At 36.9% G+C, this 45,726-nt stretch carries 34 protein-coding genes, 1 tRNA gene and 2 pseudogenes; 19 read left to right on the top strand and 18 right to left on the bottom strand.

Annotated features, from left to right (window positions below; genetic code table 11):
* Positions 1-93: 93 nt before the first annotated feature.
* From ACFIL2_RS04865 to rpmH, 8 genes are all read right to left on the bottom strand, one after another.
* Positions 94-178, bottom strand: a tRNA-Leu gene (locus ACFIL2_RS04865).
* 114 nt (positions 179-292) lie between these two features.
* A complete protein-coding gene (locus ACFIL2_RS04860; RefSeq protein ID WP_375633246.1) occupies positions 293-913 on the bottom strand; it encodes a 2,3-bisphosphoglycerate-dependent phosphoglycerate mutase in 621 nt (206 codons plus the stop codon).
* Positions 914-941: 28 nt separating this feature from the next.
* Complete coding sequence (dapB, locus tag ACFIL2_RS04855; RefSeq protein WP_375633245.1) at positions 942-1,754, bottom strand: 4-hydroxy-tetrahydrodipicolinate reductase; 813 nt, start codon at positions 1,752-1,754, stop codon at positions 942-944.
* Between the two features lie 1,129 nt (positions 1,755-2,883).
* The gene (locus ACFIL2_RS04850) at positions 2,884-3,576 is read right to left on the bottom strand and encodes a glutathione S-transferase family protein (protein ID WP_375633244.1); all 693 of its coding nucleotides are present in this window, start codon (positions 3,574-3,576) and stop codon (positions 2,884-2,886) included.
* Positions 3,577-3,715: 139 nt separating this feature from the next.
* Positions 3,716-4,360 (bottom strand): ribosome biogenesis GTP-binding protein YihA/YsxC, encoded by a 645-nt coding sequence (gene yihA, locus ACFIL2_RS04845; protein WP_375680635.1) that lies wholly within the window; start codon positions 4,358-4,360, stop codon positions 3,716-3,718.
* Positions 4,357-6,195 carry a membrane protein insertase YidC gene (gene yidC, locus ACFIL2_RS04840; protein WP_375680634.1) on the bottom strand — a complete coding sequence of 613 codons (1,839 nt, stop codon included), beginning with the start codon at positions 6,193-6,195 and terminating at the stop codon, positions 4,357-4,359. The genes yihA and yidC overlap by 4 nt, the downstream gene beginning before the upstream one ends.
* Entirely contained in the window at positions 6,185-6,577 is a 393-nt protein-coding gene (gene rnpA, locus ACFIL2_RS04835) for a ribonuclease P protein component (protein WP_015856278.1), read from the bottom strand. The genes yidC and rnpA overlap by 11 nt, the downstream gene beginning before the upstream one ends.
* 117 nt (positions 6,578-6,694) lie before the next feature.
* Positions 6,695-6,829 (bottom strand): 50S ribosomal protein L34, encoded by a 135-nt coding sequence (gene rpmH, locus ACFIL2_RS04830; protein WP_005864709.1) that lies wholly within the window; start codon positions 6,827-6,829, stop codon positions 6,695-6,697.
* Between the two features lie 589 nt (positions 6,830-7,418).
* Between rpmH and ACFIL2_RS04825 the strand changes: the two genes are divergently transcribed.
* On the top strand, positions 7,419-8,480 hold the full coding sequence (locus ACFIL2_RS04825; protein WP_375633241.1) for an Mrp/NBP35 family ATP-binding protein: 1,062 nt from the start codon (positions 7,419-7,421) through the stop codon (positions 8,478-8,480).
* Between the two features lie 310 nt (positions 8,481-8,790).
* Here the strand turns inward: ACFIL2_RS04825 and ACFIL2_RS04820 are convergent, their stop codons facing one another.
* The 7 genes from ACFIL2_RS04820 to ACFIL2_RS04790 form a co-directional block, all read right to left on the bottom strand.
* Positions 8,791-9,585: a pyrroline-5-carboxylate reductase gene (locus ACFIL2_RS04820; protein WP_375634920.1), complete on the bottom strand. Its 795-nt coding sequence runs from the start codon at positions 9,583-9,585 to the stop codon at positions 8,791-8,793.
* 56 nt (positions 9,586-9,641) lie between these two features.
* The gene (locus ACFIL2_RS04815) at positions 9,642-9,887 is read right to left on the bottom strand and encodes a hypothetical protein (protein ID WP_330168884.1); all 246 of its coding nucleotides are present in this window, start codon (positions 9,885-9,887) and stop codon (positions 9,642-9,644) included.
* A gap of 102 nt (positions 9,888-9,989) precedes the next feature.
* The gene (locus ACFIL2_RS04810; protein WP_375633258.1) at positions 9,990-10,358 is read right to left on the bottom strand and encodes a YraN family protein; all 369 of its coding nucleotides are present in this window, start codon (positions 10,356-10,358) and stop codon (positions 9,990-9,992) included.
* A gap of 4 nt (positions 10,359-10,362) precedes the next feature.
* Entirely contained in the window at positions 10,363-11,250 is an 888-nt protein-coding gene (gene rsmI, locus ACFIL2_RS04805; protein WP_375633239.1) for a 16S rRNA (cytidine(1402)-2'-O)-methyltransferase, read from the bottom strand.
* Positions 11,251-13,314: 2,064 nt separating this feature from the next.
* Positions 13,315-14,979 carry a 4Fe-4S dicluster domain-containing protein gene (locus tag ACFIL2_RS04800; protein ID WP_375634918.1) on the bottom strand — a complete coding sequence of 555 codons (1,665 nt, stop codon included), beginning with the start codon at positions 14,977-14,979 and terminating at the stop codon, positions 13,315-13,317.
* Positions 14,980-14,982: 3 nt separating this feature from the next.
* Positions 14,983-15,903 (bottom strand): electron transfer flavoprotein subunit alpha/FixB family protein, encoded by a 921-nt coding sequence (locus ACFIL2_RS04795; RefSeq protein WP_375634916.1) that lies wholly within the window; start codon positions 15,901-15,903, stop codon positions 14,983-14,985.
* 51 nt (positions 15,904-15,954) lie between these two features.
* Positions 15,955-16,701, bottom strand: a complete 747-nt coding sequence (locus ACFIL2_RS04790) for an electron transfer flavoprotein subunit beta/FixA family protein (protein WP_375680633.1) — start codon at positions 16,699-16,701, stop codon at positions 15,955-15,957.
* Positions 16,702-17,215: 514 nt separating this feature from the next.
* Between ACFIL2_RS04790 and ACFIL2_RS04785 the strand changes: the two genes are divergently transcribed.
* The 3 genes from ACFIL2_RS04785 (at position 17,216) to ACFIL2_RS04775 (ending at position 19,945) form a co-directional block, all read left to right on the top strand.
* Complete coding sequence (locus ACFIL2_RS04785) at positions 17,216-18,034, top strand: hypothetical protein (RefSeq protein ID WP_375680632.1); 819 nt, start codon at positions 17,216-17,218, stop codon at positions 18,032-18,034.
* 178 nt (positions 18,035-18,212) lie between these two features.
* A complete protein-coding gene (locus ACFIL2_RS04780; RefSeq protein ID WP_375680631.1) occupies positions 18,213-19,133 on the top strand; it encodes a sulfite exporter TauE/SafE family protein in 921 nt (306 codons plus the stop codon).
* A gap of 2 nt (positions 19,134-19,135) precedes the next feature.
* Positions 19,136-19,945, top strand: coding sequence for a TIGR02186 family protein (locus tag ACFIL2_RS04775; protein ID WP_375618593.1), 810 nt, complete (start codon positions 19,136-19,138; stop codon positions 19,943-19,945).
* A gap of 22 nt (positions 19,946-19,967) precedes the next feature.
* Here the strand turns inward: ACFIL2_RS04775 and ACFIL2_RS04770 are convergent, their stop codons facing one another.
* Positions 19,968-20,249 carry a DUF6460 domain-containing protein gene (locus ACFIL2_RS04770; protein WP_375618594.1) on the bottom strand — a complete coding sequence of 94 codons (282 nt, stop codon included), beginning with the start codon at positions 20,247-20,249 and terminating at the stop codon, positions 19,968-19,970.
* A gap of 1,092 nt (positions 20,250-21,341) precedes the next feature.
* Here ACFIL2_RS04770 and ACFIL2_RS04765 point away from each other — a divergent pair.
* The 14 genes and pseudogenes from ACFIL2_RS04765 (at position 21,342) to ACFIL2_RS04700 (ending at position 39,476) form a co-directional block, all read left to right on the top strand.
* Positions 21,342-22,967, top strand: a complete 1,626-nt coding sequence (locus tag ACFIL2_RS04765) for an ABC transporter substrate-binding protein (RefSeq protein ID WP_375680630.1) — start codon at positions 21,342-21,344, stop codon at positions 22,965-22,967.
* Positions 22,968-23,343: 376 nt separating this feature from the next.
* Entirely contained in the window at positions 23,344-23,532 is a 189-nt protein-coding gene (locus ACFIL2_RS04760; RefSeq protein ID WP_375633886.1) for a hypothetical protein, read from the top strand.
* 359 nt (positions 23,533-23,891) lie between these two features.
* Entirely contained in the window at positions 23,892-25,523 is a 1,632-nt protein-coding gene (locus tag ACFIL2_RS04755; RefSeq protein WP_375634812.1) for an ABC transporter substrate-binding protein, read from the top strand.
* 621 nt (positions 25,524-26,144) lie between these two features.
* Positions 26,145-26,270: a hypothetical protein gene (locus tag ACFIL2_RS04750; protein ID WP_375635010.1), complete on the top strand. Its 126-nt coding sequence runs from the start codon at positions 26,145-26,147 to the stop codon at positions 26,268-26,270.
* A gap of 152 nt (positions 26,271-26,422) precedes the next feature.
* Positions 26,423-28,054, top strand: coding sequence for an ABC transporter substrate-binding protein (locus ACFIL2_RS04745; protein WP_375635012.1), 1,632 nt, complete (start codon positions 26,423-26,425; stop codon positions 28,052-28,054).
* A 212-nt stretch (positions 28,055-28,266) separates the two neighbouring features.
* Positions 28,267-28,441: pseudogene (locus ACFIL2_RS04740) on the top strand (ABC transporter substrate-binding protein); the annotation flags it as partial.
* Between the two features lie 14 nt (positions 28,442-28,455).
* Complete coding sequence (xseA, locus tag ACFIL2_RS04735; RefSeq protein WP_375680629.1) at positions 28,456-29,886, top strand: exodeoxyribonuclease VII large subunit; 1,431 nt, start codon at positions 28,456-28,458, stop codon at positions 29,884-29,886.
* Entirely contained in the window at positions 29,864-30,490 is a 627-nt protein-coding gene (locus ACFIL2_RS04730; RefSeq protein WP_375618649.1) for a DNA-3-methyladenine glycosylase I, read from the top strand. The genes xseA and ACFIL2_RS04730 overlap by 23 nt, the downstream gene beginning before the upstream one ends.
* A gap of 1,623 nt (positions 30,491-32,113) precedes the next feature.
* Positions 32,114-33,739 (top strand): ABC transporter substrate-binding protein, encoded by a 1,626-nt coding sequence (locus ACFIL2_RS04725; protein ID WP_375680628.1) that lies wholly within the window; start codon positions 32,114-32,116, stop codon positions 33,737-33,739.
* A gap of 358 nt (positions 33,740-34,097) precedes the next feature.
* Positions 34,098-35,714, top strand: a complete 1,617-nt coding sequence (locus ACFIL2_RS04720; RefSeq protein WP_375634945.1) for an ABC transporter substrate-binding protein — start codon at positions 34,098-34,100, stop codon at positions 35,712-35,714.
* A 110-nt stretch (positions 35,715-35,824) separates the two neighbouring features.
* The gene (locus ACFIL2_RS04715; protein WP_375613823.1) at positions 35,825-36,898 is read left to right on the top strand and encodes an ABC transporter permease; all 1,074 of its coding nucleotides are present in this window, start codon (positions 35,825-35,827) and stop codon (positions 36,896-36,898) included.
* Between the two features lie 2 nt (positions 36,899-36,900).
* Complete coding sequence (locus tag ACFIL2_RS04710) at positions 36,901-37,830, top strand: ABC transporter permease (RefSeq protein WP_273790732.1); 930 nt, start codon at positions 36,901-36,903, stop codon at positions 37,828-37,830.
* Positions 37,823-38,707 (top strand): ABC transporter ATP-binding protein, encoded by an 885-nt coding sequence (locus ACFIL2_RS04705; protein WP_375633125.1) that lies wholly within the window; start codon positions 37,823-37,825, stop codon positions 38,705-38,707. The genes ACFIL2_RS04710 and ACFIL2_RS04705 overlap by 8 nt, the downstream gene beginning before the upstream one ends.
* Positions 38,694-39,476 carry an ABC transporter ATP-binding protein gene (locus tag ACFIL2_RS04700; protein WP_273790734.1) on the top strand — a complete coding sequence of 261 codons (783 nt, stop codon included), beginning with the start codon at positions 38,694-38,696 and terminating at the stop codon, positions 39,474-39,476. Before ACFIL2_RS04705 ends, ACFIL2_RS04700 begins: the two co-directional genes overlap by 14 nt.
* 550 nt (positions 39,477-40,026) lie before the next feature.
* Here ACFIL2_RS04700 and ACFIL2_RS04695 read toward each other — a convergent pair.
* Both ACFIL2_RS04695 and ACFIL2_RS04685 read right to left on the bottom strand, forming a co-directional pair.
* Positions 40,027-41,929: pseudogene (locus ACFIL2_RS04695) on the bottom strand (autotransporter outer membrane beta-barrel domain-containing protein); the annotation flags it as partial.
* Between the two features lie 1,310 nt (positions 41,930-43,239).
* Entirely contained in the window at positions 43,240-44,664 is a 1,425-nt protein-coding gene (locus tag ACFIL2_RS04685) for a hypothetical protein (RefSeq protein WP_375680627.1), read from the bottom strand.
* Positions 44,665-45,401: 737 nt separating this feature from the next.
* Between ACFIL2_RS04685 and ACFIL2_RS04680 the strand changes: the two genes are divergently transcribed.
* Positions 45,402-45,671 carry a hypothetical protein gene (locus ACFIL2_RS04680; protein WP_375680626.1) on the top strand — a complete coding sequence of 90 codons (270 nt, stop codon included), beginning with the start codon at positions 45,402-45,404 and terminating at the stop codon, positions 45,669-45,671.
* The last annotated feature ends 55 nt before the right edge of the window (positions 45,672-45,726 follow it).

Below are 45,726 nucleotides of genomic sequence, written 5' to 3'. Positions count from 1 at the left end.
TTGTATAAACCACAAGAGGTGGACTAAAAGGTGGTCTGAAAAATAGAAAATCAAATAAAAAATTATATATTTCAATATGTTAAAGAGAAAAAATGGTGCCCAAAAGAGGACTCGAACCTCCACGCCTTACGGCACAGGTACCTGAAACCTGCGCGTCTACCAATTCCGCCATCTGGGCTTATAAAATTCATCTAAGCGCATGAAGCAACTCTGTCAATAAAATTATAGAATTTATTTTTTCAGCTTAAAACGATAGCATTGAACTTTTAAGGGAGATCATGATTTTAGAAGTTTAAGGTGTGAGGACTGTCTTTGATAAAATTGTTGAATCCGGATTAAATGTGTAAATAATAGGAATGCCGGTCGCTAATTCTTGAGATATAATTTCCTCACCGGAGAGACCTTCAAGCGCCATAATAAGAGCACGAAGAGAATTTCCATGTGCTGCGATCAAAACAGTTTGGGAGCGCAAAATATAAGGCTGGATATGGTAAAGATAATAAGGCCAGATGCGCGCACCGGTATCGCGTAGGCTTTCTCCATTCGGCGGCGCAATCGTATAGGAGCGGCGCCACATTTGCACTTGCTCCTGCCCCCATTGTTGGCGTACTTCATCTTTATTTAAACCAGAAAGATCACCATAATTACGTTCATTTAATGCGGGATTTTTTATCACTTCTAAATCTGATTGTCCCATTTGCTCTAAAATGTGCTGAGCGGTTTTTTGAGCTCGCTGTAAGGCAGATGTATAAGCGATATCAAACCTCAAACCATATTCTTTCAGTTTTTTTCCTGCTGCTATCGCTTCTGCATGACCTTTTTCTGTTAAATCGGGATCTTTCCAACCGGTAAAAAGGTTTTTGAGATTCCATTCACTTTGTCCATGACGAATTAGTGTAAGTATGCGTCCCATTATAAATTGCCTCTATTCTATTGATTGTTTAAAATTTATCGTTCAATCCCAAAACATCGAACATTGAATAAAGACCGCTTTCATGATTTTGTGCCCATAAAGCTGCTTTTAATGCGCCATTGGCAAAGATAGAGCGTTCTTGCGCTGTGTGTGAAAGAACAATGCGCTCATTGGGACCAGCAAAAATGACACTGTGTTCTCCAACAACTGTCCCACCACGTGAACAAGAAAAGCCAATGGTGCCTTTTTTGCGTTTACCTATATGACCATTGCGTTCGTTGACACGCACATTTTTAAGCATAACATTGCGCCCTTCAGCTGCTGCTTGGCCAAGAAGAAGGGCTGTTCCAGAAGGAGCATCAACTTTGTTAGCGTGATGCATTTCATAAACTTCGATATCAAAATCATCGGCTTCTAATGCTTTAGCGGCTTTCTTTACAAGGTTGGCTAAAAGATTTATTCCAAGGCTCATATTCCCGGATTTGACAATAGTTGTATATTTCGCAAAATCTGCAATTTTTTCTTCTTCTGTTTTGCTAAATCCTGTGGTGCCAATAATATGGACAAGGCTTTTTTGAGCAGCGTAGTTAGCATAAAGAATACTGGCTTCTGGTTGTGAAAAATCTAAAATACCTTCTGTATTAGAAAAGGCATTTTCGGGATTGTCAGTGATACTAATCCCAAGAGAATCTGAACCAATTAATGCACTGGCATCTTTTCCTACAAACGGTGAGCCTTTACGTACAAGAACAGCACAAAGCTCTACATCTTTCCTCTGCTGGATTGCTGTAATGAGTTCACGTCCCATTCTTCCATTTGCACCAACAACTGTAAGGCGCATTTTTATCTCCTTATGATACTTTACTGTGCAGTATAGGCAAATTCTTGCCTTCTTTCCAATGGTTCTTTTTCTTTATAGAAAATTTTTTTCCTGCTTTAATTTATCTTGTTGTGCTCTAAAACACTGTCGTTTAGAGCAAGTGATATAAGATCTACAAATTTAAATAGAGATGTTTTTCGTTAGAGTGTGTGATGAATATTCTTAAGTAAGGTTTGCTTATGAAACCTAATGAAGATTGTGTATTACTTTACGCTTTTGTTTCTTTCGTTCTTTAAAGGAGAGCGTTCTTCATGCAAAATAAGATCTTCCAAACAAAATAGACCTATATTGTCAATTCATGCGCTTTTCTTAAAGAAATATATTTATCAATTCTTCTAAACTTATTTTATGATAGTGCTCGTGAGTGGTATCACGAGAGAGTATCCATGAATAATATAAAATCTATTTTGCGCCACTATCTTTATGCTTCATGAATAGAGCAAATCAGCATTATCATACGTTTTGTTAGCCTTTAATGTTTTAACAATTCTTGGCACTTAGTCATTTTCACTCATCAATTCCATTTGTGACGCATAAGAAAACGATTATTTATCATTGTATATCAATATGTTATACATAAATAAAATCACGTAAAAAGGAGTAAAAACAAGGGGCTAACAAGAAGTTGGATTGTTTACACACGAGAGTTGGCCGGATTCTTCATCTTTTAGGAAAGTCAGTTGAAAAAATTGTTATGTTGTAAAAAACGCATGATGAGGCTTTGTTTATTATAGAGAAAATAGGATATATATTATGCAATGCGTTTTTTCATATATTGGGAAGAATGGAGTATAACATGCGTTAAGTATTGTTATTTTATTTGCCTAGCTTCCAATGATGCTACAGTTCTTGTATTTAAAGAGAGTCTTTAAAATCCTTTCTTAAGTATTTTTTATCCCTGTGCTGATCTTTTTTGTGACACGATAAGAAAGTGATTTTTGTGATTCAATTATAATGGGTTTTATTCTCTGTTTAATGCGATCATAAATCAATGTATTATTATATTGTTTATACGCATGCATAAAAATTCATAAACCTATAAATATCCTTTAGATAGAATATCACTTTTATTTTTGTTTGTGAGAGAAGGCTAGAAATCAAGATCTGCATAGTGAGCACTTGCAACAATTCCGCGGACGCGATCTGTTAAAAGAGAACGAAAAGAAGGGCGTGATTTAATTCTCATATACCAGTCTTTGGCAGCAGGAGATTGTTCCCAGTCAATTTCCCCTAGAAAGTCAAGTACAGAAATAGAGGCTGCTGCTGCTAGATCTGCATAGGACAAGGCAGAACCGACTAAGCTATCGCGAGAGGCGCAGAGCCAATTGAGATAGTTCATATGTGGTAAAATATTGGCACGTGCATTGCGTAAAATTTGTGAATTAGGAGCACCACCGCCAATGGCAAGTGGCATTTCACGTTTATGGATTCGTTCTCGTACGATATGGCGCGTTGCTTCATTTTCGAATTTATTTAAGAACCAGTCATTGAGACGGCGTACTTCCGCACGATCTAAAGGATTTTCCGGAAAGAGCTTATTTTCTTGTCGTAAACTTCCATGTGTTTCGTCTAAATATTCGCAGATAACAAGAGGACCTGATAATGGAACCTCGTGTTCATCGAGAAAAACAGGAACATGACCAGCGGGATTGAGGGCTAGAAATTCGTGTCTTCTTGCCCATTCATATTCTTCAATCAGTTGAATAGTTACACCATATTCCCCAAGAATGAGGCGTATGAAGCGCGAGGCAGCGGATAGGGGAGAGTGAAAAAGTGTCAGCATAATTTACACTATCAAATAGAGTTGAAGAGAATTCTTTCAAGTAATCATTTTTATAAAGATGCTTGACTAGAAGTACAAGATCATTAGTAGCTGCTAGTAATTATAATTAATAAATTGTTAATGACTAGGAATTGTTCTCTTATGCGATGGTTTGCAAAATGGCAGCACGTAATTCCTCTAAACCGATAGCTTTTTCTGAAGAGGTTACAAGAAGCTCAGGATAAGCTGCTGAGCGTTTAAGAAGCTTTGTTTGTGTGCTCATAATTAATTTTTCCAAGGCATTTGATTTGATTTTATCGCTTTTTGTCAAAACAATGTGATAAGAAACAGCTGCTTTATCAAGGAGAGCAAGAACATCTTCATCATTATTTTTAATTCCGTGCCGTGAATCAATCAAGATATATACACGTTTTAACGTTGTGCGCCCCCGTAAATAGCTAAAAATCAAATTTGTCCACGCATCAACAAGATTTTTAGGAGCAGCAGCAAAACCATAACCAGGCATATCTACTAATGCTAGAGGGGGAAGGTCTCCTAGTTGCCCACTGAATCTATCGGGGACAAAATAATTAAGCTCTTGAGTCCGTCCTGGTGTATTTGAGGTACGTGCTAAGCTTTTTTGTTGGACGAGTGCGTTGATTAAAGATGATTTTCCAACGTTGGAACGTCCTGCAAATGCAATTTCCGGTGGTCCTTCGGGGGGGAGAAAGCGTATTGCTGGTACACCACGAATAAAAATCCAATTACGAGAAAAAATTCCAGAAAGGGAAGAATCTCTTGTCATTCATGCACTTCTTTTTTGGGTGATCTTCTCCAGATGGCTTTCAGATTATCAAAAAGCTCAATTTTAACTCCTTGGCGCTTCATCATGATACCTTGCTGAATAATTGATAATATATTATTCCATGCCCAATAGATGACGAGACCAACAGGGAAAGAGGCGAGCATAAAAGTAAAGACAACAGGCATCCATGTGAATATCATCGCTTGGGTTTGGTCTTGAGGAGCAGGATTCATACGCATTTGTAAAAACATCGTTATTCCCATAATCAAAGGCCATGCACCAATCAGAAGAAATGTTGGCGTTGTATATGGCAAGAGACCAAACAAGTTAAAAAGAGAAGTTGGATCGGGTGCCGCTAAATCTTTAATCCAGCCAAAGAAAGGGGCATGGCGCATTTCAATGGTGATATAGAGAACTTTATAAAGAGCAAAGAATATTGGGAATTGAACCAACATTGGCCAACAACCAGCAAGGGGATTAATTTTTTCGGTTTTATATAGTTCTATTATTGCTTGTTGTTGCTTGGTTCTATCATCGGGATATTTTTCTTTTATTTCTAGCAACCGCGGTTGTAAAAGCTTCATGCGTGCCATAGATTTATAAGATTTATTGGCTAGAGGAAAAAGAAGAGTTTTTAAGAGCACCGTGACAAGAAGGATGGCGATACCAAAATTTCCTGTTTGTTTATAAAGAACATCAATGAGAGAAAACATTGGTTTGGTGATGAAATCAAACCAACCCCAGTCAATTAAAAGAGCAAACTTTTTGATTTTTAGATCATTTTGATAGTTATTAATAATTTCAACTTGTTTTGCACCAGCAAAAAGCCGATTTGTAATAGTTTTTGTTTCATTTGGAGCAATCGTTAAAAGCGATCCTAGCAAGTCAGACTGATAATGCGTTTGCAAACGATCAAAATAAATAAAACGGCTTGTATATTCTTTATTTTGCGGGGGAATAACTGCTACAGCCCAATATTTATCGGTAATACCAATCCAACCTCCTGTTACTTTGGAGAAAGTCATACTTTTCTGCCCATTATCAGGATTCGGGTCAAGCTCTGCTAAGGTTTTATATTTTTCAGTTTTGAGCGAATCTCCTGCAATACCTACCATACCTTCATGAAGTAAATAGGTTGCATTTGTATGTTCTGGTGGTGCTGCACGTGCAACGCGGGCATAGGATGAGAGATATATTGGTTGATCACTTTCATTGCTGATAGAATCTTCAATGGTAAACATGAAATGATCATCAACAGAAAGAATACGCCGGAAGATCTGTCCTTGTCCATTATTATAAATTAAAGTGATGGGTGTTGAAGGAGTCAGGATTGTATTGTTTCCCTCTATTTGCCATTGTGTATCCGATTGTGGCAAAGCTTTTGCTGGTAAAGATGCACTTGCAAAACCAAATTCAGCAAGGTAAGTCGTTTTGAAACCCTTAGGATTCAGCAAATCGATTTCCGGTGATTTTTTATCGACTGTTAAACGATATTTTTTGAGGTGAAGATCATCAAATTGTGCACCAACAAGATTAATAGAGCCTTCCAGTTCATTGGTTTTGATCGCAATACGCTTTGTTTTGGCCAATACAGCTTTCCGGATTTCAGGTGTCATTGGCTGTTCGATGATAGATGTTGCTTGATGCGTTGAGGTATCGTCAGAAAAATTCGTCGTGGTAGTAGAAAGGGTTGATTGTTGTTTTGACAATTGCTGTGCGATGACTTGTTGTTTTTGTAACTTTGCTTGTTTGGGAGCAACATGAAGAAATTGCCATGCGATGAGCACTACGAAAGATAAGCCAATAGCGATAAAGAAATTGCGGTTATATTCCATCCGTACACCCTTGTTGTTGTTGCTGATGTTTTATTTTTGGTTTTATTCGCCGATTTAATTCACTAATTAAGGATGTAAAAGGCGCATGTAACGCATCACGATATGCTACAATGACATAGTCTGTTCCTGCTTCCATGTGGTTTGTTACACCAACTCTTACGGCTTCACGCAAGCGCCTTTTGATACGATTACGTTTCACAGCATTACCGTTTTTACGAGTAACAGTGAATCCTACACGTGCAACAAGAGAATCTTTTCTTTCTGTTGTTTGTTCACGAGATTTAACTTCGAGCAAAAATAAAGGACCACGCCGCTTTTCTCCTGTACGGACAGCCAAAAAGTCTGCTCTTTTGCGAATACGACAGGGATGTTTTTTCTTCATAAAAGAACATTTCGCAATTTCACTAAATGCCTGCAAGCAGGCATTAGAGGTTCATAACAAAAGTTTCACAACAAAGAAATGGTGAGCAATCCTCAACGGTTGTGAAAATTTAAATGGTTAAGCAGAGAGCCGCTTACGTCCACGAGCACGTCTTGCAGCAATAACTTTACGTCCTCCAGCTGTAGCCATGCGTGCACGAAACCCATGGCGGCGTTTACGGACAAGTTTAGAGGGTTGGTAAGTACGTTTCATTTATTTAAATACCGCGGAGTGCGGCCCTTCTTAATCTTCGTTTTATGAGCAGTTATGCGCGAGATGAACGATTTTATCATATCATACGGCTATTAACCCATAAGGAAAAATATAAAAAAAGTCAATCTTAGATTGTTTTTCTGGCTCTTGAAAGAATACAAAACACCTTATAATTGTCTGTGATACTTTTTTTTACGATACTGTAAGAGTGTCAGAAATAACGATTGAGTCTATAGAAAATAAATGACTAGGGACTTAAAGAATTAAAGAAGATGTGACTGATTATTGTATACTCAATTTAAAGTATCCTTTAATATTAAAAAATTTTTTCAGTTTTTGTTTTTACAAAATTTTTATCAGAACATTCATTAAAGTGGTTGTAGACAAACACGATTGATAGGATTTTATAGCAGATTTTATGTTTGAGATTCTTTATTTAAGGATGGTTTCATATTTTTAAAGAGAAAAGATATAAGTAATTTATACTTTATAATTTTGAGTAAAGTAGAAAATTATCAGGTGATGAACCTGTAAGTATTTTTCGTTCTTATGCTTATATTTGCTGGTATTTTTATAGAGAGGAAAGAACGTGGATTCTATTACAAGTGAGGCTGTCCGCAACGTATTACGTAAAATCAAAGGACCAGATCTTGAAAGTGATATTGTGTCGTTGGGGCTTCTTTCTGAAATATTGATTGCTGATGGTAAGGTTTTTTTTTCCATTACAGTTCCTGATGGAGGTGTGCAAGAATGGGAATCATTGCGTCGTTCTGCTGAAAAGATGGTATGTGCTTTGGAGGGAGTGGAATCTGTTGTTGTCACACTTACAGCAGAAAAAACAACAAAGGCAGCACCTAGACGGAGAGCAAATCTCTTACCGATCAAAATGCCCATAGAAGGTGTGCAGCATGTGATTGCTGTTGCTTCTGGAAAAGGAGGGGTCGGAAAATCGACGATGGCAATAAATATCGCCTTAGCTTTACAAGATTCTGGTTTCAAGACGGGGGTGATGGATGCTGATATTTATGGTCCATCTTTGCCGCGTTTGACAGGACTTGTTAATCAAAAACCACAGCTCATTGGAGAAAAAAAAATTCAACCTCTTGAAAAATTCGGACTTAAATTGATGTCGATGGGATTTTTGGTTGAGGAAGAAAAGCCGGTAGTATGGCGTGGTCCTATGGTTATGGCAGCGGTAACGCAATTGTTACGAGACGTTTTATGGGGACCTCTGGACGTTTTAGTCGTTGATATGCCGCCCGGTACAGGGGATGCACAACTAACGCTTGCACAACAGGTACAATTAACAGGTGCGTTGGTTGTCTCTACGCCCCAAGACCTTGCTTTAGTGGATGCGCGTAAAGCAATAGAAATGTTCATGAAAGTCAATGTTCCTATTTTAGGAATCATTGAGAATATGAGTTATTTTATCGCTCCTGATACGGGAAAACGCTATGATATTTTTGGCTATGGTGGTGCACGGGCAGAAGCGGAACGTCGAGAAGTCCCTTTCTTAGCGGAAATACCGCTTGATGCAGCTTTACGATTTTCTTCAGATGAGGGGATCCCTATTTTTGTTGCTAAGCCTAGTGAAGAGCATACTAAACTGTATCGTAAAATTGTTGATCAAATAAAAAATCAACTTTTTTAAATGGATGTTTGTTTAAGAGAGTTTATTAAAACACAATTATGGAAGACGTAAAAATAGTTGCTTCTTTGTAAGGGGAAGTTTTAATGTGTGAGTGGAGTATATAGGTTAAATAAACAAAAAATTATTCATACGTTTGGGTAACCTGAAGGGGACCCAAATTAGAAGAGATAGAGCCATGAGGTAGAAAAAAATATTGGACTTGAGGCAAAAAGAAGAAGACCGAAAATAAAAATATTTTAGAAAAATTGTAAAAGGTTGTAAAAAATATTTTAAAAATCATTTTTTGATACGAGTTTTCTTGATATAAATCTCAACATTTCTTTTTAGAAGCATTCATTTTTTGCAAAGTAGCCTCAAGAGCTGTTGTTAAAGCATTCCTTCCCCCTTGATGAGAAAAGTAATTTGACAAAAATTCATTTGTTCCACCCTTTGTTGAAAACTCTTTTTCAAGCAGTGCAAAATCGAGAGATACAGAACGATCCGTTGCTATAGTTTTACGCATTTCATCTGTAAGATTTCCAAACATCATGGTAAGGAATTCTGCTGATTGCTGTTTTTTTAACCCTTGTGTTATAAACCATTGATGGGCAGTTTCTATAAAATTAAAATATACTCCCATAAGTGAACCAGCTGTCATAAAAAGATTAAACTGCTCTTCCTTATCCAGCACCAATGTGCCCCCCAATGCATCAAATAAAGTGCGTAAAAAGGGATGATTGGGATAGATTGGTGTCAAATTTTTGCATTCTGCAACAAAAGGTAATGGAACAGCACGATAAACTTTATGATTAATCCACTTTTCTATTTCTGCTGCTTTTGCCATAGCAAGTACGGAAATAACCAGCTGTTCTGGACGAAAACGAAGAGAGCACAAAACGTCTTCTGCAATTTGGTTGGGCAAGCAAAGAAAAACACAATCACTAACATCGAGCAACGCTTGGTTATTTTCAGCAATCATAACTTTATCATAAGTGCGTGAAAGGCGCTTTGCTGTTTGTGCATTGCGAGGCGAAACAATAATGGAAGAAACATCAAAGTTGCTTTTCATTAAGCCATTCACCATTGAAGCACTGATTGTACCCGTTCCCAAAAAGCCAAGTCTCATTATCTATTTCTCAGTTTCATATTTTAAAAGGAATTTCAATCAACATTTCAGGTGTTTTAACTAACATAAACGCTAATTGAAGAAGCAACACATAACATAGCAAAAATAATCAAGCCCAAATAGATTTTAGGCTTGTCAAAGAGAACGGCAAAAGCAGAAAACCAACCAACAACAGCTGCGGCTAATGCAAATAAAAACCCCGGTTTATTCATAAGCACAATATGCATTGCCATTAAGCCACCAATAATTAGCGCTCCAAAAACAATGAGCAAACCTGTTGCAAACTTTTCATAATCATCCATATTTCGCTCCTTATAGCGCTTAATTATTACACACTTTTTAACGCATATGCACATAAAAACGAAATGTTTTTTATTGAATATGGTTAAAACGGGGGGTGCCGTTTATTGATTAGATGTAAAAAATGCAGGGATATGCTGTGGCCAACGCCAAGGTAAAATTGCAATTAAATCAAAGCGTACAGACAAAAGGGCATAATCTTTTTGCCGTGCGAGCCAAATATCGGCAGCTGCCTTAATTCGCTTTTCATTCATTCGGGAAACCGCTTCCATTGCTTCAGCCAACGTTGAACGTGCTTTAACTTCAACGATTAACACAAGATTTCCGCGTCGTGCAATTAAATCAATTTCTCCACATTTTGTTTTAAAACGCCTTTCGGCAATGTGAAACCCTTTGCAACGTAGCCACCAAGCTGCCAATTTTTCTGCACGAACCCCTCGATAAAAAGACTTTTGTCTGCGTTTTTTTTGTATCATTTTACGCATTTTTTAAAAAGATTAATCGCTGAAAAAGTTCCTGCTTTTTAAAACCGGTTTTTTTTGCAACAAAAGCTGCCGCTTGAGCAGCAGAATGTGTCCGTGCGCGTTCTAATAGCATTTCATCAATTTCTTGATCACTTATCACATTTAAAGAAGAAGATGATTCTCCAACAAGGACAACAATTTCCCCACGAATATGTGCTTGTTTTCTGTAATTTTCTAACAAATTTCCCAAATTGGAAACATCTACTGTTTCAAACTTTTTTGTTAATTCACGACAAATGGCAGCAGGTCGATCAGCCGAAAAAAGAGTGACCATATCCTGTAAAGTTTCAACAAGACGATGCGGTGATTCATAAAAAATCAAAGTTGCTGGAATCTCTTTTAATTGTTCCAACCGTTTTCGGCGCTGTAGCTTTCGTGCACTCAAAAAACCTGCAAAAAAAAAGCTATCAGTAGGAAGCCCTGTCGGTATAAGAGCGGCTAAAAGAGCGGATGCTCCAGGAATAGGAATAATTTTATGACCAGCTTTACGGGACTCTTCCACCAATCGAAATCCAGGATCAGAAATAAGTGGTGTTCCGGCATCTGAAACAAGTGCTACTGTTTTGTTTTCTGCTAAAGCCGCTAAGAGCTTCGGACCCGCTTTTTGCGCATTATATTCATGATAGAGAAAAGGTTTTTTTTGAATACCGTAACGTTCCAACAAAACACGTGTTACTCGCGTATCCTCACACGCTAAAATATCAATTCCTGCAAGTACTTGCAAAGCACGAAGCGTAATATCTGCAAGATTTCCGATAGGTGTTGCCACAAGATAAAGCCCTGATTCTATAACGGGTGCAGAATAAGCATGCGCACCTATAAAATATGCTTTTTCACACATGCTCTTTTCTTTTCATTAAACTCTCCTCACCACAAGATTTTTATCCATACTCATAAGCCATTTTGGCTCATTTTTTACCAGCACATTTTTTATCATTACAAAGGCTTACCTTACTCGAATAATCGATTACACTACAATAAGATAATTTCATATTTAACGTCTTAATTTAACATTATTATCTATTTTGATCCGCGTTATTTTTTCCAGTAAAACAAATTCCAAATGTAACCAATATTCTATCAGCCCCATGATTTTCTATAAAGTTTTTCCTTCGAGAACCAAAAAACAATTTTGCGCATGTTATCATCTCATGCTTGTTTGTGCTCTTTTAAAAGCTAAGCTTTTTAGATTATTTCCATAACGCCGATTTTTCAAATATTCTATTGATATCCAAAATATTTTTCTGAGCAAATGTAAATAACTCCTTTTGAAACACATACAGTTAACTGGCAGCTGACTGTATTGTTATTAATCAAATATAAGCTCTTATCAGAAAAATACTTTATTTTTTCATATTCTCTACAGCTTTAACAGTATACAGTATAATGAGTACCTTAGAAAAGTTTAAGGCTAAATTTTATCTTAAAGATTTGATTTATAATGGAGAATTTATTATTTTGCTTATTGATTAGGAGCTTTAAATATCGTAAAATTATCTTAGTTCTTCTTATAGTCAATTAATCAAAATCATTTTCGTGCATCTTGAAACCTTCTCAAAGCAAAGATTATCGCATCATTGGGGATCGCAGAGAAAATGATGCTATTAGCTTGTGCTTTTTATTTCGTAAATGTGGAACTGTTCGTTCACAGGAGTGCGTTATACCTTTTTCGGATAGTGTCGCGAAATAATTGTTTGATATGTGTTGAGAGCTATTCTTAAAAATAAGCCCATGACTGAACAACACAAGTTTGCTTTAATTTTGGATACCTTATTTTTTCTGAAGGATATGCTCCCATAAAAAAACGTAAGTAATAAAAGCGGGGACAATACGTTATCTCTTCTTTTTAGAGGATATTGTGATGCTTTTGAAAGTTTTAAAACCGAATGGACAGATGATAGTAAAGAGAAAAATAGTTTTTTTCCTTTCAGATTTCATATTCTTGCTAAATGAAGCTGTATTTTCGTTTCAGAGATTACTCAAATAGAATATGCAATATTTTTGCTCTAGCTACAAGAGCTGGAACGGCGTGCAGAGCTTTCATTCACCTTAATCTTTCTTTTAAATATACCACTTGTGTTCAATTTGGATGTTGATTTACAAGCAATAGCGAAAGCACAAGCTTTATAAAAAAACAACTCTATAAAACGCGTCATAGAGTGGTCATGAAAGCTATTTTGTTTTTTATCAGGTGTTTTGCTAATAGCGATAGTCTCCATGGCTTGGCATCTGCTTATTCTTACGGTATTTGTACACATTCATTACAGTATATTGGTAAAGGTTAGATGCAAGGCGATTATCCTTGATGCAAAAATAAAGGGTTAATGTGAGATTAAAGATTTTTTCGTGTCATTATCAGTAGAAACATTATAAAGGGCTTGAACAAGCATGCTCTTTATCTCTTTATCTCACAATGTTTTTTCTACATTCATTCGTGGTTTTTCTTGAGTGAGCATTACTTGACAAGTGTAGGAGAAAAAATAAACTTGAATTGTACCTCCGTAGGTTTTGCTCTTGGCTAGTTAAAACGATTGATGTTTCTTATGAGAGGGCTAAAAGCATTTTGGATCATATGGGAGAGGGGGTAAAGTAGAACAGGCTTACTTTCCTTCAGGTTTTCGAGAACCGCGGCTGTTCCTTTATCGCAGAATTGTCATGAATATATTCATTATTGTTTTGTCATTTAAATAAAAAAATTTTGATAAAAATATGTTATGTTTTTCTATTGAAAAAAGTCATGCGGTAGGGAGAGTATTTTATATGAGAATAGAGTTCTTTTTACATTGTGAAAGAACGTATGCAGGAAGATAATTGATAGATTTCTGATCTGAGGGAAATATTTTTATCCATTGCGTTTTGTATATTTCAATTTTAGGAGAATGAACAATGATTATACATTGGAAAATTACATATTGGGATAGAAGGGGCCCTCATTGCCTTGCGGACAGATCCAAGTGATATTTTGGTTTGGGTCTTTGATGTCACACGTTTTACAATGTATACAATTTGAAGCGTTGATCATATAAGTCAGATGATCATTATACTCTAGCCACTCGTAGACAGCGGCGGGGCAATAGTTTGTGGAAGGTCCTCCGTAGATTGCATATTCAGAGTCCTTTTGCTTTTTTAATGAGGCTATTTTTAAATGGCAAGGTTGATTTTCTTCATGATGCGTATTGGAAAGGGCAACACTTGAAAGGCGATCAAAGGTTATAACGCCATCTGGTTTTGGGTAAGCAATGGGTTGAAATTTTTCTGCTGATTCAAGGCATGCATAATCTTCCTTTCCATGGGAGAGTGTTTTAAATAAGGAAAATCCGAACAGTTGTTGCCACCACATATCAAAACCGGCAAGTTTAATTCCATATTTTGTCCCATATTTTGCCCAGAGCGGTTTGGCATTTCGCACTTTATAAAGATCTTTGCCAATGAGCCCTTTTCGCCATTGTTCTTCGATTTCTTTAACCTCATCATGGGCACGCCCTTGTGCAAGAGCGGTAGCGATTTTATCGGCAGCTAATATGCCAGATAAGATGGCATTGTGTGATCCTTTGATACGAGGAACATTGACAAATCCAGCAGAGCAGCCAATAAGTGCCCCACCAGGAAAGGTGAGTTTTGGTACAGATTGCCAACCTCCTTCGCTGATAACACGTGCACCATAGGAAAGACGCTTTGCACCTTTAAAGATTTTATAGAGTTTTGGATGTGTTTTAAAACGTTGAAATTCTTCAAAGGGAGAAAGATAAGGATTTTTATAATCTAAGTGCACAACAAAACCGACAGAAATGATATTGTTTTCTTGGTGATAAATAAAGCCACCGCCACCGGTATTATTGTCTAAGGGCCAACCCGTGAAATGTTGCACTAAACCGCGTTGGTGTTTGTTGGGATCAATTTCCCAGAGCTCTTTGAGACCAAGACCAAATTTTTGTGGTTCACGATTTTTGCTAAGGTTGAAATGTTGTATCAGTTGTTTTGCAATTGAGCCGCGTGCTCCTTCCGCAATTAAAGTATATTTTGCCAATAAAGCCATACCAGGCATATAATTTTTTCCAGGAGTTCCATCTTTGTTAAGCCCCATATCTCCGGTGAGAACACCAATAATAGCTCCGTTATCTTTTTGGATGATGGGTTCTGTTGCTGCGAAACCAGGATAGATTTCAACACCCAATGCTTCAGCTTTTTTGCTTAACCAGCGGCAAACGTTTCCAAGCGAAACGATATAACACCCGTCATTTGATAAGATTTTGGGATGCAGAATATTAGGAAATATTGTAGCCTTTTGAGGCTTTAGAAAAAAAAATTGGTCACGGGTAACAGGGGTCGTGAAGGGATGATCATTGTCATTTCGCCATTCTGATAAGAGTGTATCGATACCAATGGGGTCAACAACTGCGCCAGAGAGAATATGTGCACCAACTTCGGTCCCTTTTTCAACAATTGTGACAGAAAGCTCAGGATTAATTTGTTTAAAACGAATTGCGGCAGAAAGCCCTGCAGGTCCTGCTCCGACAATGACTATGTCAAACTCCATACTTTCACGTTGGTCATGCAGAGGTGCTTTCATGGCTTATAAAGCTTTCTCCAATTCTGGAATAATTTGGTGGAGATCACCTACAAGGGTGTAATCGGCAATTTGCATGATGGGAGCTTCTTCATCTTTATTAATGGCAACAATAATTTGTGCATCCATTATACCGGCTAAATGCTGGATTGCACCGGAAATGCCAACGGCGATATAGAGTTCAGGGGCAACGACTTTTCCTGTTTGTCCAATTTGCCAATCATTGGGAGCATAGCCTGCATCCACTGCTGCGCGGCTGGCACCTAAAGCAGCATTTAATTTGTTTGCAAGAGGAAGAAGCAGGGACATAAATTTCTCTTGAGAACCAAGACCACGCCCGCCTGATATAATAACACGTGCTGAGGTGAGATCAGGACGATCACTTTTGTTTGTCTCTGCTTTTACGAAAGAAGAAAGATTTGGATTGGGAGCTGGTGTTATTGTTTTAATGGGAGCAGAATTATTTTGGGAAGGCGTTGGGGTGAAAGAAGCGGTGCGAACTGTTATAATCTTTTTATAATCATTGGTGCGTACAGTTTCAAATGCATTGCCTGCATAAATTGGTCGTTTGAAGGTATTGGGTGAAAGAATGGCGGTAATATCTGAAATTTGCATAAGATCAAGAAGAGCTGCTACGCGCGGCATCACATTTTTCCCAGTACTGCTGGATGCTGCCATGATCACATCATAATCCTTTGCTAACATGAGAATTGTATCTGCCATAGGCTCGGCAAGTTGATGGGCTAAATAGTCTGCTTTTGCAATAAGAACTTGCCGCACACCATTAAGTTTAGCACTATTTTCTGCTATCGTTTGAATTTTTTCTCCGCAAACCAGAATATCGATATCATTACTGAGTACGCGTGCAGCGGTGAGTACTTTTGCTGTTTCTTCTGTATTATGATCGGCCAATAAAAGAATTGCCATAAGTTTTTGCCCTTTTATGTGAGTGTTGCTTTTACTCTAGTGGTGAGAATATTAAATGCAGTTCTTCTGTTTTAAGGCTCTGACAAGTTCTACTACATTTGCCACTTTTATACCGGATTGACGGGGTTTTGGCTCTTCAACGCTTAAAATTGTTAAGCGTGCTTTCGTATCGACGCCAAGATCAGTAAGAGATTTTTGTTCAATAATTTTCTTTTTTGTTTTCATGATATTGGGGAGAGAGGTGTAACGCGGTTCATTGAGCCGTAGATCGGCGGTCATAACCATGGGAAGGGGAAGACAAAGGGTTTGTGTTCCATTATCAACTTCACGAGTAACTGTAGCATGCCCATTTTCTATGTTAAGATGTGAGGCAAAAGTTGCTTGTCCCCACCCAAGAAGAGCAGCGAGCATTTGTCCTGTTTGGTTGCTATCGTCATCAATTGCTTGTTTTCCTAAAAAGACCATGTCGGGTTTTTCTTCATCAACAATGGTTTTGAGAATCTTAGCAATTGCTAAGGGTTCAAGTGTTTGATCCGTTGTGACAAGAAGTGCGCGATCAGCTCCCATTGCAAGTCCTGTTCGTAGAGTTTCTTGAGCTGCTTCTGGGCCAATTGAAACAAGAAGAACTTCTGAAATTTTACCGGATTCTTTTTGGCGAATGGCCTCCTCCACGGCTATCTCATCAAAAGGATTCATAGACATTTTTACGTGAGACAGATCAACGCCTGTACTATCGGGTTTGACGCGTATCTTGATGTTATAATCAACAACACGTTTGACAGCGACAATTATCTTCATAATGATCCTCTTTGTTTGTATGTTACAAGTTTATAGCAATACTCATAAGAAACCAAATTGTTTAGAATGAAGTCTCAATTTATAACTTGTGTTCTCTTTCGTATAAGCTTTTTTATGTTTACTTGTACTTTCTCGTCGTCATTTTCAATCTTCATATTTTTGCATTGCCATAATTGCCTTATTTGCTTGAATAAAAAGTAAAAAAATCAATCTGTCTTGTGAGAATATTCTTTTTTAGCTTCTTATGCTTTGTTTATGATGGTGCAATAGGTCCTTTATGCAATGAAAAATTAAGTGAAAAAGATAAAAATGGGGGGAATGATTTTGCTCTTCAAATCTTGAAGACAGAAAAATCAAAGATCTTTCTTTCAAATATTTTGGATAAAAATTGGGGAAAATATTTCTAATACAAAAGTTTTTGGGAGTTCTTAAAGCTCTATTTACTAAAATAGAGCACACTTTCTCATCATTTGTTGCGATTCTTTTCAAAAAGGTTAATGAGGGGTAGGCGTTTGTGAATACGAAGGGTCATACGATCGACCAGGCGACCAAACAGGTTAGGAACGATAAAGTCTTTTCTTTTGTTGAACAGAAAGAGAGAATGGATACTTCTGTAGAAGTAACGATGTCGGATATTGCTCAAAAATTACGCACCGTTTATGCGCAAATGCAAATGAAGCATTCGCCCCGTTCTTTAATGCAGCAGAGTTCTGTAGAAGAGCATTTTAAATCTTACTTAGATGATATTAGTCGGGCCATTTTGGCTGAACATTATATACGTCGTCAAAGAGAAAAAAAGCTTTTCCAGTTTTTAGAGCAGATTAAAACAATTGTTCAAAGTTTGCAGAGTGAAAAAAAAAGCTTAGAAGAAGCAGCGGTAACACGACGGGTGTCTCGTTCAAAATCACCTGATTCTGTTGTACAAAAACTTGCTCACATGGAATGTGAGGGAAATCAAGAACACTTATTACTTCAAAAGGTGGAAAATTTTTCGAAAGAAAACAGCATAATTTCACTCCAAACAAATGTTGAAAATACGTTGCAGCAAGAAAATAGAAGCCCTTTGCCCAGTGATGCTCTGAAATCTTCTTTTAAAAAGGCTGAGGGAGTAGTGAAGCATGCTGTGATAGAAGAAAAGGGGGTGATGGGTGCTCAGGCATCTAATCATTGTATTGAGAATGATTTTTCTTCTTTAAGAACGCAGTCTCGGGAACATGTCTCGTTTTTATCTTATTTGGTAAAAAAAGGTGTTCTTTGTTTTTTAACCGTTGCATTCGTGGTAGCGATAACGTTATGTTTTTATAGCTTTTTAAAAGGAGCTCGTTTTTTTTAATTTTTATGATGTTGATGTTAATAGATGTGAAATGTATTGCGCATTCGTGTTTGTGCGGAAGCTATAGAAACTAAAATTATCCTTTAAACACGCAACAGAGATTATTGGAAAAGAGGATAATTGGAGAAGGATTCTCTAATTGTTAAAAAAAACTCAAATTATCTTGAAGGTTCTGTAAGTGAGTATTTATTTACCAATTGCTGAAATGTCACTCAATATGCTGATCTTGATTGGTATGGGAGTCGTTGCTGGTTTTTTTTCAGGCCTTTTTGGAATCGGTGGTGGGTTTCTCATCACGCCGTTATTGATTTTTTATAATATTCCTCCTGCTATTGCTGTTGGAACAGGTGCCAACCAGATGATTGCGTCATCTGTAACAGGAGCAATTACACATTTTAGAAGACGTACGCTCGATATTAAACTTGGTATTCTTTTGGCGCTTGGAGGAGGGATTGGTTCTTTAATCGGGATTCAGGTTTTCTCTGTTTTGAAAAAGTTAGGTCAATTAGACTTAATGATTTCGCTTCTTTATGTGATTCTTCTTGGAAGTGTAGGAAGCTTGATGATCGTTGAAAGTTGGTATGATATGATGCGCAAGCGTAAGGCAGGAAAAGCCAATATTCGTCTTGCTGGTCGACATAACTGGATTCATCGCTTACCCTTAAAAATGCGTTTTCGGACATCTATGATATATGTTAGCATTACTCCAGTTTTAGGGATTGGTCTCATTGTGGGGTTGTTGTCTTCTATTATGGGAATTGGTGGGGGTTTCTTTATGATACCAGCATTGATTTATCTTCTGCGTGTTCCAACCAGTGTGGTGATTGGGACTTCACTTTTTCAGATTACATTTGTGTCTTCTTTCACGACAGTTTTGCAAAGTATGACTAATCAGTCCGTTGATATTGTCTTGGCTTTTTTGTTAATGCTTGGAGGAAGTATTGGTGCGCAATATGGAACACGAGTTGGACGGAAGTTAAAGGCTGAACAATTGCGTATGGCACTTGCATTTTTAGTGTTGATTGTGTGTATGCGTCTTGCTTTTCAATTATTTATACGCCCTGATAATCTTTTCTCTCTGGATATTCTTATGAGATAAAAATGGGTAGATTGTTTTCTTTATACATCATTGCAGGTTGCTTTTGTTTTATTTCTTTTTCTACATGGTCACATGTTGGGACGCCAGCTACATTCATTGATCAAGTTGACCACGAAACTGTCCAAATTATTGTAACAACGAATACGATTACTGTGGATGCAAATTTTGCTGGTCGTGATCTTTATATTGCTGGTGTTTTAGAAAATATTGATCCGTTATATTCTCGACAGAACCGTTATGATATTGTTGTAAGCTTGGAGGGACAAGATCGGACAATGGTGATGCGAGAAAAAAAACGCAATGCCGGTGTATGGGTCAATACAGATTCTCTTATTTTTAAAAAGGTTCCTCTTTTTTACTCTATGGTCACAACACGTGAAATTGACGATATTACGAGCATTGAAGATTATAAACGCTTAGGGTTAGGATTACTCTATTTGCCATTGCAGACGGATGAACAAGATCAGAAAAAAATACAAATCTTTCGCGATGAACTTATAAAATTGCAAAAAGCTAAAAGCCTTTATTATGAGGAAGTGGGTGGGGTTCGTTTTGGTTCTGACACACTTTTCACAGCGCATTTTCGTTTGCCAGCAAATATCCCGGTTGGACATTATAAAGTTCGTGCTTATCTTTTTCGTGATGGACAGTTTATTGATAGTGCTACAACGACTCTTGAAATTGTTAAAGCACATATCACTTATACAATTTTTTATGCAGCGCACAAGTATCGTTTTTTATATGGTATTGTTGCAGTGGTTATTGCTATTACTACAGGATTTTTGTGTCGTTTGATTTTTCGAAAAGATTAACGCAAGGAAAATGTTAAGGCTTTTATTTTTTATGAAAAATTCGTAAGATAAGAAAAATAGGCACAACAACAATAGCTCCTGTCATAGTTATATGGAAGAAATTTGTAAGCGTTATAAATCCTGCTTCCCATAGTGATTGAAAAAAATCTACTATTTTTTGTATGAGGTTTCGAGGTGTCCATCCCAAAAAATTCATTACGATGCCAATGAAGAATGAAAGAATAAGCAATTTTAGACTAACGCGGCTTAATTTTTCTCTAAGAAACGCATGAAAAGAATTTAATAATTTTTTTTTTCGCTTCATTCTAAGATACTTTCGAAGATCGTGTTTTTTATTGTATTATCATAGTACAACGATGTTATTATCATAAAGGAAAAACATTTTTTTATTTTTTCTTACTTTTTTGAGTTTATCACCTTAGTCTGGTTAACGGTGCTGGTTTTTGAAATATACACATGTTTTATTGCATTTTTTGCGATATTTTCATGGCGCTTCTTTTATTAAATGAAGGGATATCCTTTCGTCTCTGAGAATTTGTAGAGAAATTTTATAACGTTTCAGCATTTCTTATCAGAGTGAGAGTTCTAGTATATTGAAGATTTTGTCACGAACTTATTATTGTCGTGTATAGAAATAATATTTCAAGACAGTTTACTTAAAAAAAGACTATCTATTCTAATAAGGGTATGCTTATATAGGTATTATATTTAGATATTTCAACCTTAGTGCATTGAAAAGCTCTTTTTTTCTGAAAAAATGTAAGCAATGAATTGAGTGTAGTTAAAGGAGCAAAGATATTAAAAATACGATGTGGAAAAAAGTTTTGTTATGTGCGGGTGCGTAAAGGAATATCGGGGGAGACCATGCTCCTTTTATTTAGAAATAAAATATAATTTAAAAGCTGTTATTTGGCAGAGGATTATGGAAAAATTCAAAATTCCTCTTGTAGGGGGAGGAGGTCATGTCGGTTGATGGGTGAATTTTCCTGTTTTGTTAAAATGTCAAATTGTTATTAGAGCTCTTTGTTATTAAGGCGCTTAAGCTAACAAGGAAGAGTCTTTTGATAGCATAAAAAGGCGAGAGGAAAGAAGAGACAAGCTTACCCGACAAAAGAGAGAAAATAGTGGTTTTATAGTCTTCAATTGTAGGCGTTATGACATCATGAATAGGCTCTGTTATGGGGGAGCATTCATTGTATGTCAGAGTGTTTGTTGTTGCATGTTTTGGTTTGTCTTGGCTTATAGGTGTGGGTAGAAGTCCGTGGTTGGTAAGTGGTGTTGTTTGAAGGTTTTAATAATACTTTGTTTGAGGCGCTTATGGGTCATCTAACCTTATTATTAAGCATGTGCTTGTTATGTGGGAAATTTATATAGTAAACTTTAAAAGGAAAAGTCTATGAACTTGAAGAAAAAAATATTACAAAATAGCAGCTCTCTTGTTTCTGCTTTTATAGCTTTGGCGATGGTTGCACAACAAGCTTCAGCAAAAACACCGGCTGATACCCTTGTGATGGCTTGGAATCTTGATGCAATCAGTACGTTTGATCCCGCACAACTTAATGATGTTTATGGGAGTGAAATTATTCGCAATGTTTGTGATAATTTGGTCAGTACTGCGACAGATGATCCTGCTAAAATGGTTCCCGCTTTAGCAACACATTGGGATGTTTCAGGTGATGATCACAGTACGGTGATTACTTTTCATTTACGTGATGGTTTGAAGTTTAATAATGGCAGATCAGCCAATGCCAATGATCTTCTTTGGAGTATGAAGCGGATTGTCAAATTGAAGATGGGTAATGCGGCAATTTTTAATGAATATGGAATTACAGAGCAAAATGTTGATGATGCTTTGCAAGCTGTTGATGAAAAAACGGTGGTAATGAAATTTGATAAGCCTTATCCAGCAGAGCTCATTCTTAATAATATTGTTGCAAGTCCGGCAACAGCTTTGCTTGATCGTAAGACAATTATGAAACACGAAAAAGATGGCGATTTTGGAAATCAGTATTTGAAAAGTCATGCTGCTTGTGTTGGTCCTTATCAGTTAAAAAGTTGGCGCCCTGGAGAAGCTCTTTTGTTGCGTGCAAGCTCTCACTATTGGGGACAAGCGCCTAAACTGAAGCAGATTTTAATTCGCCATGTTGCAGAGCCCGGAACACAACGTTTGTTGTTGCAAAAACATGATATTGATGTTGCTCGTGATTTGACCCCTGAAGATCTTGCAGATCTGCAAAAAACAACAGATGTTAAAATCGAAGAAGTGTTAGAGCCATCCATGATGTACTGGGGATTTAATATGACAAATCCTATTTTTGCTAAGGAAAAAGTACGTTTGGCGATGCGCTATCTCATAGATTATGAAGGTCTTGGCAAGAAGCTTCTCAAAGGTGTTGGTGTTCCACGGGCCAGTTTTGTTCCTCTTGGAAACTTTGGGGCTTTAGATGAAAAAGAAGGGCAACCCTTTACATTTGATATTGCAAAAGCCAAGCAGCTTTTAGCAGAAGCTGGTTATCCGAATGGATTTGAGGCAAATTTTCTCGTATCAAATGCTCCTTATAGGGTGTTACTTGCTCAGTCACTCCAAGATAGTGCTGCACAGGCGGGCGTGCGTCTTAAAATTGAACGGATGGCCGGTACACAGTTGTTTTCTAAACTTTATGCACGGGCTTTTGATACGATTTTTGTCGGATGGAATAACGATTCTGCGGATCCTCATACCATGGCTTCACGTCTTGTTTATAATCCAGATAATCGGCTTGAGGCAAAAAACACCGCCTATCCTAGTTGGCAATATGGGTATTTGGATGAAACGATGAATCAAAAGGTTCAGGATGCATTGTTTCAAAAAGATCCACAAAAACGGGCACAACTCTATGCTGATTTACAACGTGAATTGATGCAAAAAGGACCTTATGCGTTTATCTTTCAGAAATATACTGTTATCGCGATGACGCCTGATATCAAAAAGTGGGTTTGGAATAGTGCACCACATATTTTTTATAGTAAAATTGAAAAATAAGAGTGTCTTCAATGCTGTTCAATAGATAAAGGGCATCGTCATGATATATTTCGGCGTATTGTATAAATTTTAAGCTTTGCAATGCGTCGAAGATCATAGGTAATGCGTGATATATTGTTGAATGTCTTTTCAAGACATTCGTTTAAAGATATTTTTCATTCTCATTAGAGGTGTATTTATGTGGATACTAAGATTGAATATTTCAATTTCTCTGAATTAGAAAGTGGTCAATTTTTTTGTTAAAAAACTGAGTATAACATAAAGAAACGAAGTGTAACAAATGTTGTGGAATTTAGTAGTGCTAAAGGTGCAAAGGGTTTGCGATGTTGAAGGAAAGTTTTGTTATGGGTGGGTAAACAAGGGATATCAGTTTTTTATGGCGTTTATATTTTCTTTTGCTTGGAAAGATGATGAGATGCCAATTGAAGGGTGCTGTTTTATGGGGAGTGATGAAAAAATTAAATTTCCTTTTGAAGAAGGAATAAAAGTCGTTGCATTTGGCAAACTAACGAATTTTCCTGTTTTATCAAATCGTCAAATTATTATGAAGGCTCTTTGTTATTAAGGCACTTGAGCCGAAAGGGGTAGTGCTTTGATGATATACAAAACACCGGAAAAAATAAGAGATAAGCTTGCTTAACAAGATAGAGAAAAAATATTGCTTTTATAGTCTTCAATAGTAGGCGTTATGATATCGTGAATAAGCTCTATTGTTGGTGAGCGTTCATTGTATATCAGAGTGTTTTTCTTTGTATGTTTTGGTTTGGCTTATAAGTGTAGGCAGGAGGAGCCATTGGCAAGAGGTGCTTGTTCTTAAAGATTTTAAAACTTGGTTTTTAGAAGCCTATAGTTTGTCTAAACTTAATTATTAAGCACGTTTTGCTGCATGGGGAATTTATACAATAATGTTAAAAGGAAAATTCTATGAACGTGAAAAGAAAAATATTGAAAAAGAGCAGTTCTTTTGTTTCTGTTGTTCTTGCAATGGGGATGTTTGTGCAACAAGTTTCAGCAAAAACACCTACTGATACCCTTGTAATGGCTTTGAATCTTGATTCAATTGAGACTTTTGATCCTGCGCAGATCAATGAACGTTATGGCAATGAAATTATTGCTAATATTTGTGATAACTTAATCGATTCCGCTACAGATGATGCAGCTAAAATAGCGCCTTCTTTGGCAAAGAGTTGGGATGTTTCAAATGAGGGTGGGGGTACAGTTATTACTTTTCATTTGCGTGATGATTTGAAGTTTAATGATGGTCGGCCTGCTGGTGCTCATGATCTTGTTTGGGGGATGAAGCGGGTTGTTAAATTGAAGTTGTCTGCAGCAGCTATATTTAACGAATATGGAATTACAGAACAAAATATTGATTCTACTCTTCAAGCCCCCGATGAGAAAACAGTGGTGATGAAATTTGATAAGCTTTATCCAGCAGAGATCATCCTTGGCCATATTCTTACTACTCGTGTTGCTGCTTTACTTGATCGTGAGACACTTATGAAACACGAACAAGATGGTGATATGGGAAATCGCTATTTGGCAAGTCACGCTGCTTGTGTTGGTCCTTATCAATTAGTCAACTGGCGTTCTGGAGAGGCGATTTTGTTGCGTGCAAGTTCCTATCATTGGGGAGAGGAAGCAAAATTGAAGCAGATTCTCATTCGTCATATTGCTGAGCCTGGAACACAACGTTTGTTGTTGGAAAAACACGATATTGATGTGGCACGTAATTTGATGCCTGAAGATATAACAGATCTCCAAGTAACAACAGATATTAAGATTGAAAAAGTGTTAGCTCCATCTGTGATAATGTGGGGGTTCAATACGACAAATCCTATTTTTGCCAATGAAAAGGTGCGTTTGGCAATGCGCTATCTGATCGATTATGACACTCTGGGAAAGACTCTTCTTAAAGATGTTGGTATTCCACGGGCAAGCTTTATTCCCATTGGTAATCTTGGAGCTTTGGATGAAAAAGAAGGGCAACCCTTTAAACTTGATCTTGAAAAAGCCAAGCAGCTTTTAACAGAAGCAGGTTATCCAAATGGTTTTAAAGCCAATATTTTTGCAGGGAAATCTCCTTATCCTTTTGCTTTACCTATTGCACAGTCTATCCAGGACAATGCAAAAAAAATAGGTGTGCACTTTAAGATTGAACATTTTGTAGGGACACAGTTGTTTTCCAAACTTTATGCACGTAGCTTTGATACAATTTTTATGGGATGGAATAACGATTCTGCAGATCCTTATACAATGGCTTCACGTCTCGTTTATAATCCGGATAATCGGTTTGAGGCTAAAAACACAGGCTATCCTAGTTGGTGCCACGGCTATTTGGATGAAGATATGAATAAGAAGGTTCAGGCAGCTCTGTTTCAAAAAGATCCACAGAAACGGGCACAAATGTACGCCGATTTACAGCGTGATTTTATGCAAAAAGGACCTTATGCGTTTATCTATCAGACATATAGTATTATTGCTATGACACCTGATGTTAAAAAATGGGTGTGGAATAGTGCACCACGTATTTTTTATAATGCCATTGAAAAATAAGCACGTTTAAAATGTTGTAATATACAACAGTGAATGTGATGATAATAACTTCGGTGTTTTGCATAGAGTTTAAAGCTTTGCAAAATATCGAAGTTTATCGGTAAAGTGCATTATAGAGTAACTCGAAGATACTCTTCTTTAGAGAGGGACTATGCATTTTTATAGAATAATTATACATAGATATTAAGATTGTAGATTTCAATCTTAAGTGAAGAAAAAAATAATAAATTTGCCGGTTAAAGAAATGGGCATACTGAATATGAGCAGAATTTAGTATTTTGTAGAAAAAGTGAGGGACCTTAAAATGTGCTATTGAGAAAAAAGTTAGTTATATGCAGGTGCGTTGGGGGAATATGGGATTATTGTGGAGCTGGTGCTTCAAATTATACCGCTTTTCCTTAAAAAATGATGAGATGCTGAGACTGCCCTTTAGTATGGGTCCTGGAAAGTCCAAATGTCCTTGTGAGGAAGGAGTGGAATGGCTATGGTTAGAAACTATACTTATGAGAATCGTCAAAATATCGAAGGATGAGTGAGCTTTTAAAGCAACTGAAGTTGGTTCTCTGAGAACTCTTTTGAGAAAATAGCAAAAAGACTTTTAAAGCAGAAGTCCTGTTTGATGTGATAAAAAAATCTTTGGCTTGTATGATCAAAGTTATGGGTGCTGTGACATCACCAACAGGCGCTGTCATTTGTGGTATTATTCATTGTTTATCAGATCATTTTTCGTTGTCTCTTTTGCTTTAGTTTACCAATATTGCTCAAGGAGCTGCTCCTGCTGTTTAAAGGGTTTGATATTTTATCTTTAGGAGGTGTGCTTTAAAAGCCTGATTTTTTTTATTTTTGCACGTTACTGTTGCAAGGAAAATTTATACAACAAACTTTAAAGAGATAAGTCTATGAATTTAAAAAGAAAAATATTAAAAAGGAGCAGTTGTTTTATTTCTGCTTTTATTGCTTTTGGGATATTTGTGCAGCAAGTTTCAGCAAAAACACCTGCTGATACCCTCGTGATGGCTTGGGATCTTGATGCGATCAGTAATTTTGATCCTGCGCAACTCAATGACCGCTATGGAGCTGAAATTGTTATCAATGTTTGTGATAATTTGGTTGATTCTGCTAAAAATGATGGAGCTAAAATCGTTCCTTCTTTGGCAAAGAGTTGGGATGTTGTAAGCGATGACCAGAGTACGGTGATTACTTTTCATTTGCGCGATGATTTGAAGTTTAATGATGGTCGGTCTGCTGGTGCTCATGATCTTGTTTGGGGAATGAGGCGGGTTGTCAAATTGAAGCTATCTAATGCGGCAACTTTTAATGAATATGGTATCACAGAACAAAATGTTGATAAGGCTTTTCAAGCACCCGATGAGAAAACAGTGGTGATGAAATTTGATAAACCTTATCCAACAGAACTTATTCTGAGCAATATTTCTAGGAATCGTACTGTTGCTCTGCTTGATCGTGAGACACTTATGAAACACGAACAAGATGGTGATATGGGAAATCGCTATTTGGCAAGTCACGCTGCTTGTGTTGGTCCTTATCAGTTAGAAAGTTGGCGTCCTGGAGAAGGAATTTTGTTGCGTGCAAGTACCCATTATTGGGGAGAGCCAGCAAAATTGAAGAAGATCTTAATTCGTCATATTGCTGAGCCTGGAACACAACGTTTGTTGTTGGAAAAACACGATATTGATGTGGCACGTAATTTAACGCCAGAGAATATAGCAGATCTCCAAAAAACAACAGATATTAAGATTGAAAAAGTGTTAGTTCCATCCCTGATAGTATGGGGGTTCAATACGACAAATCCTATTTTTGCCAATGAAAAGGTGCGTTTGGCAATGCGTTATTTGATCGATTATGACACTCTGGGAAAGACTCTTCTTAAAGATGTTGGCATTCCACGGGCAAGCTTTATTCCTCTTGGTAATTTTGGGGCTTTGGATGAAAAAGAAGGGCAACCCTTTAAACTTGATCTTGAAAAAGCCAAGCAGCTTTTAACAGAAGCAGGTTATCCAGATGGTTTTGAGGCCAATATTTTTGCAGGAAAATCTCCTTATCCTTTTGCTTTGCCTATTGCTCAGTCTATTCAGGATAATGCAAAAAAGATAGGTGTGCACTTTAAGATTGAACATTTTATCGGTACACAGTTGTTTTCCAAACTTTATGCACGTAGCTTTGATACAATTTTTATAGGATGGAATAATTCTTCTGCGGATCCTCATACAATGGCTTCACGTTTTATTTCAAATCCTGATAATCGGTTTGAGGCTAAAAATACAGGCTATCCTAGTTGGTGCCACGGCTATTTGGATGAAGATATGAATAAGAAGGTTCAGGCAGCTCTGTTTCAAAAAGATCCACAGAAACGGGCACAAATGTATGCTGATTTACAGCGTGAATTAATGCAAAAAGGACCTTATGCGTTTATCTATCAGACATATAATATTATTGCTATGACACCTGATGTAAAAAAATGGGTGTGGAATAGTGCACCACGTATTTTTTATAGTGCAATTGAAAAATAAGAAGGTATCAAGTTTATAAAATATAAAAAACATGATCATGATATATTTGATGTATTGCAAAGCTCTTTAACACTTTGCAATACATTGAATTTTATCGGGAATGGATTACTATGTTGTATCGAGAATTTTATTTCAGAAATTCTTATGAAAGATGCGTTTGTGTGGATGTAGGATTGAATATTTTAACTTCTATTGATACAATTTTCGGATGAAATAATGACTCTAGACATCCCCATACAACGGCTTCAAGTTTTTTTTTACAACCCTGATAATCGATTTGAAATTAAAAATATAAGCTGTTCTAGCCGGTGTTATGGGTATTTTGATGAAGCTATAAATCAAAAGTTTAAAGATGTGTTGTTTCAAAAAGATTCACAGAAACGGGCGTAAAGAATTGAAAAATGGTAAGTTTGTTTAGTGAAAAAACAGGTGTAACAAATGTGGCAGAATTCACTGTTTCCGAAATAGCAGGGGCTCTAAAGCGTGTTGTTGAAGAAAAGTTTGGTTATGTACGGGTGCGTGGGGAGATATCAGGGTACCGTGGTACTCATGATTCGGGACATGCTTATTTTGCTTTAAAAGATGATAAGGCACGGTTGGAAGCTGTTATTTGGCGTGGAGTTATGGAAAAGCTCAAATTCCCTCCTGAAGAAGGGATGGAAGTAGTTGCTGTTGGTAAACTTACAACTTATCCAGGGTCATCGAAATATCAAATTGTCATTGAGGCTCTTGAACCAACGGGGGTTGGTGCTTTGATGACACTTCTTGAAAATCGTAAGAAAAAGTTTTTAGAAGAAGGCTTGTTTGATGAAGAAAAGAAAAAACCTTTGCCTTATATGCCTCGAATTTTAGGCGTTGTAACATCACCAACAGGTGCTGTTATTCGTGATATTATTCATCGTATATCCGATCGTTTTCCGTTGCATATTTTGGTTTGGCCTGTACGTGTTCAGGGGGAAACAAGTGGGAGGGAAGTGGCTGTTGCTGTTGAAGGTTTTAATGCTCTTGGTCCAGGTGGACTTATTCCAAAACCTGATCTTATTATTGTTGCACGGGGAGGGGGAAGTTTAGAAGATTTGTGGGGGTTTAATGACGAAGCTGTTGTTCGTGCTGTTTATGAATCTTCTCTTCCTGTTATTTCTGCTGTTGGGCATGAAACGGACTGGACCTTGATTGATTATGTGGCTGATTGGCGCGCTCCAACTCCTACCGCCGCAGCAGAACGGGCTGTTCCTGTTAAGCTTGATCTCGAGGTGCTGGTGGCATCGCTTGATGCACGTTTGCGCAAGGGACTCGCGCGTTATTTGGATTTTTATCGACAAAAATTGCGTGCTACTCTACGAGCTCTTCCGACTGCCGATCAACTTTTTGCTCTACCACGGCGTGGTTTGGATGAAACTTCAAGTCGATTGCAGCGTGCTCTTTGTGTAAGCTACGATAAAAAACGTTTTTCTTTTCATGCACTTGGTGTGCGTCTTTCACCGCGTTTGTTAAATAGTGAAAAAGCACAACGCAATACAAAGGAATATACGGCACGTCTTCAGCGTGCTTTTGTGCGTAGTGTGGAAAAACAACGTGCTGGGTTAGAGGTAGTATCTAGGCTTTTAAGAAGCACTTCATATCAGAATATTTTGGAGCGCGGTTTTGTTTTGGCTTTGGGGAAAGATCATAAGCCCATTAAACGATTGGTTCAGTTTCCTGAAACAGGGCAAATAAATTTACGCTTTTTTGATGGAGATATCAGTGTTGCAACACAAGAGCCTATTTCCGCTAAAAGATCAAAACACAAGCAGATAAAGTCGCCAAGCGATGATCAAGGAACTCTCTTTTAATACGGTTAATGCCATGCTTGTGGAAGGTCTTCTTAAGGGAGTGGATGGAAAAGTTCGTTGCGCATGGGCTGGAACGGATCCACTTTATTGTGCTTATCATGATACCGAATGGGGAAAGCCTGTTTTTGAGGATATTCGTTTGTTTGAGAAAATTTGTCTTGAAGGTTTCCAAGCAGGGCTTTCTTGGTTTATAATTTTAAAAAAACGCTCTTTTTTTCGCGTTGCATTTGATCACTTTGACTTTGAAAAGATTGCTCATTATGATGAGCTAAAGGTGCAAATGTTAATGCAGAATAAAGACATTGTTCGCCATCAAGGAAAAATTCAATCAGTGCTTAATAATGCATTGAGAGCACAAGAAATTATAACAGAGTGGGGGAGTTTGTCCCACTATTTTTGGTCTTTTCAACCACCACAATCGGAGCGTTATGAAAAAATAGATTTTCAAACACTGTTAGCTAACCCTATGACACCTGCTTCTTTTCGTCTTTCTCAAGACTTGAAGAAACGTGGTTGGACATTCGTTGGCCCCACAATTTGTTATGCTTTTATGCAGTCCGTAGGAATTGTTAATGATCATCTTGAAGGATGTTTTTGTCGATAAATTGGCAAACTTTCTTTTGTAAGAGTAATGATTAATAGGATAATAATTGAATTATTTAATAAATGTATAAATTATACAATTCCGCTGTATAAGATAATTGAAATATACAAACTATACAATATTAATGATTTTCTATTGTTGTTGGCACTAAAAACGATAAAGGTATAATTTTGAGGATGAAAAAACAGACGCAAAAAGGAGTGATATCTTAACTGTTATGTATCTGAAGTGAGATAATGGTAATGTCTTGTATGTTAAAAAAACATCTAGTTACACCAAAGCCCATTTTGCGACGCAGCTCATGAATGCTATGACAGTAAATCCATCGTGCACTCCATCTTTACGCTTATGAAGGAGAAGATCGGCACCATCACACATTTACTAGCTCTCAATGTTGTCAACTGTCTTTAGCATTTGTAATGGTTCAGAAGAGGTGTTTTTATTTCCGTTAGTGACATGACCGTTATAATTAATGAATATTTTATTCATGTTTATTGACGAATGCAAAGTGGTTTTTAAATGGGGTGCTGTTGTTGCATTGTTTTACTTTGCTTGTATGACTGTTGGTTTATTTATATGTAGGTCGATTGCCCAATGCTTACCTAGGCAATATAAAATGAAATGCAGCGATGAAAAATTGAAGTTAAATGACTCAAGCTGCTTGTGTTAGGTTTTATTATCTGATAACGTTCCTTCACTAGAGAGGAATTTTGCTGCGTGTGAGCTCCAGTTTTGGGAGGATACTTAAGCTCAGACAGACTGGTATTCACTGCATTGCTTCGTTGAATCTCTGTATGTTTCCGCTGGAAACGAGAGTTTTTGCGGTATGTTGCTTTCTGTTCTATTTTTATAGTGGTAAAGCAATGATGCACACTAAAGTTTAGAAGGTTTTATATTCGTTATGTCTTTGGGGGGGAAGTGTCTAATAAATTTTGTTTTTATCAATGGGGGGATGCATTTTAGTGTATATTCTTTTATTGTAAGCTTTATTTCTCAAAAGATAAAGCGTGGAAGGAATGCTTCTTCTCATTTTTCCTTTATCTTTGTTAACGCGTTGGGTTTTGTTGGTAAAAACGTAAAACTTTTGACACTTAGTTTTCAAAAGATTAAGCAGATTTTTGTGGGGGGTAGCGTTTTAGAAAAGATATTTTCTTATGTCTTTCTGCTGTTTCAGTGTCGTTTTGGTCATGTAGTAAAGATGCGCCGCATCTTGAAACTGAGTGTTTGAGGGGGATGACTATTTTTAAAGTTTGCATATTTTATTTTAAATGTCGCTTAAAGGAATAGAATAATGAATTCATAAATTTTTGCGTAATGATTTTTTTTAAGCTCACTATTTTTTTTGGGCGACAAGGCTTATTGATGATTAATAGGGAACTGATATAGTGCATTATCATATGCAAAGAGGTTATGAAAAGAATGTAATACTGGTTAGCAAAACATATATTGCATGTTCGCTATGGTTTATTGAGACGTAAGTCAATGACTTTATCAAATAGATGATTCTGTGTAGGTGATTAGAAATATAGGCGATTAGAACGTATTTATTCAATGTTATAATTATAAATTTGCTATATTATTTCAGCGTCATTAATTGATAAAAATAAATAAAGGGAAAAGTTCATGAACTTGAAGAAAACAATATTGAAAAGTAGCAGCTCTCTTGTTTCTGTTCTTATGGCATTGGCGATGGTTGCACAACAAGCTTCAGCAAAAACACCGGCTGATACCCTTGTGATGGCTTGGAATCTTGATGCAATTAGTACATTTGATCCCGCACAACTTAATGATGTTTATGGAAGTGAAATTGTTCGCAATGTTTGTGATAATTTGGTCAGTACTGCGACAGATGATCCTGCTAAAATGGTTCCCGCTTTAGCAACACATTGGGATGTTTCAGGTGATGATCACAGTACGGTGATTACTTTTCATTTGCGTGATGGTTTGAAGTTTAATAATGGCAGATCAGCCAATGCCAATGATCTTCTTTGGAGTATGAAGCGGATTGTCAAATTGAAGATGGGTAATGCGGCAATTTTTAATGAATATGGAATTACAGAGCAAAATGTTGATGATGCTTTGCAAGCTGTTGATGAAAAAACGGTGGTAATGAAATTTGATAAGCCTTATCCAGCAGAGCTCATTCTTAATAATATTGTTGCAAGTCCGGCAACAGCTTTGCTTGATCGTAAGACAATTATGAAACACGAAAAAGATGGCGATTTTGGAAATCAGTATTTGAAAAGTCATGCTGCTTGTGTTGGTCCTTATCAGTTAAAAAGTTGGCGCCCTGGAGAAGCTCTTTTGTTGCGTGCAAGCTCTCACTATTGGGGACAAGCGCCTAAACTGAAGCAGATTTTAATTCGCCATGTTGCAGAGCCCGGAACACAACGTTTGTTGTTGCAAAAACATGATATTGATGTTGCTCGTAATTTGACACCTGAAGATCTTGCAGATCTGCAAAAAACAACAGATGTTAAAGTTGAAAGAGTGTTAGTGCCAACTATGATGTACTGGGGATTCAATACGACGAATCCTATTTTTGCTAAGGAAAAAGTACGTTTGGCGATGCGCTATCTCATAGATTATGAAGGTCTTGGCAAGAAGCTTCTCAAAGGGATTGGTGTTCCACGGGCCAGTTTTATTCCTCTTGGCAACTTTGGGGCTTTAGATGAAAAAGAGGGGCAACCCTTTAAACTTGATATTCAAAAAGCCAAGCAACTTTTAGCAGAGGCTGGTTATCCGAACGGATTTGAGGCAAATTTTCTCGTGTCAAACACTCCTTATACTTTGTTACTTGCTCAGTCACTCCAAGATAGTGCTGCACAGGCGGGCGTGCGTCTTAAAATTGAACGTGTAGCAGGTACACAGTTATTTTCAAAAGTGGATGCTCGAGCTTTTGATACGGCTTTTATCGGATGGAATAATGATTCTGCGGATCCTCATACAATGGCTTCACGTCTTATTTTCAATCCAGATAATCGGTTTGAGGCTAGAAATACAGCCTATCCTAGTTGGAAGCATGGGTATTTTGATGCTAAGATGAATCAAAAAGTTGAAGAAGCGTTGTTTCAAAAAGATCCACAAAAACGGGCACAACTCTATGCTGATTTACAACGTGAATTAATGCAAAAAGGACCTTATGCGTTTATCTTTCAACAATATAGCGTTATCGCGATGACACCTGATGTCAAAAAGTGGGTTTGGAATAGTGCGCCACAAATTTTTTATAGTAAAATTGAAAAATAAGTGTGTCTTTTTAGTGTTATCAAAGCTAAAAAGAGCTTAATTATAATTGCATGATGAAAATATTCTCCCATATAAAGCTCTTCAGTTTTTTAAGGATGAAACTGTGAGGGATGTTTGTGTAGTAGTATATAATTAAGATCGTTTATAGGGAGCGATGAATATAGAAAGTTATATTGGGGAGGATCTTTGTTTATGGTTATAGATTCTCTGCATCCCGAATATAGACTGATGTATAAGAAAATTATTTTATAGATGCTTAGTTTGATTAAATGAAATTGATGTCTAATGCTATGCTATTTAAGCAAAATCACAATCACTTTGTGTGAAAAGGTAGAAGAATACAAAAGGAAGAGATAAAATGGGAAAACAAAGAATATTGAAAAAAATTTCTATTTTATTAAGCTCAACCGTTTTTTTTAATGGGGCTGTAACATCGGCATTCAGTGCCTCATCTAAAGATATATTGGTAATGGCATGGAATATTGATTCAATTAGTAGTTTTGATCCAGCGCAAACTGTTGAGGTTGTGACGAGTGAGTTATTGACGAATATTTGCAGCGCGTTAGTGCAATATGATGAACATGATCCTACAAAAATTCGCCCTGCTATGGCAAAATCTTGGGACGTTTTAGACAATGGCAAAAGAATAGTCTTTCATCTTCGTGATGATTTAAAGTTTAATGATGGAAGGATGGCTACAGCGCAAGATCTGGTATGGTCGATGCAACGGATTATTAAATTAGGATTAAGCTATGCTCAATCTTTAATGGATTATGGGTTTACCAAAAACAATATTGAAACAAATATTCAGGCTCTTGATGATAAGACTTTACAATTAAAATTAGATAAACCCTATCCTATTCAGCTCATATTGACTGTTATTGGACAATCTTATGCTTCTGCTTTGCTTGATCGGAAAACAATTGAAGCACAGAGTATTAACGGTGATATGGGGAATAAATATTTAGCAACACATACAGCTTGTGTTGGACCTTATAAATTGGTGAGCTGGTCTCCAGGAGATAAAGTTGTGTTAGAGGCGACACAACATTATTGGGGCGAAGTGCCTAAAATTAAGCAGATTGTTGTGCAGCATGTAGCGGATTCATCAAGTCAAAGACTTCTTTTGGAAAAAGGTGATGTGGATATAGTGCGTGATCTTTCTTCAGAGGATATTTTAGATCTTGAAAAAAAGGGAGGACCAGTCAAAATTAGTCGTGTTTTGCGTCCGCAGATTATTTACTTATCGTTAAATAATAAGAATGCAATTTTTGCGAATGAAAAGGTCAGATTGGCACTTCGTTATTTGGTTGATTATGAAGGTCTTGGAAAAACTGTTTTGAAAGGGATTGCTATTCCACGGGCAACTTATATGTCTTTAGGTGTTCCAGGTGCTTTAGATGAAAAAGAAGGTTTGCCTTTTCAGTTGGATTTGAAAAAAGCAAAACAACTGATTACTGAAGCTGGTTATCCTAATGGGTTTAAAGCTAATCTTTTAGTTGGAAGCCTTAGTTATATGTCGTCTGTTGCACAGTCTATTCAAGCCAATGCACGCAAAATTGGTGTTGAGCTTACAATTGAAAAAATGGCACAAAATCAATTGTTGAGCCGTGTACGTGGTGGAAATTATGATACTGCTATTATGGGGTGGGGGAGTGCCGATCCTGATGGACATCCTGCTTCATTAAATCACGTGTTTAACCCTGATCCAACATTTACAAAAAAGCACAATATGTATTTAGCTTGGCGCGCTGGGTATTATGATGAAAATATTAATAACATGGTGATGGATGCTTTGTTTGAGAAAGACCCCAATAAGCGTATTATGCAATATCGTACTTTACAGCATTATGTGCTAGAGCATGGTCCTATGGTTTATTTATTTCAGACATATTATACCGTTGGTATGGGACCTGATGTCAAAAAATGGATTTGGAACAGTTATAGACTTTATTACAATGAAGCAGAAAAATAAAAAGAAGCATGTTATAGAAAATGATTGTAGAACATGCTTAATAAGAGATTGTTTTGTTATATAAAAAAGTATTTGCTTTATGTTTTGTCGCTACAGAGGGGATTTTTATAATGGTTTTGCCACTTTCAGAGACTGAAAGAGCTGTATCAGAAAAGCAGAAAAAATTATTTTTATGGGATTTTTTATGCAAAGGATTGAAACTTCTTATTTCAGTTTTTATCACATTGCTTGGGTTGGTGACGATCACTTTTTTTCTTGGTCATCTTCTTCCTCTAGATCCGGTTCTGTCTATTCTTGGTGATAATATTAGTCAGGAAGCTTATGATGCAATGTATTATAAGCTGGGTCTTGATAAGCCGTTGATTGTCCAATATTGGAAGTATCTTCATAATGTATTTTTGTTTGACTTTGGAGATGCTTTAACTTCTGGGCGACCTGTTCTAGCCGATATTATGCGTGTATTTCCTGCAACATTAGAGCTTGCAACCGTTGCTATTGTTATTGGCACAAGTCTTGGAATTCCATTTGGTGTTTTTGCAGCAATGTATCGCGATTCATTTATTGATTATGTTGTCCGTGTTTTTACACTTGTAAGTTATTCTACTCCAACATTTTGGCTCGGATTAATGGCGTTGTTAATATTTTACGCCAAACTTGGCTGGGTTGGTGGCCCAGGACGACTTGATTTTCTTTATGAATATTCTTTTGAACCAAAAACAGGATTTTTCCTTTGGGATACTGCAAGCCAAGGACAATGGGAGGCTTTTGGTAATGTTTTTAGTCACGTTATTATGCCTGCTTTGATCTTGGCTTTCGGTGCTATGGCTTATATTAGCCGTATGACTCGTGGGTTTATGATTGAGCAGCTTAATCAGGAATATATCATTACTGCACGTGTAAAGGGATTATCGTGGGCGCGAACCGTTTGGGGGCATGCCTTTCGAAATGCTGCTGTTCAAATTATTACCGTTGTTGCACTTTCTTATGCTTTTTTATTAGAAGGGGCTGTTTTAACGGAGACAGTTTTTGCTTGGCCTGGTTTTGGACATTACTTGACAAATGCTCTTTTAGCCGGAGATATGAATGCAGTTGTAGGATGTACTTTACTTGTAGGGTTTATCTTTGTCGCCATTAATTTATTTTCTGATTTGCTTTATCGCATTTTTGATCCAAGGACACGTTGAATATGACAGTAAGTAATCATCATAAATCGCAATCATCATCTTCTTTGGGTAGTTGGTTAAACGATCCTGTTCCAAACTCCATAATTCAAGCGAACATACAAAGAATTTATCACGCACTGGCTAAGTTTTTTCATAACTTTTCGGCTGTATTCGGTCTGCTTATTATTTGTATTATTATCATATGTGCATTTTTTGCTCCTTGGATTGCTACGCATGATTTTCTTAGCAATGATCTAGGGCATCGGTTGCAGCCACCCTCTATGGCGCATTATTTTGGAACAGATGAATTGGGACGTGATATTTTTAGTCGCCTTGTTTTTGGTTCCCGTATTACTCTTTATGTTGTTTTTCTTACAACAGTTATTGTAGGTCCAATAGGGCTTATTGTTGGAACTGTATCTGGTTATATGGGCGGATGGGTTGATACTGTGCTCATGCGCATTGTCGATATTTTTCTTGCTTTTCCAGGTTTGATTTTAGCTCTTGCATTTTCAGCCGCATTGGGACCAGGGATTGAAAATGCTTCTATTGCAATTTCAATTGCAGCATGGCCACCAATTGCACGTTTAGCACGTGCTGAGACTTTGACAATACGTTCTTCTGATTATGTTTCTGTAGTTCGCCTGCAAGGGGCCTCTGCTTGGCGAATTATTTTGTTTCATGTTGCGCCCATGTGTATTCCTTCAGTGATTGTACGATTAACTTTGGATATGTCTGGAATTATTTTAACGGCTGCTGGTCTTGGTTTTTTAGGGTTGGGAGCTCAACTTCCAAGTCCTGAATGGGGTGCGATGCTTTCTTCAGGGCGGGAATTTATGATGACAAATTGGTGGTTGGCGGCAATACCAGGCTGTGCAATATTATTTGCAAGTCTTGCTTTCAACCTTTTAGGTGATGGTCTTCGTGATGTATTGGATCCACGCAATGGGTAATAAATTATTAGAAGTAGAAGATTTACGTATTTCTTTTCTTACAACGCGCGGCATGTCAGAAGTTGTGCGTGGCGTTAGTTTTTCTGTTGGAAAAGAAAAAATTGGAATTGTTGGTGAATCCGGATCTGGAAAATCGATGACTGGGCGCGCAATACTAAGGTTGAGTCCAAAAGCAGCCATTGTTAAAGCTAAAAAAATGCGCTTTGAGGATGTTGATTTATTGGCCGCAAGTGAACCTCAGATGCGAAAAATCCGTGGGAAACGTATTTCAATGATTTTACAGGACCCCAAATATTCACTTAATCCATTAATACGGATTGGGGAACAGATTATGGAGGCTTACCGTATTCATTATTGTGTTTCAAAAGCTGAAGCGAGGGAGCGCACCATATCTATGTTAGAATCTGTTCATATTCGTGATCCTGAACATGTGATGCGTCTCTTTCCTCATGAAATATCTGGGGGGATGGGGCAGCGCGTGATGATTGCAATGATGCTCATTCCAAAACCTGATTTAATTATTGCCGATGAGCCAACATCTGCACTTGATATTACGGTCAGACGACAAGTTTTATCTGTATTAGATGAACTTGTGACAAAATCTGGAACGGGACTTATTTTCATTAGTCATGATTTAAATATGATTGCTGATTTTTGTGATCGTATTTTGGTGATGTATGCGGGCCGTGTGTTAGAAGAGTTGCCTGCTTCTGATTTGTCTCACGCTTGTCATCCTTATACAAAGGCGTTGCTCGCGAGTTTGCCACGGCTTGATAATCCAGTTGATATTTTGGCTGTTCCTGAGCGTGATCCTGATTGGTTGTATAATCCTACGATTGTTAATGGTGTTGAGGAGGTTCCTCATGACAAATTGTGAGAATATTATTGATGTTTCTAATTTATCTGTAACTTTTGGTCATAGGCATAAGGCAGTAACAGTTGTTAAAAATGTTAATTTTCATATTAAGCGTGGTGAAGCTTATGGTTTGATTGGTGAATCCGGATGTGGAAAGTCAACTATTTTGAATACATTGGTGGGGCTTATTCCAGATTATAGTGGAAAGTTTCTTTTTGCTGGACAAGAAGTTGAAAAGAAAAGAAGTAAGGATTTTTTACGCTGTATTCAAATGGTTTTTCAAGATCCTTATGCTTCGCTGCATCCAAGAAAAATGGTCCATACGGTTCTTTCTGAATCGCTCAAAATCCATGGAATGGATAATCAAAGAGAGCGGGTGGAGGATGCTTTAGATTCCGTTGGTTTAGATTCTTCATTTCTTTATCGTTATCCTCATGAGTTGTCTGGAGGGCAGCGTCAGCGTATTGCTCTTGCACGTGCTTTAATTATTGAGCCAGAGGTGTTGTTGCTTGATGAGCCAACATCTGCATTGGATGTGTCGGTACAGGCTGAAATTTTAAACTTGTTGAAATCATTGCGCGTGAGAAAAAAGCTTACTTATTTAATGGTATCCCATGATCTTGCTGTTGTTGCACATATTTGTGAACGTGTTGGAATTATGCATAAAGGGATTATTCTTGAAGAGCTTAGCAATGATGAATTGCGTAATTTACATGCGCAACACGATTATACAAAGGAGTTTTTTGAAGCAAGTATAGAGCCTATTGTCCATAGAGAGCAAAGAGCATGATCAATTTTACAGAAGAGAAAATGCAATTTTATTTGTTTTGAAGTTTCTGGAGATGTTTGGCGGCATTGTTAAGAGGGAAGGGGATAATAGGATTTTTTCAGTATGAATTTTCTGGGCAGTGTTTGAGCTGTAATATTTTAAATCCTATTAGAACTTCCATTTTGAAATATATGAGTGACTTATAACATACATCCCTTTGTTTGATATTATTGCATTATTTTTTACTTATCATTTTATGTTCAAAAGTGTTATTTTACCATTTTAAGCATTAAATTCGTGAGAAATAACAAAAGATAGTAATGTTGTATTTTCTAGAAAAGCTTCTCATTATTTTACAATATCATTTTGTTTTTGGTTGTTCTCTTTTTTACAATTTTATTCTTTATAAAAAGAATTTTTTGTAAAAAACATCCAATGGTCAATGAATGTCTTCAAATATTTCGCTGTTCTCTATTTAAAAAAGCGCTTAAAAACAGCTTATAATAAACCAAAAAGGCAGCAATATGCTGCCTTTTTGTTAAATTGAATAGGCTATTTTTACAGTTTTGATTTAAAACTGATAGAGTATTCCTCCTGAAAAGCTTGCACCACTTATACCAGTTTTTTGAAGCTTTTGTTGATAGCTGACATCACCATGAAGGGAGAGGTTAGCGGACAATTATGCACTAATACCAAGCCCACCTTCAACGGAACTTCCCGAGGGGTCACATTTATAATACTTATCAATATGGAATGTCTGATCATCACCAAAGGTTTTGATTAAGTTTACTTTTCCATAGAAAGACATAGGACGGCTGTTTTCAGTGGCAATGGTTTTTGTCAAACGTCCACCAACACGGGATTATCCATTGAGAAGGATTTTGCATCTCAATGGTCAGATTATCAGCATCTTTAATGGTATCAAACATCAAATGTTGATAGGCAAGCTGTGCCTGCGGTTCGAATGTTACGGCTTGAATACCCGTTGCAAATTGTTTGTCAACAGTGGTGGAGATACTCAACATTTTGGCGTTTTTCAATTTTGCAGTTTTACCAATGAGAGCATTGGTGATCTTTCTCTTTAGGAAGCCATAGGATAACAGCGTATCAAGATAGAAACCACTGTCATGTTGTATGGTTCCATAGGTTGTGAGTGACCATTTATCCACAATACTCTTACTGTATCTTGCATATTCTTTGGAGTGCAAAGAGAGTTGTCCATAGGTTTCTATAAGGCCAAAATGTGTTGTAGATATTTTTCCCTTCTAGCGCGACAAAGTTAACAACTCCTTGTAGAGCAGCATAACGAAGATGAGCACTGCTATAACTATATCTACTAGAAGTACTACTTATCAAAAAATAAGCTTCCTGTTTCTCCATAGGCGTATAAGAAAAAGCCATTCCGTTTGTCTTATTCTTTCCTTAAGACAGATGTCGCATATTGGCTAACAGTTGCACTTTGCTTATCCATATCGGTCAATCCAGCATACAAGAGAGCACATGGCATGATAAAATAGCTTGTATTTATGGCACGATGGTTTTTACTTTTGAGTCGCTATCAAGCAGTACTGGTTGTAAGCGAAAATCCCAGAAATTTTTATTTTCTCCTAAAAGGTTTTGTTCAGCATTTGTTTTACTGTGGTTTGATTTTGGTCCATAAGCTTTCAGTATATATTTATAAGGTGAACCACTTATTGTGATATAGTCCTGTGCAAGTTTGAAAGAGTCTTGATTTACTTTCCCAGAAACTTGAATGAGTGAAAGACCACGTGCACTGGTAAGAGCAGAAGCATCTGCTTTAATATTGTTCTTTTCTAAATGTCCAGTGATATAAACCAGTGTAGTCCCTGAAACATCACCGTGAATCAGAAGATGGTCAGCTTTTTGTTTGTTTATGGCAGCACTATCACTCCATTCGACGTTGAAATGAATTTCTGCTTTTCCTGTAGCATTGTAGACTTTTTTAGTATTTGGTCTGCCAGATCCTATGTGCAACGTGTGATAATGATCTTCAGTTGGCTCTTCAAAAACAATAGAGCTGTTATTGATGTTAAGGACAGAAATATCAGAACGTGCTCTTTGAGCAATATCAAGCAGTTTTTCGTTCTGGCTTTTTTTATTTGTGCTTGTTTTCAATATCCATTTCGTATTGTTTTGCAAATCAAAGACTGTTTTGAATTTTTTTCAGTGCTCACTTTGCCGTCTAAGATGGAGTGATCGGCATTTAGTATAAAAGTGAAATCATTTTTTTTCGTTGAAGCTTCGGTTACTAATAAAATCTTGGCACGGATTTCTGAATTTTTGAGATTGGCTTTACCAATTGATTCATTTGCATTAATTCCAGTACCATTTTTAATGTGAAGTTTTGCATTGGTTAAATTGATTTCTGATGTTTTATTGTTCTTAGATTTTTCAAATGCTATACCTCTATCTTCTGCTGTGGCAGAAACATTTGTTACATCAATATGTCCATTATTATTTACAACAAATGCACTATTTTCGGCAATTATTGTCCCTCCACTCATTTTGATTGTGCTGCCATTTTCTGAATAAAGTCCGATCTCAGCATTTTTAATCGTTGTATGGCCATATAATTCAACTAAACTGCCAACATCTTGGCTTTCCGCACCGAATCCGTTACTATCTGCTGTTATTAGAGTAACATTCGTGGCTTTAATATGTCCACCGTTTCCGGAAAATAATGCAGTAGTTTTACCTTGTACTGTTCCTCCCGTTATGGTGATGGTGGATTTTGAGTCTTTTGCATAGAGCCCACTGTCATCAGATGATGTAATTTGAGCATTGTCAGTTAAGGTAATAGTGCTGCCGTTTATGGCAGATACTGCTGCACCTTTTGCGTTAAATGATCCTCCAGAAACTGTTATTTGAGAATCATTATCTGAAATTATGCTATTGATTGCTTGCGGAACGGTTACATTTTCTAAAGTAATGGCACTTCTTCTTGCAATTATTGCATTGATTAGTAGTGCATTATCCTTACGATTTAATATCGTTACATCTTTCAGTTTGTTATTGCTCTTGTTTTTTAATAAGTGAACGCCTGCTTCGGAAGCAGTAATGGTTCCTCCGATCATTTTGATTGTGCTATCGTTTTGCGCATCAATTCCGATTTTAACGTCACTGATCGTTGTATTTCCAAGCAATTCAATCACACTGTTAGAGCCAGAGGCTGCTGCACCAGCAGCTACACCACTGCCATTATTAGTTGCTTTTAAAGCAACATTTGTAACCGTAATATGGCCACCTATGTCTGCTTCTAAGGCTGTATATTTTCCTGTCACGTTTCCTGTTGTCATTGTAATTGTGGATTTTGAGTCTTGTGCATAGAGGCCTGCTTCATCATGTGACGTAATTTGAGCATTGTCCGTTAAGGTGATACTGCTACCGTTTTGAGCACATATTGTTGCATAGCTTGAATCAAATGATCCTCCAGAGATTGTTATGTTAGAACGATTATTTGCAATTACGCTGTTGCCTGTTTGAGTCACTTTTACATTTTTTAAAGTGAGACCACTTTCTTTCTCTAGAAGAATTCCTTTGCCTGAATTTCTATCTTTACCGGTTGATATTATTACATTTTCTAGTTTACTTTCGGTGCTCTTACTATTCACGAAGCCAACACCAGTTTTAGAAGTTGTAATAGTCCCCCCAATCATTTTAATTACGCCACCGTTACTTGCCACAAGCCCAACACCAGCATTCTTAATCGTTGTATTGCCATATAATTCAATCATACTATTAGCGCTATTGACTCCTGCGCCTATTATAGGAACATCAGTGACCTGGCCCCATGTTCATTTGTTGTTAGAGCAACATCCGTGACCTTAATATGTCCACCGTTTTCTGCGACCAACGCTAATTCTCCGGTTACTGTTCCTCCCGTCATTGTGATGGTAGAATGTAAACCATTTGTGTAGAGTCCTTTGCTATTCGATGATGTTGATGTAACTTGAACGTTATCTTTTTTACTACTAGTTAAAGTAATGTTACTGCCGTTTCCAGCGTATGCTCCTACGATTTTCCCCTCAAATGATCCTCCAGAAACTGTTACTTTAGAATGATTATTTGCAGCTATACCACTTTTTGCCTGCGTAACTGTTACGTTTTTTAAAGTGACGTTACTTTCCTTGTCGGCACCTATTCCTGTGATTTTAGGCTCTTTATCGTTACTGCTCGATATTTTCACATTTTCTAGCTTGTTTCCATCGCTCTTACTATTATAGAAACCAGCACCGATTGCAGAAGCTGTAATGGTCCCTCCGATCATTTTAATCATTCCACTATTTTGTGCATGAAGACCGATTACAGCATTCTTAATTGTTGTATTTCCATGCAATTCAATCATGCTGTTCGGACCGCCGGCGACAACTGTTCCGATTTTATCATTCGTCGCTGTTAACGCAACATCCGTGACCTTGATATGTCCACCGTTTTCTGCAACCAACGCCATTTTTTCTGTGATTACGCTTCCTCCCATCATTTCGATTGTGGTTTCTGAATCTGTTGCATGGAGTCCAGTGCCATGAGATGATGTAGCTTGAACATTATTGGTTAGAGTTACGCGACTGCCATTGTAAGCAGATATTGCTGCTTTTGTGGCATCAAATGATCCTCCCAATATCGTGATTTCAGATTTATTATTTGCAGTAACGCTATTCATTGCCTTAGTCACTTTTACATTTTCTAAAGTGACTTCACTGTCTTTGTCTGCAAATATTGCAAAAGTTAGTGGAGCTTTGCCTTTGCCACTTGATATTATTATATCTTTTAGCTTGTTTTCAGCATTCTTACTGTTCAAGAATTTAGCGCCAGTGTTGGAAACTGTAATAGTTCCCCCGGTCATTTTCAGTGTAGCACCATCTTTTGCTTCAAGACCGAAAAAAATGCTAGAACCAGTTCCTTTAATGGTTGTACCATCCAGTAATTCAATCGCAGTGTTAGAACCTTCAGCTGTTATAGCGTGCGCATTTGTGCCTATGTTGGTGTTTGTTTTTTTGTTTCCGATTATCGTCAAATGCTTGCCGATAATTTGACCACCTTTTTTTGCGTGAATAATTTCGTAGGTTTCGTTGGAAACTTCTTTTTTACTTTCTGAAATTTCAAGATTTTTAGCTTGTGCATTAAGATTGATAGCAGAAAGTACAACTGCCACAATTGCTGTGCAGGATAGAAGAAAATTTTTAGGCATCAGTCTACTCCTTTTAAAGCCCCCAACATTCATTTTCCCGCTAACTTCATAAGCAGAAGTGAAAATAGATATTGCTTTTTTTGTCAAAATTAAAGTTGTATTTATGTTTAATTATGTAATATTAAATTTATTTCATAATGTATTTTTATCTAATTATATTTTAAAAATAAGTTTTTTATTAGTGATATATATTATTTTATATCAATATTTATTTATTTTAATATTTATTGATGTATAATTAAAGAAATATAGTTATATAAAATAAATAAAAAAATATAATATAAATAAGAATAGTAGTGTTTTTAATATTGTACATTTTCAAAAAAATGAAAGATTTTATAGTTTTAAAGTTAATAAATAATAAATATTTCTGTGTGTAATTTACTTTATATTGAGTAGAAAAAGGTGAAATTAGAGTGGATATGTGATAATTGATTGTTCTTACCTACATTATGTATCGAATGAGTTTTTGACAGCAAAAATGAGAGAAGGCTTTAATAGAGCGTTGAGGGTTCTTTGAGTGCTCAGTGTCTTCTTTGAACAAATAAAATATAAAAATATGTAGAATCCGCTGATAAGCCACAATTTCCGAAAGGCTACATACTATACAAAACTCCGTTGGATGTAGTTTGACATTAGGTTTTGTACTAAGTGGGAAGAGGTGAGATTAGTTAGAAATACGTGATAATTTATTGTTTTTATGGTTATTTTTTACCATTAAATGCGCGTTTTGTAAAATGGCATGGGGCAAGGACCATCCCGTTTTAACAAGCGCCATTATCAAAACCATTGCCGCCCTGATGGCTTTTAACATTGTTCTACGTGTGTTGCGCTTTACCATGACTGGCGCACACGTCTTGGTTTATTTTGGTGCTGAACCCACCACCATCACCAAATGGAAAAACATCATTGCTGCTGCTTTTGATCTCTCTCAAACTTGGCAAAAGTTTAAACAAGAGTGTAGTTTGACACTAGGTTTTATACTAAGTGGGAAAAGGTGGGATTAGGTAGGAATACGTGATAATTTGTTGTTTTTATGTATAAAATTTAGCATTAAATGCG

Origin of the sequence: Bartonella sp. AP30XZML, assembly GCF_042195945.1 — a bacterium.
GTDB lineage: Bacteria > Pseudomonadota > Alphaproteobacteria > Rhizobiales > Rhizobiaceae > Bartonella.
The sequence above is the reverse complement of the archived record's forward strand: the minus strand, read 5'-3'. Positions and strand labels throughout refer to the sequence as shown.

Bases quoted from the DNA above. Each gene is read 5' to 3' on its own strand.
- ACFIL2_RS04860 (WP_375633246.1), bottom strand. From the start codon at position 913: ATGGGACGCATACTTACACTAATTCGTCATGGACAAAGTGAATGGAAT.
- dapB (WP_375633245.1), bottom strand. From the start codon at position 1,754: ATGCGCCTTACAGTTGTTGGTGCAAATGGAAGAATGGGACGTGAACTC.
- ACFIL2_RS04850 (WP_375633244.1), bottom strand. From the start codon at position 3,576: ATGCTGACACTTTTTCACTCTCCCCTATCCGCTGCCTCGCGCTTCATA.
- yihA (WP_375680635.1), bottom strand. From the start codon at position 4,360: ATGACAAGAGATTCTTCCCTTTCTGGAATTTTTTCTCGTAATTGGATT.
- yidC (WP_375680634.1), bottom strand. From the start codon at position 6,195: ATGGAATATAACCGCAATTTCTTTATCGCTATTGGCTTATCTTTCGTA.
- rnpA (WP_015856278.1), bottom strand. From the start codon at position 6,577: ATGAAGAAAAAACATCCCTGTCGTATTCGCAAAAGAGCAGACTTTTTG.
- rpmH (WP_005864709.1), bottom strand. From the start codon at position 6,829: ATGAAACGTACTTACCAACCCTCTAAACTTGTCCGTAAACGCCGCCAT.
- ACFIL2_RS04820 (WP_375634920.1), bottom strand. From the start codon at position 9,585: ATGAGACTTGGCTTTTTGGGAACGGGTACAATCAGTGCTTCAATGGTG.
- ACFIL2_RS04815 (WP_330168884.1), bottom strand. From the start codon at position 9,887: ATGGATGATTATGAAAAGTTTGCAACAGGTTTGCTCATTGTTTTTGGA.
- rsmI (WP_375633239.1), bottom strand. From the start codon at position 11,250: ATGTGTGAAAAAGCATATTTTATAGGTGCGCATGCTTATTCTGCACCC.
- ACFIL2_RS04800 (WP_375634918.1), bottom strand. From the start codon at position 14,979: ATGAAAGCACCTCTGCATGACCAACGTGAAAGTATGGAGTTTGACATA.
- ACFIL2_RS04795 (WP_375634916.1), bottom strand. From the start codon at position 15,903: ATGGCAATTCTTTTATTGGCCGATCATAATACAGAAGAAACAGCAAAA.
- ACFIL2_RS04790 (WP_375680633.1), bottom strand. From the start codon at position 16,701: ATGAAGATAATTGTCGCTGTCAAACGTGTTGTTGATTATAACATCAAG.
- ACFIL2_RS04775 (WP_375618593.1), top strand. From the start codon at position 19,136: ATGGGTAGATTGTTTTCTTTATACATCATTGCAGGTTGCTTTTGTTTT.
- ACFIL2_RS04770 (WP_375618594.1), bottom strand. From the start codon at position 20,249: ATGAAGCGAAAAAAAAAATTATTAAATTCTTTTCATGCGTTTCTTAGA.
- ACFIL2_RS04765 (WP_375680630.1), top strand. From the start codon at position 21,342: ATGAACTTGAAGAAAAAAATATTACAAAATAGCAGCTCTCTTGTTTCT.
- ACFIL2_RS04760 (WP_375633886.1), top strand. From the start codon at position 23,344: ATGGCGTTTATATTTTCTTTTGCTTGGAAAGATGATGAGATGCCAATT.
- ACFIL2_RS04755 (WP_375634812.1), top strand. From the start codon at position 23,892: ATGAACGTGAAAAGAAAAATATTGAAAAAGAGCAGTTCTTTTGTTTCT.
- ACFIL2_RS04745 (WP_375635012.1), top strand. From the start codon at position 26,423: ATGAATTTAAAAAGAAAAATATTAAAAAGGAGCAGTTGTTTTATTTCT.
- xseA (WP_375680629.1), top strand. From the start codon at position 28,456: ATGGTAAGTTTGTTTAGTGAAAAAACAGGTGTAACAAATGTGGCAGAA.
- ACFIL2_RS04730 (WP_375618649.1), top strand. From the start codon at position 29,864: ATGATCAAGGAACTCTCTTTTAATACGGTTAATGCCATGCTTGTGGAA.
- ACFIL2_RS04725 (WP_375680628.1), top strand. From the start codon at position 32,114: ATGAACTTGAAGAAAACAATATTGAAAAGTAGCAGCTCTCTTGTTTCT.
- ACFIL2_RS04720 (WP_375634945.1), top strand. From the start codon at position 34,098: ATGGGAAAACAAAGAATATTGAAAAAAATTTCTATTTTATTAAGCTCA.
- ACFIL2_RS04715 (WP_375613823.1), top strand. From the start codon at position 35,825: ATGGTTTTGCCACTTTCAGAGACTGAAAGAGCTGTATCAGAAAAGCAG.
- ACFIL2_RS04710 (WP_273790732.1), top strand. From the start codon at position 36,901: ATGACAGTAAGTAATCATCATAAATCGCAATCATCATCTTCTTTGGGT.
- ACFIL2_RS04705 (WP_375633125.1), top strand. From the start codon at position 37,823: ATGGGTAATAAATTATTAGAAGTAGAAGATTTACGTATTTCTTTTCTT.
- ACFIL2_RS04700 (WP_273790734.1), top strand. From the start codon at position 38,694: ATGACAAATTGTGAGAATATTATTGATGTTTCTAATTTATCTGTAACT.
- ACFIL2_RS04685 (WP_375680627.1), bottom strand. From the start codon at position 44,664: ATGCCTAAAAATTTTCTTCTATCCTGCACAGCAATTGTGGCAGTTGTA.
- ACFIL2_RS04680 (WP_375680626.1), top strand. From the start codon at position 45,402: ATGGCATGGGGCAAGGACCATCCCGTTTTAACAAGCGCCATTATCAAA.